The sequence below is a fragment of the Enterococcus diestrammenae genome, assembly GCF_049384045.1.
GTDB classification, from domain to species: Bacteria; Bacillota; Bacilli; order Lactobacillales; family Enterococcaceae; genus Enterococcus_C; species Enterococcus_C diestrammenae.
This window is the reverse complement of sequence record NZ_JBMRGR010000002.1, coordinates 115,344-173,014: the sequence shown is the minus strand read 5'-3', so window position 1 is coordinate 173,014 and position 57,671 is coordinate 115,344. Positions and strand designations below refer to the sequence as shown.

Annotated in this window: 50 protein-coding genes and 1 tRNA gene (2 of these 51 cut by a window edge); 12 read left to right on the top strand and 39 right to left on the bottom strand. The window is 42.6% G+C overall.

The window, feature by feature from the left end; genetic code table 11:
* The 4 genes from liaF to ACO03U_RS02315 all read right to left on the bottom strand — a co-directional run.
* Positions 1–692: the 5' portion of a cell wall-active antibiotics response protein LiaF gene (gene liaF / locus ACO03U_RS02330; protein WP_204685177.1), read on the bottom strand. It extends 34 nt beyond the left edge of the window; 692 of the gene's 726 nt are visible here — the first part of the coding sequence; its start codon is at positions 690–692; its stop codon lies beyond the left edge, outside the window.
* Between the two features lie 273 nt (positions 693–965).
* On the bottom strand, positions 966–1,445 hold the full coding sequence (gene greA, locus ACO03U_RS02325) for a transcription elongation factor GreA (protein ID WP_161868462.1): 480 nt from the start codon (positions 1,443–1,445) through the stop codon (positions 966–968).
* Positions 1,446–1,725: 280 nt separating this feature from the next.
* Complete coding sequence (gene mltG / locus ACO03U_RS02320; RefSeq protein ID WP_204685328.1) at positions 1,726–3,150, bottom strand: endolytic transglycosylase MltG; 1,425 nt, start codon at positions 3,148–3,150, stop codon at positions 1,726–1,728.
* A gap of 199 nt (positions 3,151–3,349) precedes the next feature.
* Positions 3,350–5,800: a GH25 family lysozyme gene (locus ACO03U_RS02315; protein WP_204685175.1), complete on the bottom strand. Its 2,451-nt coding sequence runs from the start codon at positions 5,798–5,800 to the stop codon at positions 3,350–3,352.
* A 288-nt stretch (positions 5,801–6,088) separates the two neighbouring features.
* Here ACO03U_RS02315 and ACO03U_RS02310 point away from each other — a divergent pair, with 288 nt between their 5' ends.
* Entirely contained in the window at positions 6,089–8,869 is a 2,781-nt protein-coding gene (locus ACO03U_RS02310) for a L,D-transpeptidase family protein (protein WP_204685174.1), read from the top strand.
* A gap of 61 nt (positions 8,870–8,930) precedes the next feature.
* Here ACO03U_RS02310 and ACO03U_RS02305 read toward each other — a convergent pair whose 3' ends face one another.
* From ACO03U_RS02305 to ACO03U_RS02220, 18 genes are all read right to left on the bottom strand, one after another.
* Complete coding sequence (locus tag ACO03U_RS02305; protein WP_204685168.1) at positions 8,931–10,199, bottom strand: glycosyltransferase family 4 protein; 1,269 nt, start codon at positions 10,197–10,199, stop codon at positions 8,931–8,933.
* The gene (locus tag ACO03U_RS02300; protein ID WP_204685167.1) at positions 10,199–13,189 is read right to left on the bottom strand and encodes a rhamnan synthesis F family protein; all 2,991 of its coding nucleotides are present in this window, start codon (positions 13,187–13,189) and stop codon (positions 10,199–10,201) included. Before ACO03U_RS02300 ends, ACO03U_RS02305 begins: the two co-directional genes overlap by 1 nt.
* Positions 13,190–13,256: 67 nt before the next feature.
* Positions 13,257–14,471: an ABC transporter ATP-binding protein gene (locus ACO03U_RS02295; RefSeq protein WP_423104387.1), complete on the bottom strand. Its 1,215-nt coding sequence runs from the start codon at positions 14,469–14,471 to the stop codon at positions 13,257–13,259.
* The gene (locus ACO03U_RS02290; protein ID WP_161868457.1) at positions 14,468–15,265 is read right to left on the bottom strand and encodes an ABC transporter permease; all 798 of its coding nucleotides are present in this window, start codon (positions 15,263–15,265) and stop codon (positions 14,468–14,470) included. The genes ACO03U_RS02295 and ACO03U_RS02290 overlap by 4 nt, the downstream gene beginning before the upstream one ends.
* Positions 15,266–15,394: 129 nt before the next feature.
* Entirely contained in the window at positions 15,395–16,246 is an 852-nt protein-coding gene (gene rfbD / locus ACO03U_RS02285) for a dTDP-4-dehydrorhamnose reductase (protein ID WP_161868456.1), read from the bottom strand.
* A gap of 89 nt (positions 16,247–16,335) precedes the next feature.
* Positions 16,336–17,364: a dTDP-glucose 4,6-dehydratase gene (gene rfbB, locus ACO03U_RS02280; protein WP_161868455.1), complete on the bottom strand. Its 1,029-nt coding sequence runs from the start codon at positions 17,362–17,364 to the stop codon at positions 16,336–16,338.
* A 48-nt stretch (positions 17,365–17,412) separates the two neighbouring features.
* Positions 17,413–17,994, bottom strand: coding sequence for a dTDP-4-dehydrorhamnose 3,5-epimerase (gene rfbC / locus ACO03U_RS02275; protein ID WP_161868454.1), 582 nt, complete (start codon positions 17,992–17,994; stop codon positions 17,413–17,415).
* A gap of 3 nt (positions 17,995–17,997) precedes the next feature.
* Positions 17,998–18,867: a glucose-1-phosphate thymidylyltransferase RfbA gene (gene rfbA / locus ACO03U_RS02270; RefSeq protein ID WP_204685165.1), complete on the bottom strand. Its 870-nt coding sequence runs from the start codon at positions 18,865–18,867 to the stop codon at positions 17,998–18,000.
* A 202-nt stretch (positions 18,868–19,069) separates the two neighbouring features.
* Positions 19,070–19,774 carry a glycosyltransferase family 2 protein gene (locus ACO03U_RS02265; protein WP_204685163.1) on the bottom strand — a complete coding sequence of 235 codons (705 nt, stop codon included), beginning with the start codon at positions 19,772–19,774 and terminating at the stop codon, positions 19,070–19,072.
* On the bottom strand, positions 19,771–20,601 hold the full coding sequence (locus tag ACO03U_RS02260; RefSeq protein ID WP_204685161.1) for a glycosyltransferase family 2 protein: 831 nt from the start codon (positions 20,599–20,601) through the stop codon (positions 19,771–19,773). Before ACO03U_RS02260 ends, ACO03U_RS02265 begins: the two co-directional genes overlap by 4 nt.
* Positions 20,601–21,374 (bottom strand): glycosyltransferase family 2 protein, encoded by a 774-nt coding sequence (locus tag ACO03U_RS02255; protein ID WP_204685160.1) that lies wholly within the window; start codon positions 21,372–21,374, stop codon positions 20,601–20,603. The genes ACO03U_RS02260 and ACO03U_RS02255 overlap by 1 nt, the downstream gene beginning before the upstream one ends.
* Before the next feature lie 42 nt (positions 21,375–21,416).
* Complete coding sequence (locus tag ACO03U_RS02250) at positions 21,417–22,571, bottom strand: EpaQ family protein (protein WP_204685159.1); 1,155 nt, start codon at positions 22,569–22,571, stop codon at positions 21,417–21,419.
* A gap of 356 nt (positions 22,572–22,927) precedes the next feature.
* Entirely contained in the window at positions 22,928–24,226 is a 1,299-nt protein-coding gene (gene asnS / locus ACO03U_RS02245) for an asparagine--tRNA ligase (RefSeq protein WP_204685156.1), read from the bottom strand.
* A gap of 261 nt (positions 24,227–24,487) precedes the next feature.
* Positions 24,488–25,678: a pyridoxal phosphate-dependent aminotransferase gene (locus ACO03U_RS02240; RefSeq protein WP_161868447.1), complete on the bottom strand. Its 1,191-nt coding sequence runs from the start codon at positions 25,676–25,678 to the stop codon at positions 24,488–24,490.
* Positions 25,679–25,833: 155 nt separating this feature from the next.
* The gene (locus ACO03U_RS02235) at positions 25,834–26,334 is read right to left on the bottom strand and encodes a cell wall elongation regulator TseB-like domain-containing protein (protein WP_204685153.1); all 501 of its coding nucleotides are present in this window, start codon (positions 26,332–26,334) and stop codon (positions 25,834–25,836) included.
* Between the two features lie 116 nt (positions 26,335–26,450).
* Positions 26,451–29,252, bottom strand: a complete 2,802-nt coding sequence (locus ACO03U_RS02230; RefSeq protein WP_204685151.1) for a helicase C-terminal domain-containing protein — start codon at positions 29,250–29,252, stop codon at positions 26,451–26,453.
* Between the two features lie 927 nt (positions 29,253–30,179).
* A complete protein-coding gene (locus ACO03U_RS02225) occupies positions 30,180–30,380 on the bottom strand; it encodes a cold-shock protein (protein WP_161868444.1) in 201 nt (66 codons plus the stop codon).
* A gap of 234 nt (positions 30,381–30,614) precedes the next feature.
* Positions 30,615–31,739, bottom strand: coding sequence for a baeRF6 domain-containing protein (locus tag ACO03U_RS02220; protein WP_204685149.1), 1,125 nt, complete (start codon positions 31,737–31,739; stop codon positions 30,615–30,617).
* A gap of 503 nt (positions 31,740–32,242) precedes the next feature.
* Between ACO03U_RS02220 and ACO03U_RS02215 the strand changes: the two genes are divergently transcribed.
* Positions 32,243–33,577: a Y-family DNA polymerase gene (locus ACO03U_RS02215; RefSeq protein WP_204685144.1), complete on the top strand. Its 1,335-nt coding sequence runs from the start codon at positions 32,243–32,245 to the stop codon at positions 33,575–33,577.
* Positions 33,574–33,936 carry a hypothetical protein gene (locus ACO03U_RS02210; protein WP_204685142.1) on the top strand — a complete coding sequence of 121 codons (363 nt, stop codon included), beginning with the start codon at positions 33,574–33,576 and terminating at the stop codon, positions 33,934–33,936. The genes ACO03U_RS02215 and ACO03U_RS02210 overlap by 4 nt, the downstream gene beginning before the upstream one ends.
* Positions 33,937–34,001: 65 nt before the next feature.
* On the opposite strand, the gene ACO03U_RS02205 is transcribed toward ACO03U_RS02210, so the two are convergent.
* On the bottom strand, positions 34,002–34,934 hold the full coding sequence (locus ACO03U_RS02205; RefSeq protein ID WP_204685140.1) for a DUF7916 family protein: 933 nt from the start codon (positions 34,932–34,934) through the stop codon (positions 34,002–34,004).
* A gap of 138 nt (positions 34,935–35,072) precedes the next feature.
* Here ACO03U_RS02205 and ACO03U_RS02200 point away from each other — a divergent pair.
* Positions 35,073–35,144: transfer RNA gene (locus tag ACO03U_RS02200), tRNA-Arg, on the top strand.
* 541 nt (positions 35,145–35,685) lie between these two features.
* A complete protein-coding gene (locus ACO03U_RS02195) occupies positions 35,686–35,865 on the top strand; it encodes a hypothetical protein (RefSeq protein WP_161868439.1) in 180 nt (59 codons plus the stop codon).
* A gap of 110 nt (positions 35,866–35,975) precedes the next feature.
* On the opposite strand, the gene ACO03U_RS02190 is transcribed toward ACO03U_RS02195, so the two are convergent.
* The 12 genes from ACO03U_RS02190 to sfsA all read right to left on the bottom strand — a co-directional run bounded on the left by ACO03U_RS02190 (position 35,976) and on the right by sfsA (position 48,375).
* Complete coding sequence (locus tag ACO03U_RS02190; RefSeq protein ID WP_423104385.1) at positions 35,976–37,166, bottom strand: GNAT family N-acetyltransferase; 1,191 nt, start codon at positions 37,164–37,166, stop codon at positions 35,976–35,978.
* A gap of 77 nt (positions 37,167–37,243) precedes the next feature.
* Positions 37,244–37,660: a DUF3284 domain-containing protein gene (locus ACO03U_RS02185; RefSeq protein WP_161868437.1), complete on the bottom strand. Its 417-nt coding sequence runs from the start codon at positions 37,658–37,660 to the stop codon at positions 37,244–37,246.
* Positions 37,638–37,844 (bottom strand): DUF3188 domain-containing protein, encoded by a 207-nt coding sequence (locus tag ACO03U_RS02180; protein WP_161868436.1) that lies wholly within the window; start codon positions 37,842–37,844, stop codon positions 37,638–37,640. The genes ACO03U_RS02185 and ACO03U_RS02180 overlap by 23 nt, the downstream gene beginning before the upstream one ends.
* Positions 37,845–37,889: 45 nt before the next feature.
* Positions 37,890–38,108 (bottom strand): hypothetical protein, encoded by a 219-nt coding sequence (locus ACO03U_RS02175; protein ID WP_161868435.1) that lies wholly within the window; start codon positions 38,106–38,108, stop codon positions 37,890–37,892.
* Positions 38,109–38,282: 174 nt separating this feature from the next.
* The gene (locus ACO03U_RS02170) at positions 38,283–39,773 is read right to left on the bottom strand and encodes a PTS sugar transporter subunit IIC (protein ID WP_204685136.1); all 1,491 of its coding nucleotides are present in this window, start codon (positions 39,771–39,773) and stop codon (positions 38,283–38,285) included.
* A 137-nt stretch (positions 39,774–39,910) separates the two neighbouring features.
* Positions 39,911–40,231, bottom strand: a complete 321-nt coding sequence (locus ACO03U_RS02165) for a PTS lactose/cellobiose transporter subunit IIA (protein ID WP_161868433.1) — start codon at positions 40,229–40,231, stop codon at positions 39,911–39,913.
* A 69-nt stretch (positions 40,232–40,300) separates the two neighbouring features.
* On the bottom strand, positions 40,301–40,621 hold the full coding sequence (locus ACO03U_RS02160) for a PTS sugar transporter subunit IIB (protein ID WP_161868432.1): 321 nt from the start codon (positions 40,619–40,621) through the stop codon (positions 40,301–40,303).
* A 145-nt stretch (positions 40,622–40,766) separates the two neighbouring features.
* Positions 40,767–43,484 carry a sigma-54-dependent transcriptional regulator gene (locus ACO03U_RS02155; protein WP_204685134.1) on the bottom strand — a complete coding sequence of 906 codons (2,718 nt, stop codon included), beginning with the start codon at positions 43,482–43,484 and terminating at the stop codon, positions 40,767–40,769.
* Between the two features lie 304 nt (positions 43,485–43,788).
* A complete protein-coding gene (locus ACO03U_RS02150; protein ID WP_161869260.1) occupies positions 43,789–45,126 on the bottom strand; it encodes an IS1182 family transposase in 1,338 nt (445 codons plus the stop codon).
* 104 nt (positions 45,127–45,230) lie between these two features.
* Positions 45,231–46,544 (bottom strand): DEAD/DEAH box helicase, encoded by a 1,314-nt coding sequence (locus ACO03U_RS02145; protein WP_204685132.1) that lies wholly within the window; start codon positions 46,542–46,544, stop codon positions 45,231–45,233.
* Positions 46,531–47,568, bottom strand: a complete 1,038-nt coding sequence (locus ACO03U_RS02140) for a Gfo/Idh/MocA family protein (RefSeq protein ID WP_204685130.1) — start codon at positions 47,566–47,568, stop codon at positions 46,531–46,533. Before ACO03U_RS02140 ends, ACO03U_RS02145 begins: the two co-directional genes overlap by 14 nt.
* Positions 47,569–47,628: 60 nt before the next feature.
* The gene (sfsA, locus tag ACO03U_RS02135) at positions 47,629–48,375 is read right to left on the bottom strand and encodes a DNA/RNA nuclease SfsA (RefSeq protein WP_204685128.1); all 747 of its coding nucleotides are present in this window, start codon (positions 48,373–48,375) and stop codon (positions 47,629–47,631) included.
* A gap of 119 nt (positions 48,376–48,494) precedes the next feature.
* Here sfsA and ACO03U_RS02130 point away from each other — a divergent pair, with 119 nt between their 5' ends.
* The 3 genes from ACO03U_RS02130 (at position 48,495) to ACO03U_RS02120 (ending at position 51,035) form a co-directional block, all read left to right on the top strand.
* Entirely contained in the window at positions 48,495–48,854 is a 360-nt protein-coding gene (locus tag ACO03U_RS02130) for a DUF4828 domain-containing protein (RefSeq protein ID WP_161868427.1), read from the top strand.
* 114 nt (positions 48,855–48,968) lie between these two features.
* On the top strand, positions 48,969–49,121 hold the full coding sequence (locus ACO03U_RS02125; RefSeq protein WP_204685126.1) for a hypothetical protein: 153 nt from the start codon (positions 48,969–48,971) through the stop codon (positions 49,119–49,121).
* A 609-nt stretch (positions 49,122–49,730) separates the two neighbouring features.
* Entirely contained in the window at positions 49,731–51,035 is a 1,305-nt protein-coding gene (locus tag ACO03U_RS02120) for a serine hydrolase (protein ID WP_161868426.1), read from the top strand.
* A 232-nt stretch (positions 51,036–51,267) separates the two neighbouring features.
* Here ACO03U_RS02120 and ACO03U_RS02115 read toward each other — a convergent pair whose 3' ends face one another.
* Complete coding sequence (locus tag ACO03U_RS02115; protein ID WP_204685124.1) at positions 51,268–51,768, bottom strand: GyrI-like domain-containing protein; 501 nt, start codon at positions 51,766–51,768, stop codon at positions 51,268–51,270.
* A gap of 262 nt (positions 51,769–52,030) precedes the next feature.
* Between ACO03U_RS02115 and ACO03U_RS02110 the strand changes: the two genes are divergently transcribed.
* The gene (locus tag ACO03U_RS02110; protein WP_204685122.1) at positions 52,031–53,236 is read left to right on the top strand and encodes a YdcF family protein; all 1,206 of its coding nucleotides are present in this window, start codon (positions 52,031–52,033) and stop codon (positions 53,234–53,236) included.
* Positions 53,237–53,294: 58 nt separating this feature from the next.
* Here the strand turns inward: ACO03U_RS02110 and ACO03U_RS02105 are convergent, their stop codons facing one another.
* On the bottom strand, positions 53,295–53,798 hold the full coding sequence (locus tag ACO03U_RS02105) for an HD domain-containing protein (protein WP_161868423.1): 504 nt from the start codon (positions 53,796–53,798) through the stop codon (positions 53,295–53,297).
* Between the two features lie 105 nt (positions 53,799–53,903).
* The gene (locus ACO03U_RS02100; RefSeq protein ID WP_204685114.1) at positions 53,904–54,674 is read right to left on the bottom strand and encodes a TrmH family RNA methyltransferase; all 771 of its coding nucleotides are present in this window, start codon (positions 54,672–54,674) and stop codon (positions 53,904–53,906) included.
* A 117-nt stretch (positions 54,675–54,791) separates the two neighbouring features.
* Here ACO03U_RS02100 and ACO03U_RS02095 point away from each other — a divergent pair, with 117 nt between their 5' ends.
* From ACO03U_RS02095 to ACO03U_RS02085, 3 genes are all read left to right on the top strand, one after another.
* Positions 54,792–55,076 carry an acylphosphatase gene (locus ACO03U_RS02095; protein ID WP_161868421.1) on the top strand — a complete coding sequence of 95 codons (285 nt, stop codon included), beginning with the start codon at positions 54,792–54,794 and terminating at the stop codon, positions 55,074–55,076.
* Positions 55,077–55,196: 120 nt separating this feature from the next.
* Entirely contained in the window at positions 55,197–56,165 is a 969-nt protein-coding gene (gene yidC / locus ACO03U_RS02090; protein ID WP_204685112.1) for a membrane protein insertase YidC, read from the top strand.
* Positions 56,166–56,249: 84 nt separating this feature from the next.
* A complete protein-coding gene (locus ACO03U_RS02085; RefSeq protein ID WP_204685111.1) occupies positions 56,250–57,191 on the top strand; it encodes an AEC family transporter in 942 nt (313 codons plus the stop codon).
* A 78-nt stretch (positions 57,192–57,269) separates the two neighbouring features.
* On the opposite strand, the gene glyS is transcribed toward ACO03U_RS02085, so the two are convergent.
* Positions 57,270–57,671, bottom strand: the end of a protein-coding gene (gene glyS / locus ACO03U_RS02080; RefSeq protein WP_204685110.1) for a glycine--tRNA ligase subunit beta. Its footprint extends 1,671 nt past the window's final position; only the last 402 of its 2,073 coding nucleotides appear in the window; the start codon falls outside the window, past its right edge; it ends in the stop codon at positions 57,270–57,272.

The following is a 57,671-nucleotide window of genomic DNA, read 5'->3' as shown; positions in this document are numbered from 1 at the left end:
GTATTCGTGATTAATTTGATTCGACGTTGATTCTCATCATAGTCTTCACTAAACATTTTGACAGATTCATTCCGCAATGTCGCCTGTTGGCCCTCGAAGACCAAATCACCGGCAAACGTGGCATGTTCAATCATAATACCGACACCGGAAGGCACCAATACCCGCGTACGCCCAAAGCCTTTTCGTAAAACCACGACATTATCCCGTTTGGGCAAAATAGTATTGCCCAAGTCGATGATGGTATCACCAGAAACCATATTAATATTGATATCATCCCATTCATACACCTGGTTGCCAATACGTTCATTCCCAAACAGGGGTTGTTTCACTTTGGTCCCACTATGGGCATCCGGTTCCTGGGCATCCACCATCACCATTTTTTTCTTGTTCCAAAAAGCATTTTTTGAAGGGTCAATCCCGGAGACTTCCACTCCCTTTAACCCAACAAAGATGATGCCAAAGACTAACATAATCCACAGCGCGGGACTGGAAACGAGACTTATGAAGATACATAAGCCTCCCACTACAAACCAAAAACTGCTTTTCCCCTTGTTTTTCTTTAAGCCTAAGTAAATACACAAAGCCCCAAACAGTAGCAAGATCAAAAGCTGAGGGCTCGTGATAATTTGCCAGACTGCATAGAGTAATAATAAAGCCTCCACGATGAAAAAGAAGCGCCAAGGACTTTTCATAAAGGCCACCTCCAAAACTTGATACGAAGCAGAAAGTCATCTCTTCGTTTGAATCTAAGACACAGATTTCTATTTCTATCATAACTGAAAAAAGCCAAATTACTATCAGACTTAAGAATGAAATTACCTAAAAAGTAAAGCATCAAGGCAACTTTTCTTTCATAAGTCCTGATTTGTTTGCTTTTAAAGCTTAAAAATAGGATTCACCCTATAAGTCCCTAAATAACCAAGGACTTATTAGTTTGAATCCTAAATAGCTAGCTCTAGAAATGACTAGTTTTGTTCAACTTTGACAATTTTCACTTGCATGTCGCCACCAGGAGTAGCAATCGTTACTTCATCTCCCACCCGTTTGCCAATTAAAGCTTGGGCGATTGGAGAATCATTGGAAATTTTTCCTGAAAAAGGATCTGATTCTGCACTACCAACGATGGTGTACTCTTCTTCTTCCTCATCAGGCAATTCTTTGAAAGTCACTGTTTTACCGATGGAAACTTCATCAGCATCGACCCCATCATTATCAATGATTTGAGCAAAACGAATCATATTTTCTAAAGTGGTGATCCGCCCTTCAACAAAGGCTTGTTCGTCTTTTGCTGATTCGTACTCGGAGTTTTCAGAAAGATCGCCGAAGCCACGAGCAATCTTAATCCGCTCGATGATTTCACCACGTTTGACAGTTTTTAATTCTTCTAGTTCCTGCTCCAGTTTTTCTTTTCCGGCTGCAGTCATTGGATATACTTTTTCTACCATTGTTCAAAATCTCCTTCAATATTGATCCGCTTCCTGCTATTTTCGGCACCCTTTCGAAAAAGGTTGTATCAAACAATTGATTTTGTCTAGGAAATAGCCAATAGCAAAGCGTACTTAATCATTGTTCATTGATTAGATGCGCAAAAGGTAATCTTTTGCGCTAGTTTCCGACACCACCAAGACATCTCTAACCGCTTCTTAGTGATTGCGTTCTCATGTCGGAAATAACACTCAAAAGATTACCATGCTTTATCATAAATGTAAATTACTTTTGGAACTTTTATTCTCCCTCAGACTCGCTGTTCTCGTCACCTGTACCATTAACATATTGATCCACCAATGCTTGGTGTTCTTCAAAGGTTTCCGCATAGTAGACCTGTCCTGTCTTCAGATCAGCAACAAAGTAATAGTAGTTGTTGGCTTGCGGGTTCAGTACGGCCTTGATAGCTTGTTCACTTGGGTTATCAAATGGTCCTGGCCCATAGCCTTGATTGACGTAAAGGTTATAAGGAGAATCCACTTGGGTATCTTCTAATGTAACCAGTTCTTTGTGGGTATCCAACGCGTAAAGAATCGAAATATCCGATTGCAATGGCATCGGGGCAGCCAAGCGATTAAAGAAGACTTGAGCAATCTTACGACGATCATTTTCGTTATTTCCTTCTTTTTCAACTAAGGAAGCCAATGTCAAGACTTCTTGGACACTTAAGGATTTGTCTTTAATTTCTTGGTAGTAGGGCGTCATCACAGCATCTGATTTTGCGACCATCTGAGTGACAAACGCTTTTAGATCCGTCCCTTTATAGAAATCATAAGTGGCTGGGAAGAGATACCCTTCCAAACGATAGCGAACCCCTTCTGCTTTTGAAGCAGACTCCAATAGATTCGGATATTCCTTCAGCAAATCGTTAAAGAAGTCCTCATCTTTCATCAAATCAAGGAACTCTTCTTTCTTGATTTTCAGATTTTTCTCGATGGCATCGCCAATCTGATCGATAGTGTAACCTTCAGGAATCGTCAACTTGACATCGGCTGTTCCTGTCCCAGTCCCTCCCTGTAGGACTTTACTGATTTCATCTAGCGTCATGCTTGGGGAGAAATTATAGTTTCCTGCTTGAAATCCTGTCAAATTGTTAAACTTCGTATAGTAGTTAAAAATCATGCCGCTTTTGATGATATTCTCTTTTTCTAGAATTTCCCCAATGGTTTTATTGGAGGAACCACTAGGAATTTCCACTGCTATTTTCGCGCTTTTTCCGGTATCCAAGGGTTTCAACCCTGAAGAAATATAGCGGTAAACTGAGAAGCCTAAAATCCCCCCGACAAACAATAGGGTGATCACCACAATCGTCACGATTTTATTGACTACCCGATTTTCTTTCTCACGAGATTTTTTTCTCATATATTCTTCCTGCTTTTTTTCATTTTTAGGCCCATTACTTGTTCGTTGCACCGGTGTTGTAGCCTTTGCCGTTTGTGCTTTTGCAGCACTTTTCGGCGAGCTTTTTGTTTTGGCTGCAGCCGTCTTTTTCTGTGGGCTTGTCGCTTGCGATTTTACTTGCTTCGCGGTACTCGATTGAGCTTGTCTGCGGGTCCCCACCGTGGTTTGGGATTGCTTAGAAGCTCCTTCACGCCTTGGGGTAGCTGTCGCAGGTTTGCTTTCCGAAGAGGTCGGTCTATTCTCAGGATTATTCAAAGATTTCATAATCTTCTCTTTGAAAGACTCCTCTTCTGGATGTTGTTTTGACAAAACAACTCCTCCTAACTTCTGTATACTGGCTTGTACCATTATACACGAAAGTCAGAAGGAGTAAAAGTCAGATTTCGATTTCGTAAGTTTTCTGAAAACCTAAGAAGGTGTTTTTTTGACACTTTCGCCGTTTATTGTTGTGGGACGTTAGCAATTACACAAGCTTTCCTGCTCGCGCATTGATATACCCCACCCATTTGCCATGGTTATCGTACAAGGAATAGTAGGTACTTCCATTGATATGTTTGTATTGGCCTTTAGCATAGTAAGTTTTCTTATAAAGCCCTCTCGAAGAATATCGCTTCACCCAGTTAAAACTACTCCATATATTGTAGTTTTTACTAGTAATTTTGAAGTTACGACCAAATTTGATATAGGCACCTTGATCTTTAGCTTTTTTAGTACCAGCTTTTTCAATATATCCGAGCCATTTATTAGTAATTGGATCATATAGAGAATAGTAAGTTTTGCCATTGTAATGCTGGTATTTACCTGTGACTTTCACAGTCTTGCCTTTATATTGGCTAGCTTTATGTTTAATGGTTTTAGTAAAATCCTTACCATAAATATTCTTGGTACCAGTTACTTTAATATTTTGCTTGAAGCTTGACCACTTCCCACCAGGACTAGTTGTCTGATACCCACCATTGGCATTTATATAGCCAATCCATGTACCATTGTGATCATATAGAGAATAATAGGTACTTCCATTCAGGTGTCTATACAAGCCTTTTGCCTTATACGTTTTACCTAAAACGCTAGAAGTAGCAATTTTTTTCTTCCAACTAAAACTTGACCAAATTGTGTTATTTTTGCCGGTAATGGTCACATAATGGCCGTACTTACGATACGGTCCTTGATCACCAACTAATTTCACGCCAACTTTTTCAATGTAGCCCAACCAAACTTTACCATCAATATCATACACCGAGTAGTATGTTTTACCATTAAAATGATGGTATTGTCCCGTTACTAATAATTTCTGATTTTTAAATTTACTTGCTTTATTTCGGATAGCATCAGTAAAACTAGTATTATATAAATCTTTGGTTCCAGTAAGTTTCACATATTTTTTATAACTACTCCATTTTCCTCCGGCACTGTCAGTTAACGTACCTGCCGAAGAAGGAATATAACCAACCCATTGATTTTTATTATCGTAAAGACTTAGGTAGGTTATTCCATTAATGTGTTTGTATTTGCCTTTAGCATAGTAAACTTTATTCAAGTGATCATTACTATTACTTTTAACTTTCCAATTAAAACTACTATATATTTTTTGGTTCTTCTTTGTAATGGTAAAGTACTTCTTCAGGCTGATGTACTTTCCTTGGGGGCCGTATGGTTGCGTTACTTTTTTGGCATAATCAGAGGACATATCAAAAGGAAAGCTGATACCTGGGAAATAAACTTGTGAGGTCCATTGCCAAGCACCGTAACTGGTATTGCGTTGTTCTTTGACAGTTGGTACGGGGTATTCGGCAATCCAACAATTTTGATAACCCAATTGTGAAGGGCTTAGTTTACCTGCGTTGACCCACCAACGACCGATATAATGTTGGCCATTTTTGTAACCGAGGCGTTTTAGCTCGTTGACAAAAGCCAAAGAGTTTGCGTTGTGGTTGGTATTGGTATCATATAAATATTGATCTTCAATGTCGTTGAACATGATTGCATCGGAACCTAGGTTTAACTCATCCGCATATTTCGCAAAGTATTGGGCTTCCGCTTTAGCTTTGGCAGTGGAAGTAAACCAACTATAGTGATAAGCATGTACCACTAAACCAGCCGCCTTGGCATTGTTGATTTGACTTTTTGCATAAGGGTTTCGATACGTCGTAAATTCTGTTAGTTTCACAACGACCGCTTTTACCCCATATTTTTTCAAGGTCTTATACTGAGCTACACTGATATTGCCATTGTGGGAAGAAATATCCACAAAGTCCATGGTCGGCGTATTACTATTAGAATCTGGATAAATATTGGTCATCCGGCTAGTCGCAGCTTGTGCTTGAATCGCTACAACATCATCGGCTTTTACTCCAGGTGCCGCGGCTCGAGCCTTTGTTTCGGTTGTTTTTCCAGTGATTGGATTACTTTCCAAGTCTGAACGCTGACGCAAGTAAGGAAAGACATCGCTGGCAGCCATGACTTCTTGAGTCAAACTTGCCGTCAAGGCAGCAACCTGGGATGCTGATGACTGAGTTTCAGCTTGCGGTTCACTGGTTGTAGTTGTTTCTGTAGCAGTAGATTCAGAGCTTACCGCCTCAGTACTTTCAGAGAAAATGGTACTTGACGTCTCCGTAGCGTTGGTTTCAATACTACTCGATGAAGCTATTGTATCAGTAGTACTCGTCTCACTACTTGCGATAGTTTCAGTCGTGCTAGCTACCGTTTTTTCCTGACTGCTACTGCTTTCTGATGTCTCAGATTGATTGACACTACTTTGAGTCACGGAGTTTTCTGTTGTCAAAGTCGATTGAATCAGGCTTGCCGATGCATCAGATGTCTCAGCAGTGTCTTCTTGTGCCAAGGCATTGACTGGCATAGCGCTCACCACCAGTGATGCGCACAGCAACAACCCCATTTTTTTCAGTTGTTTCATTCGTTAATCCCCACTTTTATTTTTTCTCATCTTATTATACATGATTTATTATCATATTCAAAATATTGATTCAAAAAACTTTTTTGCTTTTTTGAAGAAAAAGCCCCTTTTTTCGAAAAATACAATTGTCATCTCCTTCTAAAAAATCTACATTTGCTGGTTACATCAACTTTTTAGCCTCTTACTTCAGTGATAAAAATCCCTTGAATAAAAATTCCTTTTAATCGTCAAACGTCTAGAACTAATGTTATAATTCTAATTGAAAATACAGAAAAGAAGGAGAAGCCTATGAAAAAGTTGTCTTGGAAAAAGAATCTTAGCTTAATCGCCGCCGTCGTTGCTTTGGTTACCGCACCGATGGCACAAGCTGCTGAAACTGTGGGGAGTGTTTCAAAAGCGACTGATATGACTAGCACCACTCTTCTTGATACTGAGGAATCATCAGGAACTCAAACCGATTCCCAGCCTAGTTCTGACAAAACTAGCAGTGAAACGACTGAAGTCTCAGTAACCGAATCAGAGATAAGTAGCGCTTCGGAAACTTCCAGTGAAACCAGTAGCCCCCCGGAACAAACTTCCACGACTACTGAAGTCTCAGAAACAACCACTAGTGAAAGTTCCACTGATGAGACCAGTGAATCCGTCACTGAAAGTACTGAAGATACCACCTCTTCAAGTACGCCATCACTGTCCACGCACGCTCCTGCCCCACCAGCAAAAAAACAAGTGGCTCCTTTAGCTAATAGGATTACTGTTGACCATACCACAACCTTACAGCAGTACGGAAATCTTGACGGCCAACAAATATGCTATCAGTTGACAGATCAAACAACACTGACAACAACAGCTACGACCATCAGTGGCTTTGTAGAGGTAACACAAAAGCTTGAAACATCAGCGGGGCTCTTTTATCAAATAAAACAAGGCACCATCACGAGCTATGTAAAAAGTAGCGGACTAACGATTAGCGCCACTTTTACCAAAGCCAACAAAACATTATATTACACGATAACAAATAATAAAAGCACCTATTTTAAAAACGAAGCGCTAACAAACACCCTTTCAGCTAGCAAAATGCTTGGAAATACTTATAAAATTACTGGTGAACTTAAAACAACCGCTGGTAAAGTCTACTATCACTTAGTTGACAATAACAACCGACAATTGGGTTATGTCCTGAAAAATACTAGTAATACCTCGACAAAACCGATTGGCTTAAAGCAAGCTGCCAATGGCTACCTAGCCAACCTTAAAAAAGGACAAAATTTCTTTGCCACCACCGATTTGACCACCACCAAAGGCAAAAGTGATGCCTACGCTGGTGAAACTCTGAAAATCATTAGTAAATACAAACATCTCAATGGCAAAACCTATTATCAGTTACAAAACGCCGCTAAAAAAGACCTTGGCTTACTGGTGAGTACCGCTGGAACATTTACCAAAAACCCCCAAGGAATCAAACAAAACTATAAAAAATACGTTTCCATCACCAAAAATAACTACAGTATCTGGAAAGACTTTGCTTGGCGCAACAAAGTCCCAACAAAAAATTATTACCACCAAACGCTAGTCACTGATGGCAAATATGAACATTTTAATGGTGGGACTTACTATTCCCTTCGCACAAATTCTGGATCTTGGGTTGGCTACCTTAACGCAAGCGCAGTCACCGTTGCTAAGAATCAGGGAGGCATTTGGTACAAAGAAGCCCTCTATGCCAATAAAAAAGGCGGCAGCTACACCCTGTGGGGCAATCTCACCTTTACGAGTAAAAAAGGGACCAGCAACAGTTTCAAAACTAAAACGGTGCAAATCAAAGGTAAATACCGCCACTTTAATGGCTCGGTGTACTATTCCCTCTATTCCGGTGGCAAATGGCTTGGCTACATCAATGAAAAGGGTGTTGCCACCACAAAAAACCGCCAAGGAACTTACCAAAAATTCAATAAATATGTCACCATCAACAAGCAAAACTATCCAACTTGGACCAGCTTTACCTTCAATAAAAAGTCGACTAGCTCACCAAAAGCCCAGTACACGTATCTCGCCAAGGGCGCCTACTACCACATAAACGGAAGTACTTACTACAGTTTGTACAATTCCGCAGGCAAATGGTTGGGGTATATGAATGCACAGGGTGCGACGGTGGCAAAAAATGCTGGCGGGATTTGGCAAAAAGCCAACCTCACACGGAAGATTAGTAAGAAGAACTACAGCATTTGGCGTGATCTTTCTTTTAAACAAGTCAAAACCACTACAACAAAACTTTACCAAAAACAATATCGAGTAACCGGCCAGTACCGGCATTTCAACGGTAGGCTTTATTACTCCCTTTATTCTGGCAATACTTGGATCGGTTATGTGAATGCGACCGCTACTAGCTCGCCTTATACCATCTACTCCACCGTCAATACCAATCTTTACCAAATCGTCAACTCCAACAGTGGGTATTTCTACAGCAAGGCTGATCCCGGAAGCACTAAAAAAGGACCAAAGTCTTACATCTACAAAAAAATGGTGCGAGTAACGAAAATTGCTAAAACCTCAGATGGGACTTACTACTATGCTACTTTACCTGGATCTGGTACTGGATTAGGCTGGATTAAAGCTAATCAAACATACAGTGTTCAAGATAGCTATTACTTGTATGCCACCGGTGGGAACTTCCCTTCCCTAAATGTCAGCAATTTGAACATCAAAGTATCGATTAGCAAACAGCGGGTCTATATTCGCTCAGGTTCTAAAAATATTTATACAATGCTGTGTTCCACTGGCTTACCTGGATCCCCGACGCCAACTGGCAACTTCCGCATCCAAGCAGAAAAAGGGGCTTGGTTCTGGGGTCCTAGTGGTGGTGCAGCCTACTATCGCTCCTTCCATGGTCATGGTGTCTATCTCTTCCACACCGTTTGTACGACTGGACCAGGTCGGATTGGTTCTTACTACCATCCAGAAGCCATGAAACTTGGCTATCGGGCATCCCACGGCTGTATCCGTCTGGCAGTAGCCGATGCCATCTGGTTTTATAACAATATGCCGTACAACACACCGGTCAGCATTGTTAATTAACCCCTTCATCAATAAGAAAAAGCGAAGTAGCAAATGACACGCTACTTCGCCTTTTTTAAGTTTAAGAGTCGCTGTTGCCAAAACGGCGTTTTAACCACGCTTCGCCACGATTTGAAAATTGCCGCACCCGCTTTTCCGTACGGGTCAGGCGACTTTTTTCTTCATTTAGTGATAGTACCGTTGCCAAGTGACGCAACGGTTTTGGTTGATAAGGTAAGTCTGTTTGCAAAACCTCAAGAATTGCTCCATAGGCGATTGCCGGTTGATATTTTTCTCTGGCGCTTTTCGCTTGTTTTTTCGCTAACGTGACTGCTTGAGGAAAGTCTGCTAGCACCGCTGTTAACTGCTTCTGCAAAGCAGCAATATCACCACTAGGATAAAGATGGCCCCCACCAAAGTGATCATAGGCTGACAAATGTCCTGGGTTATCTGAGAAGATTACAGGAATGCCTTTTAGCAAGGCTTCAGCATACACCAAGCCAAATGTTTCCATAGCGGAAGGTAGTACACAAAGGTCTTGATCTTTGACTTCAACCCAGGGATCAGCCTTGCCTCCAGTAAACGAGACATCCTTTAAATGGTGACTGCGAATAAACGCATCCACCTTTTTTTTATACTCATCATCCCAAGCACCAATGAAAACTAGTGGTGGCCGGGGTTCAGACAACCGGTGATAAGCTTCTAAAAGTTCCAACTGATTTTTGCGGGGGGTTAACCGCCCGACTGAGACGATTCGACGTTGCTGACCTTTTTGCGGTGTCGTGGCACTAACTTCGGTATAAGGAATGAAAGAGCGAACCACTTTACTTGGCAGCTGTTGTTGTAAATCAGTCGTTAACTGTCCTTTCACAGCAAAGACAGCTTCACTATTTTCCGCGACAAAATCTAATTTGTCCAAATAATAAGCAAACTCATTTTCGGGAAACTCATGAATCAGCCAAAAATGGGGCAAGCCTTCGCAAGCTGCCGCCACCGCTCCTTGAAACATATTGACGGTATTGGTGATAAGTAAATCAACTTTTTCGGATACCAACAACTGCCTGATCTGAGCGATGTTGTCGCGATAGCTAGCAGCTCGTTCCCCTGCTGTGCCATAAGTCAAACCCGGCGCTTCTTCCCACCACCACTTGTTTCGCGGCAGAAAAAAGACGGGCACATCAATTGTCGCAAATTGTTCCCGATAGCTCTTTTCCAGATGAGGAAACGAAGCAGGTGCGACATTGATCACTTGATAGCCTTCTGCCTTAAGGACTTTCATCAAGTAAAAAATAGAAATTTCCGCTCCGTTGTCAAAGGTCCCTGTTGGAGAAAGAAAAGCAATTTTTTTCACTATTTTTCCTCCCTTTCTGTGGCAAAGGCCGCTTTGACAAAAGCTGTCAACTCATCGGTATGACCAGTTGTCACACAGTCTGCCGTGACCTTTTTATAAGCCGCTTCAGCAATTTGTTGCCGCTTTTCTGGATTAGTGATAAGCTCTCGCAAGCTGGCTTCCCACTGATCGTCACTGACTAAAATCCCCGTTACCCCATCAAAAACCATTTCCTCAAAAGCTCCTAAGCGACTAGCACAGGTAGGCACCTTAACCAAGGCCGCTTCTAACCACTTAATTTCCGATTTGGCTTGATTAAAGACCGTGTTGGTTAAAGGTGCCAAGTTAATATCCACTTGGCTAATCAAGGCGGGCAACTGCTCCCACTGAACATAATCGTGGGTCACAATCCGGTCATGGAAAGGTTGCAATTCTGGTGGCAATTCTAGATAACCAACAATATGAAGTTCGACTGTTGGAATTTCCCCCATCAATTTCACCAAGGCTGGTTTCACCAATTCAAAGTTTTCATTGTGGGTGATGGAGCCAGAAAAATAACCAATCCGTACTTTTTCATCCTGAGCAGGATACTGATGTTGCACGCCTTCACTGAGGGTCACCAACTCAGCTGAGGCCAAGTTGCGATTCATCAAGACTGGGGTGCGGTAATGGCTCAACTCTGTCTGCAAACGCGCTGTCGTGGTGATAGCCCCGTCACATAGAGCAAGCATCTCACCGTAACTTCTAACATTTTCATCATAATCCGCCTTCGCGCTTGGAGACAGCCCTTTCGTATAGGCCAATTGGTCAGTGTATTTTGGATCGATCACCAAATCATCAATATCATACAAGACCCTGCGACCAAAGTGATGGGCCACTGAAACCAATTCTGTTAACAGCGGAGTGATGCTACAGCGATAGATAATAATCACCTGAGCCTGCTGGGCATCTGACAAACGAAATTGGGACTGATCCACAACTTTCACCGGATAGCCCAAGGAACGCAGCTGTTGGGCTTTATTTAACACCCGATAGCGCGTGCACTGAGGAATCCGGTTTTCGACTCCATCGATGATCAGCACTTCCCGTCGTTGGTCCTTCTTTTTGATAACTGCTTGCACTTCTTCAATTACTGTCATCGGAAATGTTGTTTCTTCTTTGATATAACGTAGCAATGCTGGAATTTCTGATTTGCGTTTAAGACCTTGCCACAAAAACTTATCATCAGAATCATTAGTAAAGGCACTGAATTTCACCAAAGGAATGCCTTTTTTCACCATGGTCAAAGGATGAATATACATGGCACTATCCCTATTGTGATCTAACAAAGCAGCTGATTTAAATCCTAAATCGGTAAAATGGCGGGTGAAGACCGTCTCATGATAACCAATCGCTTTTTCTCGTGAATCAGTGTCGGTCAATTGTTGCCAATACTGCCAAAAGCTATCACTTTGGAGCAAGCTTTTTTCGATCACCAAAAAGTAGGACTGTAAATGTAAGGGAATGTAGCCATAAGGATTGACCCCAGTAATATCAGGTTGCTCTTCACCATAGGAGATCCCCCAGAAATCCAACCGTTTTGCTGCCATTTTTTTTAAAGTCTTTTCAAAGTCTGCAAAAGGACCGATATTGGTATCATTCACCAAGAGCAATTGGTCCCAAGCTTCCAAGCGCTCCCGTCCCAGTTTCAAAAGACCCGCTCGAAATGCTGCTGTGTCGTAGCCGCTATTTTCCCGACAAAAAACTTCACCATAGTTTTCAAGTTCCTGAATATCAGCCGAATCCAACCGACCGTTGACGACGATTAAAACTTCCTGGCACAAAGGAGCCAAGCTAGCGAGAAAAAGCTTTTTATAAGTTTGTAAGGCAGGTTGGTCCTCGTAAATCACATAGATCAATTGCCGTTTCGGATTGAGATAGTTATTTTCTTTTCGTTGGAGCCAGCGATACGGACGGTAGAGATAACGCGTCGGTGCTGGCAGTTTTTTAAGCGTCCGTTTTCCTTTAGCCAGAATCCGTTTCACCAACGGCTTAGCTAACCGGGGATTGCGTACTAACCTGACCCCACCTTTAAGCGGTCGGATTAGGCCGTTACCCAATCGATAGGAACGGGAATGAAGCAATTCTTCTTTTTCTCGTTGTAAAATTGCCACTTCACTAGTCAGACGACGCATTCGCGCTTGGTAGTCTTCCGGACCATTTTCTAACACTTGAATATAATTCGTTAGTTTGGCCAAATGGTCAGTCAAATCCCCTAAGCGATCTTCCAAAATCATCGTGTTGGTTGCTATCGCCTGAAATACTTCGTCTGAATAACGAGATACATGTTTTGCTAAAATATAGAAGTAAACGTCATAAAAAGCCGCCCGCTGGGTATGATTATCCCGCCGCGAGGTCGAATCCGCCAAGATGCGATAATTTAACCGGACGTCTTCTGCATAACTGGCTACCATCTGCTGGTTTAAGATCAGATTTAACAAGAAATCCCAATCCTCTAAAAACTTACGATTTAAGGCCAAATCATACCGGGCCTCACCAATTTTGCTTCGCCGTAACAACGAGCAATTGTCGATATAATTATTTTCCAACAAAGCGGTCAATTGAAAGGGACGACTCTTGACATAAGGTTGATTTTCAGTAAAATCCCAAAGATCCCCATAGACGATGTCGGCTTGGTGCTCTTGGGCATGGTTGACCATTTTTTCGATATAATCAGTTGGTAGATAGTTGTCACTATCGACAAATAACACAAAATCTCCGCTAGCTGCCTCCAACCCACGATTACGTGTGACGCAGACACCAGCATTTTCTTGACGCAAAAACGCTGTATCAGAAAAAGGCGATCCGCCAAGAACTTCTTGGATGATCGCCGCAGAGGTATCCTGTGAGCCATCGTCAATTACCGTCAAGGCAATGTTCGAGTAGCTTTGTTGAAAGATGCTCAGCAAGCATTGTTTGATATAACGCTCATGATTGTAACAAGTCACAATGACAGAAACAGTTGGTTCCATAGACTCCCTCTTTAGCTGTTAATAATTTTTTGGGACACTCCTGGTTAAGCGTCAAAAAGACCGATTGCTATTGTTGTACTTTCCAGGTACCATTGGCAGTCAAGACGCCGGTTGCGGCATCCCGTCGACTCTCATTTAAGTCTTCCTCCGGTGATAAGATGATCACCGGTGAATTGTCCGGACGATTGAAGGCTAACGGCCGATGCTCCAAGTCTCGCACCGAGACGATCAAGGCCAATTTACACTGGTTGATATGATCCAGACGGCACCGATACCGCATGACCTTATGACCCACTCCTTTTGTAGCTTGATCAAGGGAGTTGTCGTTATACATCCACATGTTACGATCAATATCAGTCAGGGAAAAGGCAATATAAGTACCTAGATCTTCATTTACATCATAACTGATTTCAAATTCGACAGTCCGATCAGTTGCCCCTAAGATTTCCGGGGTACCCATCGTGATTTGGACATTTTCAATGGCTTGGGTTTTCCGGTCGGTTTCTTTTTCAGTCTCCGCTAATACCTGAGCACCGGAGTTCATGACATTGTCCAAGGAATACTGGTTAGCCACTTCATCAGGTGTGCCCAAGACTTTCACGAGGCCGTTATCAATCATCACGGCACGATTGCAGTATTTCCGGACAGCATCCATGGAATGGGTTACCAAAATAATCGTTTTATTGTCTGCCCGCGCCTGCATAAAATAATCATTACACTTGCGCTGGAAGGCTTCATCCCCCACCGCCAACACTTCATCTAAAACCAAAATATCACTCTTGGCTTGGATAGCGACAGAAAAGGCTAAACGCACTTGCATCCCACTAGAATAGTTCTTCAGTTTTTGATTCATAAACGCCGAAAGTTCGGCAAATTCCACGATATCATCGTACATCACGTCGATTTCTTTTTCCGAGAAACCCAACATGGCACCGTTTAAATAAACATTTTCCCGACCGGTTAACTCAGGATTGAAGCCGACACCGAGTTCGATAAACGAGACCAGGCGGCCATCGATGGTCACCGTTCCCGCTTCCGGCCAATAAATTTGGCTAATAATCTTGAGCAACGTGGATTTACCACTACCATTACGGCCGACAATGCCAAAGAAATCCCCTTTATAAACATCAAAGGATATCCCTCGTAGCACTTCTTGTTCCCGATAGCCTTTGATTCCTTTGAAAAAATTGATGATCAAACGCTTCAAGCTGTTGGTGTTCTCAGTGGGAAGTTTAAATGATTTAGTTATATTTTTGATACTGACTGCTGTTTCTTTCATCAGATAATCTCCGCAAATTTTTTGGCATGTTTTTTAAAGTAACGATAGCCCACCACTAAAAAGAGCCATGGCAACAAGTAAGGAATAACTACTAGCCATTTTTGGTCCACTAATTGCCAGATAGTCAAATTGGCAGGGCTGGTTAAGAGGTAACGTAAATCTTGAATGATTTGCGCCATCGGATTGAACAATAACAACTTAGCAATTACTTCGCTTTGGGCTAAGACCATGCTAACCGGATAAATCAATGGTGTGCCGTACATGCCCACTTGGATGATAACTTCCCAAATCGGCCCCAAATCACGGAAACGCACATAAATTGTTGCTAAGATAAAGGCGACTCCGAGAGAAAAAGCATACAACTCAAGCAATAACAATGGAGATAAAATAGCCCATCCAGAGATTTCTACTCCGTTAATCAAGCCAAAGAATAAGACAATCACGAGACTGATTAAAAGATTAATCAAAGCGTTCAAAGAGATTGACACGACGATGATTTCAGTCGGAAAACTCAGCTTGCGAATCAAGTCTCCCCGACTAACAATGGACATCATCCCCAGATTGGTGGTTTCCACAAAAAAATTCCATAAAACCATCCCCAACAACAAGGCGATTGCAAAATGAGGCACATCTGCACCAAAACGCAAGAACTTAATAAAGACGACATACATGACAGCAAATAACATTAACGGCTTTAGGACCGACCAGATATAGCCAATCACGCTTCCTTGGTAGCGAAGTTTAAAATCGGTTCGAACCAATTCTCTTAATAAGATTAGATTTTTTCTTTCAAACATGCTGTTCTCCTGCTCATAATTGAAAAATACACCCTCGCCTAACAACAGTAGTCAGCTGCAAGACGTATTTTTACAATTGTTATAGAAACGATTATACCGGACAAAAGCGTCAGACTCAACTGCTCTTGATTAATCCTTAAGCTGTTGACCTTGGGCTAACATCTGAGCTAGCGCTTCTTGCCAAGTGGGAATCGTAAAACCTAACCCATGGGCTTTTGATAAATCAAGCACCGAATACTGTGGACGTTGGGCTTTTTGGGGGTATTCAGCAGAAGTCACTGGTGCAATCTCCACCGAGCGCCCTTTCAAAATCTCTTTGGCAAACTGATACCAACTACATTGTCCTTCATTGGCCAAATGATAGATGCCATAAGGCGCTTTTTCGCGGATGACAAAAGTCATAAACTCCGCCAACGTTCTCGTCCAAGTTGGTCGGCCGATTTGGTCATCAACAACCGTCAATCGAGGATGACTCTCGGCTAATTTTTGCATCGTAAAGACAAAATTGTGTCCGTAATTACCGAAAACCCAAGAAGTCCGGATAATATAATACTTAGTTAGCGTTTTTGCCACGATTTCCTCGCCTAATAGTTTTGTACGCCCATATTCATTTAGCGGATTGGGTTTCGCATCTTCAGGGTAGGCGCCTTCTTTTAGACGGCCATCAAAGACATAGTCAGTACTAATATAGACCAATGTCGCCCCCACCGCTTGACAAGCATTCGCTACATTTTGCGTTCCAGTCCCATTGATTTCTTCATCTAAATCTTTTGCTTCATCCTCTGCCTTATCCACCGCAGTATACGCCGCACAGTGGTAAATTACTGAAGGCTTCACTTTGGTAATATAAGCCATCGTTTGTTCCCCATCGGTAATATCCAATTCCTTGGCATCCGTGGAAAGATAGTCCACTCCTTGTTCATCCAAGAGTTTTCGCAATTCAGTGCCTAGTTGGCCATTGCCACCAGTAATTAAGATCATCGTTATTTCCCTCCAGCATTAGTATGTAGCCTTTTCCCTGAAACTTTCACCCTCAGAAAAAGGCAGGAAGCTCCTGCCTTTTCCAAGAATCATTGGCCATTTTCTGCGTATTTCGCTTCAACAGCTGCTTTTTCTGCTTGCCACCAGGCTTGATTGTCTGTGTACCATTGAATCGTGTGGGCCAAGCCTTCTTCAAAATTAGTAAACTGTGGCCGCCAACCCAACTCGGTTTCCAATTTCGTCGCATCGATGGCATAGCGTAAATCATGCCCTGGTCGATCCTTCACATGATCATAATCATGAGGGTCTTGTCCCATCAAGGTCAAAATATCTTCCAAGACTTCTTTATTATTTTTCTCACCATTTGCACCAATCAAGTAAGTTTCCCCAATGTGGCCTTTTGTCAAAATCAGCCAAACTGCGGCTGAATGGTCCTCGGTATGAATCCAGTCACGGACATTTTTACCATCACCATACAATTTTGGACGATTCCCACTTAGAATATTAGTAATTTGCCGTGGAATAAATTTTTCAATGTGTTGGTAAGGGCCGTAGTTATTGGAGCAGTTTGAAATCGTCGCCTGCAAGCCAAAAGAACGTACCCATGCTCGAACCAGTAAGTCTGAACCAGCTTTAGAAGCGGAATAAGGACTTGAAGGGTTATAAGGGCTTTGGTCTGTGAATTTTTCCCCCACGCCTTCTCCATGACCAGGCAAATCTTCTCGCAACGGTAAGTCACCATAAACTTCATCTGTTGATACATGATGGAACCGTACCCCATGTAAACGACAAGCTTCCAGTAGTGTATAAGTCCCTACCAAATTTGTTTGGATAAACGGTGAGGGATCTTTCAGGGAATTATCGTTATGGGATTCAGCCGCATAGTGGACGACAGCATCTGCTTTGGCTACTAATTGATTGACCAATTGGCTGTCAGCAATATCCCCCACGACCAATTCTACCCGATCTTCTGGCAGCCCAGCTAAATTGGCGCGATTGCCGGCATAGGTTAGTTTATCCAAGACCGTCACGTGAACCTCGGGCTGATGTTTCACCACATAATGAACAAAGTTGGAACCAATAAAACCGGCACCACCTGTTACGATAATGTTTTTCATGTTAAAACTCCTTCAAAGCATTTTCTATTTTTTCAAAGTTCGGCATCCTTAGATTTCGCCATAGACAAATGGATTATGACTTTCAAATTCTTTAAAGCTTGGGTGGTGGCGATCTTTTTCCGAAAGAATGGCTTTCGTTCCATTCAGTTGCCAGTTCACCGCCAAAGTCGGATCATCAAAAGCAATTCCGCCGTCCGCGTCAGCATCGTAATAGTTATCACATTTATACAAAAAATGCACGTCTGGGGTCAAAGTCAGAAAGCCATGGGCAAAACCTTTGGGTACCAATAATTGCCGCTGGTTGCTAGCGGATAGGATAAAGCTTTCCCATTGGCCATAGGTGGGGCTACCTTTGCGCAAATCTACAATCACATCTAATAAGGCTCCCGTTACTGCTCGAACTAGCTTGGTTTGAGCGGCTTGTCCCCGTTGAAAATGCAATCCCCGTAGCACGCCCGGTTGCGTCGAAAGGGAATGATTGTCTTGTACAAAATGATAATCCAAACCAGCTTTTTGAAAATCAGCTTCGGAATAACTTTCCATAAAGAAGCCTCGGTGGTCGCCATAGACAGCCGGTTCCACGATATACGCATCCGTTAAGGTCGTAGCAATTTTTGTAATTTGTCCCATGATTTATAACTCTCCTACTAAACGAAGCAAATACTGCCCGTATTGATTTTTTTTCAAAGGTTGCGCCAAAGCAATCAGCTTCTCTCGATCGATGTAACCCATCCGGTAGGCGATTTCTTCCAAACAAGCAACTTTCAAATTTTGGCGTCCTTCGATGGTAGCGATAAAACTAGACGCTTCCAGTAATGATTCATGGGTACCCGTATCTAACCAGGCAAACCCCCGGCCCATCACCTCTACCGCTAATTCTCCGCGCTCCAAATAGGCTTGGTTGACATCGGTAATCTCCAACTCACCCCGTGATGAAGGTTGGATTTGTTTGGCAATCTCCACTACTTGATTGTCATAAAAATACAAACCAGTCACAGCATAATTGGATTTTGGAATCGTTGGTTTTTCTTCAATGGAAACGGCATGCATCTCATCATCAAACTCCACCACGCCAAAGCGTTCTGGATCATTGACATGGTAGCCAAAAATCGTCGCCCCATGCTCTTTGGCCGCTGCTCGTTGCAACATTTTCGATAAGCCACCACCATAATAGACATTGTCTCCTAGAATAAGGCAGACACTATCCTCACCGATAAAGTCTTCACCAATCAAAAAAGCCTGGGCTAAGCCGTCGGGACTCGGCTGGACCGCATACTGAATAGTCAAGCCTAAGTCACTTCCATCGCCGAATAGCTCTTCAAAACGCGGCGTATCCTGTGGAGTTGAGATGATCAAGATTTCCCGAATCCCCGCCAACATCAGCACGGACAACGGGTAATAGATCATTGGCTTGTCATAAATCGGCATCAACTGCTTTGATGTTGCTTTGGTCAATGGATACAGGCGCGTCCCTGAGCCGCCTGCTAAAATAATGCCTTTCATAAAAAAACTCCTTATTGGGTTATTTACAAAGACCGTCTTTCAATAGTGAAGTGACATACACTACTCGTCACTGTTATCACCTGATTTTTGCCTTCACACATCCAACATTATCTCATAAAAATAGCTATTAAGAAAGATGAAACCCGTGGCTTCCCTTTTCTCGGTAGCCAATCTTTTTGCAATCTCAAAATTAGTTTGCCTGCTACCAGCGCTTTTTCCGTCTAGCTAAAGCCAGAATCAAATGAAACCGCCAAGAGATTTTTTGTCGCAAACTGGTAGTGGTTTGTAACTCACTGGCATTGTCACCATGTCGCCGGTATAAGGTTAACGGTCGCCGAAGTAAGACAATGTCCGGCTCAGCCAGCAAGCCAATCCACATATCATGCATTGGCAGCTTTTCAGGAAACGGTAGAATCGTTTCTTTCAGCTGACTTCGAAAGGCCATACCGGCACCAATATAGCCATTTTTCCAGATATTGCGCCAAAAACCCGTTTTAACTTGCTTCATCTGAAAAAAAGAAGGCTCAAGGGGATGCAACTCAACATCCGTTACCGTCAAATCACCAATCACTACTTGAACTTGCGGCTGCTCCCTAAACACCGCCACCATCGCAGCGACTTTCTCAGGCAACCAAACATCATCTTGGTCTGCTAAAAAAATAATTTCTCCTCGCGCCTGCTTAATGGCATTTTCAAAGTTGCGAATTAAGCCTTTTTTCGGTCCTGCCACCAGCCGAACGCGCAAATCAGCTGCTTGATAGTTTTGTAAAAGCTGCAAGGTGGTATCAGTTGAGCCGTCATCTGATACGATGAGTTCATCGGTGGGTTGCAATTGCTTCAGGATGGAATCAATCTGAGCCTCTAGATATTTCTCGCCATTAAACGTCGCCATGCACACGGAAATCACGGCTGTTCCTCCTTTAACTGTCGATACGCTTGCCAGGTAAGGCGCCAAATTTGACGATTTTTCACCGTCAAAAACTGCTTCATCCAACGACGTAAGAGTTGCTGACGGTGTCGTGGCAGTAGCTCCCGATCATATTGTTGATAAAATAAAGTTTCTCCTGCTAGGATTGATTGGTACCGGGAAGTGCTAACTTGTTGATAATACAACACGGAAAGGTCATGAGTCATTTTTTCCTGAGACACGGCCACAGCCTTGCCAGCTTGAAACAACCGCCAGAAAAACCAATGATCAAGAAAATCCAGCGGGAAAGCTTCATTGAAACCGCCAATTTCCTCCAAATAGGCCAAGGCGATTCCACAACCAGAGTTTACAGCCATCACACGCTGATACTGGACCCCAGAGCCAATCGGTTTTGAATACCGATCGATATATTCTCCAGCGGCCAGAGGTGATAACTGCCGCTGACCACTAAACAAACGTGGCACTACTACCGGAATCTCATCGGTGAAGGAAAATGTCGCTACTTCCTCCATATAGCTTTTCGTCAACTGGGTATCTTGATCTAGTAACAGCAGACGATCGCAACCTGTTTTACGCATTTGCGCAAATGCAAAATTGTAGGCTGAAGCCAAGCCCGGATTGGTAGCATCATGGTGATACAATACATGCGGCAAATCAAAAAACGGATGCTGTTGTGGCTGAGGACTATTGTCATAGAGTAGCACCCTGGCCTCCTGAGTCGCTAAAAAGTCCTCTAAAATAGGTAAAAGTGGTGACTCCTGCCACCGTTGCCGGTACAAGACCACCACTATCATAAGACGAGCCATTAGAAAAACCTCCATCCCCATTTGCTGAAAAACTTGCCCATGGATTGAATGAAAATCCGAAACAACCGGAAACTTTTATGGGCCCCTTTCCCATACAAATGAGTCACTTGAGCTTCTGGCGTATATAAAATCTGCTCACCGGCTTTACCAAAGCGCAAGCACAAATCATTGTCCTCAAAATACATAAAGAAGCGCTCATCAAAACCATCGATGGCTTTAAACTTCGCCACATCTACCAACATAAAGCAACCAGAGCCCATCTTAATAAAGCTGTCCCGGTCTGTAGGTAAATCACGGCACTCAAAATCCGCCAACCGTTTATCAAACAAACGGTTTAGAAAACGAATGGAAACAAAGCGTAAAAAGTAGTCAAAGACCGCTAACCGATGGCGTACTAAATGTTGGGTGCTCCCATCCAAGTTCAAAACTTTGGGACAAACCGCCGCCGCTTCTTGTTGCTTCATCTTTGCAATCATCACATCCACATCGGCTTTTGTCACCAAAATGTCGGGATTGCAGATGATAGCATAGCGATTTTTCGCAGGTAATAATACTTGATTGTGCCCATAGCCAAAGCCCTGATTTTGCTCAGCAGCTAGCAAGGTCACAAAGGGATAGGATGCGATTTTTTGACGATACTCCGCCTCGGAACCATTGTCATAAACCACCACTTGAAAGTCACCACTAGGGATTACTTCGGCAGCCAGACGGTCTAAGGTTTGGAAGATATCTTTGCTATTATAAGTCACAATACTAATAAGAATTTTATCCATCTTAACAGTCCTAAACATCTGATTTAGCGCTACTCTTCACCATCACTGCACTTTTTTTGTAGCTGGAGCAACCGCCAAGCCCAAAAAGCAAAACATGATTGGCACCCATTGAATCACCATCAAACTATCTTCCATAAAGCCATATGCTAAAGCTAGGAAAAAGGCAATTAGACAGCTGATCTGTTCATGAGAAAGAGTCGCCATTTTGTTTCTTAATTTTAAAATAGTATAACTCAAACCGGAACTCAAGAAAACATAGCCAATAACTCCGAAGTTACACAATAAGTACAAATAACTATTATGAGTACTAAACAGGTGCGGTCCGTAAAGAAATGGCTTCTGTCCAGTAAAAATTGCTCGTTTACTTGGTAACCATTGTTGGAAAAAAGCATGCCAAATATTTTCACGATCAGTAAAAAGGTTCATGGAAGGTGATTCGGCAATAAACCAGGTTACAAAAGGTGCTAGCAAAAACAATAATGGAAAGCCCCACAACCAAAAGCGGTGTTTTTCTAAAAATTGTTTTGGCAAGACCAAATCTAAGAAGATAAACGCCGCTAAGACTAAAAAGGAAGTCCGCGATTGACAGCCCCAGGTTCCAATCAATCCTAGCAAATACAACAAGCTTTGCCAAATTTTACCGCCTTTTAATTCCAAAGAGCGAATCATCAGCACCGAGAGAATACTTGAAAACATGATTACTGCACCAATGACATTGACATTGATCCAAATCTGAATCAAGGAATTGTCTAATGTAAAGAAGTTACCAATCAAGCCGGCATTAATCAAGTGTTTAAATAGGCGGAAAAGCATCAACAGTAAGATAATAACATTTATTGCTAGCATTAAGCTTTTATCCACTTTGTCAAAAGGGACTAAGCGACAAGCCAACACAAACAGAAAAATCACTGCCGGAATAATGGACATATCAAGGGTTGCCGCATTGCGATAGTCAGCGGTGAAAATATTCATGATGGAATCAGCAAGGGCTAACCCTAAGAACACCCAGTCACCACGAGTCAGCTTTTTGATATTTAGCAAGATAACCACTATCATCAGGCCACCTAACCAATAAGCAAAATCACTAAAAAACGGATCAATCAACGGATGACTGATGCCCAATAACCAAATACTATTGGAAACTCCAATCGTAAACAAAATCAATAACGTACTTACTCGGTGGATCACTTTTTCCATAACCCTGCTTCACTCCTGCTACTCTCAACTTTTCAATACAACCTAGTATACAATAAAAGTCGCTATCTGTCCGTCTTCTTTACGAAATCCTTGCTTTTTCTCTGGTGCTTTGCCGCATTAATGGCAACAACAAGTAAGAAACTAGGTTTGGTACTCTTTAAAAGAATGACTACTCTTTAAAATTTCATAAACAATTTACTGAAAATCTCAGAGAGTCGGTTGGTCTTACTCCGGAGAATCTCTCGGGCTGTAGTGGGACTGACAACTCAGTTTCCAGGTCGCTAAATTTCACCTTTTTCGTCAAAAAAACAGTGGGCGCCCTCTTAAAGAGGAAACCCACTGTCAAAGCGTTTTGTTTATGGATAAATCCGGTTTAGCAAACGTGGAAACGGAATTGCTTCTCTAACGTGTTCAATTCCCGCTAACCAAGTGACTGTTCGTTCTAAGCCTAAACCAAAACCAGCGTGAGGCACAGAACCATATTTTCGCAAGTCAAGGTACCAAGAATATTCATTTTCATCCAAACCATGGTTACGAATTTCTTCCAATAAGTATTCGTAATCCGTCGCCCGTTCGCTGCCCCCGATGATTTCACCATAGCCTTCTGGTGCAATCATATCGGCGCAGATGACAACATCATCCCGAGTTGGGTGAGGTTTCATGTAAAATGGTTTGATCGCTTTTGGATAGTTCAAAATGAAGACGGGTTGGTCAAAGGAATTGGCGATAAACGTTTCATGAGGTGAGCCAAAGTCATCCCCCCATTGAATATCATCAAACCCATTTTTTTGTAACAAGGCCACCGCATCATCATAAGAAATTCGTGGATAAGGCAATTTGGTATATTTTTCCAAGACTTCCCGGTCTCGACCTAAGACATGCAAGGCGTAATCACAATTGTCTAAGACGCTTTGCACCAAAAAGGCAACGTATTGTTCTTGGACTTCCAAGCTTTCTTCTTGATGCGTAAAGGCCATTTCCGGTTCAATCATCCAAAATTCGATCAAGTGACGGCGGGTTTTGGATTTTTCTGCTCGGAAAGTAGGCCCAAAGGAGAAGACTTTTCCAAAGGCCATCGCAGCGGCTTCCATGTACAATTGGCCGGATTGAGACAAATAGGCTTTTTGATCAAAGTAGTTGGTCTCGAACAAATCCGTCGTCCCCTCTGGCGCAGAACCAGTTAGAATTGGTGGATCAATCTTCACAAAGCCATTATTGTTGAAAAATTCGTAAGTCGCCCGAATCAACTCGTTGCGGATTTGCATGATTGCGTGTTGTTTGGAAGAACGCAGCCACAAATGACGGTGATCCATCAAAAAGTCTGTGCCGTGTTCTTTTGGTGTGATGGGATAATCATGACTTTCTCCTACCACTTCGATACCAGAAATGCCGATTTCATAGCCAAATTTTGAGCGACTATCTTCGCGAATCTCACCGGTAATCATAACGGCGGTTTCTTGGTTAAGGTTTTTCGCCAATTGGAAGACCTCTTCTGGTACTTCGCTTTTAACGACGACCCCTTGAAAATAAGCGGTTCCGTCTCGTAGCTGTAAAAATGCGATTTTACCACTGGAGCGTTTGTTAGCCACCCAAGCACCAATTTGAACTGTTTGGCCCACGTGGTTTTTCGCATCAATAATTTGAATTTGTTCCACAGTTGTCTCTCCCGTCTTTTTGTTATCAAAACTGATTTTAATCGTTTACCGCTGAATTTTCAACAACCAACCGTTTTATTTAGTGACTTCTGAAAAAAATCTCACCAAATTTGGCGCTTTTCCCTACTCCGTGAAAAAAAACAGCGACCCTTTTCACGCCAAAAGACTCGTAAAAGCAGAAGTTCCTGACAAGTTTGCTGCAACTTGCAAGATCACCCAACTTTTCGAGTCTTTTAACAGGAAGGCTAACGCCACTTTCGCTTATTTGATGCGTTTTTTCTCAACGAAGGCCGTGATGCGCTTCACAGCTTCTTCTAACGTATCCCAATCAGCGGCATAGCTGATGCGCAAGTTTTCTGGTGATCCAAAACCAGCCCCGGTTACCGTAGCAACGTGGGCTTCTTCCAGTAAATCATTGACAAAAGTCGTCACATTATCATACCCACACAAGGCCATCGTCCCTGCGACATTTGGGAAAAGATAAAATGCGCCTTGTGGTTTGGTCAACTTGACTCCAGGAATCGCTGCTACAAGTGGATATAATTTATTTAAGCGGTCTTCAAAGGCCAAGCGCATTTCTTCAACGGAATCTTGTTCTCCTGTCAAGGCCTCTAAAGCAGCGTATTGACTGGCAGCAGTCGGATTGCTGGTGGACTGTGAAGTGATTTTGGCCATCGCAGCAATGATTTCCTTGTTACCAATCGCAAAACCGATCCGCCAGCCAGTCATTGAATACGTTTTTGATACGCCATTGATGACTAACGTATTTTTACGAATGGCTTTACTGATGGAAGCCATTGGTGTGAAATGATTGCCGTTATAAACCAAACGACCGTAAATATCATCGGCAACAATCAAAATACCGTGTTCTACCGCCCATTCACCAATGGCTCGGAGTTCTTCTTTAGTGTAAATCATCCCTGTTGGATTTGAAGGTGAATTTAACAAAATCGCAACAGTTTTCTCACTACGAGCTGCTTCCAACTGCTCTGGAGTGACTTTGAAGTCATTGGCCATTTGCCCTTCGACAAAAACCGGTACTCCTTCAGCTAGTTTGATTTGTTCCGCATAGCTTACCCAATAAGGAACAGGAATGATGACTTCATCACCGGCATCCAAAATTGCTTGAAACAACGCATAAAGTGCAAATTTAGCCCCATCGGTAACGATGGTTTCTTCCACTTGATAATCCACACCATAGTACTTTTTCATATAATCCACGACTGCCCGGCGCAGTTCAGGAATCCCGGCTGCTTGGGTATAAAAACTAGCTTCCCCGCTATGGATGGAAGTAACCGCCGCTTCCTGAATATTCACTGGTGTCGGAAAATCAGGCTCTCCCACTGTCAAACTCAGTACGTCATAGCCTTCAGACTTTAGTTGTTTGGCTTTGGCAGCTGCCGCCAAAGTTACGGATGGTTCAAGCTTTTGTGCCCGTTGTGATAATTTCATAAAAACATCCCCGCTTCCCTTTTATTTATCCAAACCCCAAACTTGTAACCAATCAGCAACCATTGAAAATCTTGAATCTCCCACTTACCGTTGAAACTCTCAGCGGTCTTAGCTTGGATTCTTTTCAATAAAGTAAACTAGCTTTACAAGTTTCGTTAAATCCCATGAATTCTTTTAATTTCTTTGCCATCAGCAAAGGATAACAATACATAACCAACTTCATCATTTTCAGTGGTGGTCGCCACTTCCCACACCGGTTTTTCTTGGAACATTCCTAAGCGGGCATTGGTAACATAGTCATCTGGATAGGCTTCGGCAGTTTTACGCAAAGCTTGCGTTTCAGTGATGCCATCTGCTTGCTTCAAAACTTTAATCTTGTTGCCTTCTTTAGGGAGAATCACCGCGATCTCATCGCCTTTTTTATCCTTCCCAGTCAGACTGAAATAAGTTTCTTCTCTTGTAAACCAGTAAAAATTATCAACGGTAGCTAAGTCGGTATATTTTTTGGCTAATTCCGTTGCTTCTTCTTGGGCTTGTGCCATCGGTCGCTGGCTGCGGTACATCAAGACTGAAAAACCAATCAAGACCGCGATCAAAAAAACAGCAACTCCCATCAAAATCCACTCTAGGCGATGGCTTTGTTTTGTCTCCTCCATAATACTTGCACTCCTGACTACCTACAAGCAGGGAAATCCGAACATTTAGTTAGAATAATTCAGCTTCAACCGTTTTCTCGTAAGTTTTTTTCATTATAGCAGATTTTTTTGAATAATTAATCATCTTTTTCATAATTTGTAGGATTTCTTAAAAAGCGGGTCATTTCCGCTTTTAATGCAACGGGGGAAAGTTGCATTAGCGGTACCTTTCTCGGGAAGGCCTGAGCTAATTTGCGACCATACTTCGTCGTCACTAGCCGACGATCCAAGACGATCATCAGCCCCCGATCCTCCGTACTTCGGACCAAACGTCCATAAGCCTGACGCAGACGTAAAGCTGCTTGAGGGATTGCTTCTTCGCTAAAAGGATCCAAACCTTGCTCTTTCAAATATTGGTTACGGGCGGCCACCAATGGACGTTTGGGATTGGTAAAAGGCAAGCGTGTAACAATCAAAACCTCTAATCGTTCTCCAGGCAAGTCGACGCCTTCCCAAAAACTATCCGCTCCAAATAAGATACTGTCTTTTGAAAGACTAAACCGGCGCAGCAATTTTTCGCGACTGCCCCCAACACCTTGCGCTAAAATCTCCCTTCCGGCAGCCAAGAACTTCATATGCAGCCGTTCATAGACTCTTTGCAACGTATCGTGGGAAGTAAACAACACAAGAATCGGTTTAGCCACCGGGGTGACAATTTCCTCAATGTACTGAGCCAGTTGATCAGCATATTCTTGAGGAGGCAATTCATGAATGGCAATCCCTTTATCTGGTAAAATCACCCGGGTCTGTTTCGGGTAATCAAAAGGTGCCTGGATAATTTTTACCGGTGCTTCAGGAATTCCCAAGCGATTCGGGAAATAATGGCGATTTCCACCGATTTTCAAGGTACCACCAAGGTAGAGAATCTTATCATAACGAGAATACCACTTCGTTTTTGGCAATAACGGTGCTGCGAAATCCGTCAATTGGAAAACCGCAGTTATTTGATTGCTATGGGGAACTAACCAGTGCACCAATTCTTTTTGCCACTGGGTAAACCATCGAGTCAAAATTTCTCCTTCTGCCGAAACTTCCGCTAATAAATCCAACAGGCTTTCCAAAAGCACTGTTTCAGACGGCAGCCAACGATTAATCCAGGACTGGACTTGTTGCCGCAAAGATTGCGCAATTTGTTCTGCTTCTTCGTAATACAAGAGCAACTTGGCTTGTGCTTTCCGAGGGGCTAAATCAAAGCTGTCCAGCTCTTCTTTAGTCACGATTTGTTCTTGTGGGCAGTCCGTCCCTTCTGTCTTCAACAAATGGGTCACTAAGATTTCTTGCATCTCCACCAAAGCTGTCAGTTCTTGCAAATACAATTCTAGCTGACTTATAAATTGAGGTTCTCCTTGAAAAAGCTGCATTAGCTGGGTAAATAACCCCGTCTCTGAGGTCAACCCCCCGACTTGTTTACGAAAACGAAACGTGGAAACTTGCTGTCGACCAGCCTGTTCACAAATATCAGGCAAATGATGGGCTTCATCAATCAATAAAAAGCGACTTTTAGGCAGCTGCGGGCGTTCTCGCAAAGATTCCCGCGCCAAAAAAGCATGGTTGACAATCAATAGGTTGCTTTGACTCATGCGTTTATGCAAAAAGCGCAGAAAATCATGAGGATAGAAAGGATTTTCTGAATCTAATAAAACCGTCCCTCGGTGCCCACAATCTTGGAAAAAAGGATGGTCCAACCGAAGCAAATTTAACTCGTCAAAGTCACCGGTGACCGTCTTTGTTAGCCAAACCAGCGTCGCCATTTGATACAAGCGGTATTGTTTTTGCTGTGGCGGCATTTGCAAGGAAATAGCAAAACGTGCCAAATCCAAATAATGCCGTTGCCCTTTGATCACGGTGGCCACTAACGGTTGCGGTAGCACTCGATTGATAAGTGGCAAATCTTTTTGGACCAACTGATCTTGCAATAATAAAGAGGCAGTACTGACAATCAGCGGTTCCTCCGGTGTGGCTAGATAAGCCGCCGGCAATAAGTAGCCGATGGTTTTTCCCATCCCTGTCGCTGCTTCAATAAACAAATCTTTCGTAGTCGGCAACCCCTCCGATTGACTGTCAGAAAAATGACGATAAACCAAATTCATCAGCCGCGCCTGTTCTTTATAAAAGTGTAATTGTCCGTTAAAAAGCTGTTCCTTTGCCTTCTTTTTCAAAGGATAGATACTCTCATAAAGATTTTTTTCAAACAAGGGCAAGGGCTTTTTTCGTAGTGCAATCCCGTCAACTATCAGCAAATTGTCTGCCAAGGGAGGATTTTTCCGGCGCATCTCCATGAGGTTTTTGCGGATAAACATCCCCGTCTGCATCCCCATCATATCAGCAAGACTAGCGATTCTTTCCATCGTCACTAAAGGCAACTCCCGCATAATTTGCTGAATATACAGCAATAGCGCGGCAGTCACTTCCGCATCACTATCTGCTTGATGTGGATTGTCGTGGTGTAAACCGAGGTTTTCAGCCAAATCACCCAAACGAAAACTCGTGGCGGTGGGCAGAAAGACTTGTGCCAGTTCCACCGTGTCAATCCCCGGAATCGTCATCTCCGGTACCTGACACCGCCGAAATTCGTGATTTAAAAATTGATAGTCAAAATAAATATTATGGGCAACAAAAATCGTATCCGCCAACAAATTGGCAATAGTTGGCGCAATATCTTCAAAATAGGGAGCCTTTTGTACTTGACTATTGCTAATTTTGGTCAAATTTTGGATTTGTTTTGAAATTCGTTTTCCCGGATTGACATCAGTGGCAAAACGATTGATCACTTGGCCATTTTGAATCAAGACACAGCCAATCTGGATAATTCGATCAGTTTTCGGATCGGTACCGGTAGTTTCAATATCCACCACCGCGTAAATTGCCTCATGAGCCATCTTTGTCATCCTCTCTATTGCATCGAGAAAAATTATACTACAACGGCAACACTTGGGGCAACCAAACGTCCAGTGCCTCCCTGCTGAGATCAAAGTCATTTTGATGTTTAACTTTTATACGCTCTTTATTGGTTAGAGTGTCAAAAGTACTTTTCTAAATATAAGCACCCTTAAGTAAACTATAGGAGAAAAGCAGCCTTCCTATCGTTTTAGGTCTGGTCTCCTCCTTGATTGAGCTTTTTTAGATAAGATATGGGATTTAGTTTTTCAATCATTTTGTCTTGTACTTTTGACACCCTACCTTTAGCTATGAGAAAGTCATCCGGTCTTGCTTCTGGAGAATCCCTCAAGTTGTAGTGGGACCAATAAATGCCAACAAAAAACAGTTGTCATGTTACTAGCTCACCTTAGCGATTTCTGCTTAGGTGAACTGTATGCGATATGCTCCTTTAGCCTTCGGACATCCTTAACACTACTACCCGAAGCATTCTCCTCCAGCAAGTCCGCCCTGTTTTATCGATAATCAATTTATTCCTTTTGCTTCATAAATCCAGCAAATTGTTTTCTTGTAAGGTAGCAGATGTACCATGAAAAAGGTGAGATTTAGCAGAGTAGAATTGGATTGACAGTAGCTCTAAAGATGCGTAATGAATTACTTAGAGTTGTGGTGCTTGCACCACTTACTCTAAGTTTGAATGCGCAAGGCAAAAGACAAACAGATTTTTCGTTTGGCTTTTGCCGGTCTAGCTACCGTCAACCCAATTCCTACGGAGCTAAATTTCACCTTTTTCAGACATCAAAATGACGGTATACTACACCACTTAGTTCCTGATACATCAAGCTTTTTGGAGTTTAATTTTTATAAGTTCTTTAGCTATTAAAAAAAGCCTGACGGGATTTCCGTCAGACTCGTTGGTTTAAAATGGATTAGCCTTTAACAACGTTTGTTGCTTGAGGGCCACGTTGGCCGTCTTCAACGTCGAAAGTCACTGTTTGACCTTCTTCTAATGTTTTGAAGCCGTCACCTTGGATTGCAGAGAAGTGAACGAATACGTCGTTGCCGTCTTCTGCAGTGATGAAACCGAAACCTTTGTCAGCGTTGAACCATTTTACAGTACCTGTTTGCATATTAAATATCCTCCTGTGTGGGGTTTGCCCACAATTTGTTTTGCGCAATTTCATGTATCGGGTGTCAATGGGGATGTTTAACTATGGAAACAAACCATAAAAGCCCTTCACTAAAACTACAATTTGTATTGTAACATAGTTTGCAATCATTACCTAATCTTTTTAACAAAAGTGAAGAAAAATCCCCCCTCATCAGAAAAAAGACTGATGGGAAGGGATTTCAAATCTTAAGTTTTAATAACGCAAGATGGCTACGAGACTCTTTTCATCTGGCGCATCAGCTTGGTCAAGAATAAAGACTTCACCGCCGTTTTTCACCACATAGTCTGCCATCGTATTCAATACTTGGCGTCGATCATACTCAGTATCAGGGTCTTCCCCAAAGCCGTCCACCAAATTACTGGTAGCGATAAAGAGATGGGAAATCCGTCCCTCTTTGGCAGCAGGTACGATATCCACCAATTGGTCCATAAATTTCTTATCCATCAGCTTTTGATAGGCTGTGATTTCTTTTTCTGCCCGTTGCTTAGCTACTTCACCAATTTGAGCTGCGATGTCTTGAGTACTCAAAGAGGCCGGAGAAGCACTGATGGCAACCTCACTACTGAAGAATGGTACTTTGGCATATTTTTTGAACATTGTCTGATTTTCTGGTAAAGCAAACAAGTACAAGGGGTAGTTTTCTGGATTGTCAAAGTCCTCACGTAAGAAGATATCCACTGCTTGATAATAGTTTTTCCAGTCGATTGCCACTTCTTCATCTTTGGCACTCACCCCATGATAGGCAACCCCTTCTTTATTAGAACCAGATAGACTCCCTAGGGTACGATAATTCAAACTACCACCAGTCAGCTCTTCTCCTAAAGCTGTCGGCACATCCACTGGCGCCCCTTCCGGAAGCTCGACTGGCGTTACTTGTTGATTGTCGACAAAATAAAGTTTCAAGGAATCACGGTTCAAAGCCAAAAGATAGTAAGTATAGTTAAACTGTCCATTTTTGATAACACCTAACAAATAAGGCATATCCCCGACATAGTATTGGTCATCGATGGGAATATTCATACGATGCACCACTGTTTGTTCTTCAGATAAAAAGATCGCTACGCTAGTTTGACCACTACGCCAAAAGGACTGATCTGCCAAAATAGCATCAATTTTTTCCTGGTAGGTATTCCAATTCTTGTCGGGATATTTCTTTTCAAAACGTTTTTTGGCTTCTTTGGCAAAATTCTTGAACTTGATTTGGTCCTTCTCCACATCCTGGTGGGCCACATGGGTGTTGAGCATCACAGAAACAAAAGGTCCTACAGCATTTGCTCCAGTCAACTCTGCCAATACTTTCTTGCCTGCTTTTGTCATAAACGATTCCCTCCTATTGTTGATGCTTTGTCCTAGCTAAATAACTAGACAAAGCTCCTTGCCAGTTTAAATACGATAAGTTATACCGTATTTAAAGTTTAACACGCTTACATTTATCGATAAAGTAAAACGATTGCTTAAAAATTGACCGATTTAGCAAAACTGCCTGACTAAAAAACAGATAAACCTTCTGGAGCAGCCCTCAGGTGGCGGGAGAAGTGCCACTCCCTAAAGAACCCTTGACGGTTGGCTAATAGGTCTAGATAGTGACCGTTAAAATAATGCAGTAATGACAAATTCTTTTTCAGTTAGTCGTCTACTTTAGCTAGCACCTTACCGATTTTTAGGGTGTCATAAATTAACTTTACAATTTTTAGCTACTGTTCGCTTTACAAACGCAAACATATGTTCTTATAATAAAAGAAAGGCGTTACTCACGAAGTCACCATCAACTAGTGAGTTGCTCCTGAGGCTATTTTAGATCGAAAGGAGGTGTCTGATTGATGCAGCGAGGATTTGATTATGCTACCGAACCTGTCCGCGATATTTTATTTATCGATGTTAAATCCTTTTATGCTACCGTGGAGTGTGCCCTGCGAGGATTGGATCCCCTGACGACTCTCCTTGTCGTCATGAGTACGGCCGACAACACCGGAAACGGTCTCATTCTAGCCTCTTCCCCCATGGCAAAAAAAACACTCGGCATCACAAATGTCACGCGAGCCGATAATCTACCCGCCCACCCTGACTTAATCAAAGTCTCTCCACGCATGAACCTATACATCCAGGAAAATGTCAAATTCAACGCTATTTTTCGTAACTATGTTGCTGACGAAGATTTGCTGATTTATTCCATCGATGAATCCATTCTAGACGTGACTGCCTCATTGAATCTCTTTTTCCCTGATCCCACCTTGAGTCGTAGTCAAAAACGTCACCTCTTGGCCCGGCGGATTCAAGAAGAAGTCTTGGAAAAACTAGGGTTAGTCTTGACAGTCGGGATTGGCGATAATCCTCTTCTGGCCAAACTCGCCTTGGACAATGCCGCCAAACACAATGACAACTATCAAGCCCAGTGGACCTATCAAACCATTCCTGAAACCATCTGGAAAATCCCTAACATGCAGGACTTTTGGGGCATCGGCCGGCGCATGACCCAAAATTTTTATCAGATGGGCATCGATAGTATCTACCAGCTGGCCCATACTGATCCTGAACTCCTACGCCAGCGTTTTGGCGTCATGGGTCAACAATACTATTACCATGCCAATGGAATCGATCGAACGATTTTGTCAGAAAAAAGTCCCGTGGTGCAGGAAAAATCTTACGGCAATAGCCAAGTTCTCCCCAAAAATTACGTCAAACAACAAGAAATCGAAATTGTCGTCAAAGAAATGGCTGAACAAGTTGCCACTCGCATTCGTCGCCATGGCTGCCTCACCCAGTGTATCAGCTTGTTCATCGGTGTCGCCCAAGGAGAGACCAGAGGTGGGTTTTCTCATCAGATGAAGATCCCTGCTACGGATAGCACCAAAAAACTAACCGCCTACTGTCTTCAACTTTTTCGCAAGTATTATCGCGGACAAGTCGTGCGCCATGTGGGCATCAGTTATTCGCAACTACTTTTCACTAATAGTCGCCAACTGAGTCTGTTTGAAACTCCCGAAAAAGCAGCAGCCGATCAGCGCTTGGATCAAATCATCGACAAAATCCGTAGTAAATATGGCTTTACCGCAATCGTCCACGCAACAAGTAAATTAGATGGCGCTCGTAGCATTGCCCGCTCCCATTTAGTCGGCGGACATGCTGGTGGTGCAGGAGGATTAGATGGCTTATGACAAACGAATTACACCCTTACCAAGATCGCAAAAAACTCAAATGGAACGGTTTCTACCTTTCCGAGCACACCAGTCAGTTGGCCCTTGAAAAAAAAGAACGCGCCCTGACTTGGCCGGCCAAACCAATGATGACTACCGAAGAAATCGGCGCACTTTTGAGAGAAGCCCAGATTAAAGATCGGGTCATTGCCCTTCAAAAAGAAGAAGTCGATCCAGAAGGTGGCTATTCACCAGATATTATCGGCAAAATCCGTGGCTATGACGAACTAGGCATCTATATCGCCGAAGAAAAAATTCATTACGACGAAATCCGCCACGTCGCCTTCCATGCCTTACACAAATGGAGCGATTTGGATTGAAAAAAGGCTGTTTAGAGATAGCACCATCTCTAAACAGCCTTTTACTAATATCCTCAATCCGCAAATTAACGATTGATTGATTGTCCACAACGATACAAGGTATGACGCATCCCTCGAATTGCAATCGAGGTTTCAAAAATATTTTCCACCGGTGCTAATCCACCATAGCCGGCATCGCCAATGTGTTGGATATCGACACCACAAGTTTTTCCAGTCAAAGCGATTTGACGCAAGGTTTCTGGACGAGCACTTTCCTGGCTCGTGCCAATGGCTGTCATGGTAAGCAAATCCCGCGCTTTAGCAAATTTGACAGCTTCGATTAAATCTTGTTCCAAAAAGCCTTGAATTGTTCCCACTGCTGGCATCAACAAAATATCTACCCCAGCCTCTGCATAAGCAGCAATCGCTTCTTTAGTAACCACTGGTTCGTCGGAGCCTGCACTGTGCATCTTACCAGCGATAATTAAGCCGGAAAAATGTTCTTTTGCAATCTTCACAGCGTCAGCAATCGCTGCATTGGTCACGCCCGTCCCTGGGTTGCCAGTAAAACAGATGAAATCGACTCCCATTGCTTCTGCCTGCTTGATGGTTTCCACCGAACTCGTCCGCCCTTTGGAGATGACCACTTGTTCACTCATCAAATCTAAGTCGTCTGGAATTGGTTCCAAATTAATCCCAATTGGTCGACCGGTAAGTTTTTTCAATATTGGAATTGGGTTTTCAATTTTAGCGGATTCGTCCATTACCCGCTCAAAAGATACTCCAGGCACTCCCATAACCACTGGATGGAAACAATCAAACCCATTCAATAAGATTAGATCCGCGCCAAAAGCTTTTGCCACTTCCGCATTGGTCAAATCACCGACTTGTGGCATCGTTCCTACCACATTTTCAACACAAATCGTCCGGCCTTCACTGGCTTTGATGGACTGTTTCAGTTCGGCCCCAGTCATCTGTGCGACTTCACTAGGGGTTGCACTAATCAATCGTTTTACCATTTTCTTTCCTCCTACACTCTCTAAAAGTAGTTCCCACCCAGCATTAGTCTAGCTTTTTGCCTAGCAAAACTAGGAAAACCACGGCTACTACTTGAAACTCCCCATTAACAAGGTTAAAATAAACCATACCTTATCCTTGTTCCCTTAGTTAAATGGATATAACAAATCCCTCCTAAGGATTAGTTGCTGGTTCGATTCCGGCAGGGAACGTTTTCTTTCTTGATTATACAGCCTGGATAAAATTGTTGCAATCACGCGGTCTATCGCTATTTTAGCTAGACCACTTGGTTGCAATTTTTAGTTTACCGACAGTAATTTATACAATGACAACTAGACCTTTACCAAGTAGTAAACATCTGTTTTTAATGCGATTTCAGAATCAAGCCCGGCAACCCGACAAGATGATTAGCTTGTTAGTCTTTATAAAACCCCCTGATCCTCTTTTGCTTAAAATCATCCCACGAAGTTACCACGAACCAATCTGGTCACAACCAAGCTGACGGCTGTAAATAACGGTCTATTCCATTATCTTATACTTTTTTTAAATGAAAAAAATTTTCTTTTGATCGCTTGTGAAAAAAAACACGCCACAGCCTCTCGCTACAAAGACGTAAGGCTCGTTTTTTTGAATTTTCCAGTAACAAAACAGCTATTTATCGTTAGAAAATACACAATCTAGGCACTAGACCCACCATTGAATAGGTGCTAGAATACCAGTATAGAAATAACAAACAATTTAGGAGGGATCGCTATGAAGCAGCGTAAAGAAGAAATTCTTGCTCGACGCATGAATCAATACAAACAATCACGGGAAGCAGTTGTTAAATCTGCCTTAAAAGAACGAGAAGTCAACTGTGATGAAACAAAAACACCTGCTACAAAATCAATCCGCTTTAAATTTGTTCGAACAACTATCAATACTCCTCAGTAACCTGTTAATTTTAAAACTTCCCACTTCCACCTTGCTTTTTGCAGGTGGAAGTTTTTTGATTTGTTGAAAAAACCGCTAATCAGGATTTTCTGACTAGCGGTTTTTCATTTTTAAAAATAATCTTCCAAAATTGGTTTTTGGTCTGGCAGAATGGCCTTCAAACTTTTTAAAGTTTTTTTATCTACCTCGATTAAATCGTGAAAAGCCAGCGTTTCTGGGGTTAAGTATCCCATAAATAATTGGCTGAAGCGTTGGATAGTCAAACTCACTTTAGGAAGCTGAGTCGTAGCAACTTTAGCAATTGTTACGCCCTGCTCGCCCTTTTGAAGTTCAAAAAGACCGTTATTCCATGGAGCATAGCGATCTTCAACGATTTCCAGTGCCAAACTTTCTGGTAAGTTAGCCACTTTTTTCGTATCTTTTAGAAAACTTGCTACGTCCACTACTCGGGCCATCATTTCTGGAACCACCCGAAAATCCTGTAAGGGAACCTGGGTCAAAAATTGGAGATTTTCCCCATCATATCCCATCTCATAAAAAATTCGGGCGACAGAGCCACTATGGGAGGCTACAAATCGATTTAATCCCCGAAAGGCCTCACCACTTAACCAAGTCCATTCAGCAATGGTCATCAAGCCTGGTTGTAAAAGATAGACCAAATAACCTTGAGGATTTCCATTTGCATCGTAATAGATTGCATACTGATAATCCTTACGCAGTGGAAACTTAAAGTCTAGCCACCAGCTGTCCCGTTGCACCCCACCTTGATGATGGCGTTGAGCTTTTGGAAATAGTTCTGAGATGATGGGTTTGGCCTCTTGCCAATCAAGGCGCCGCAACGTCCCTGGTACTTTTGCCGAATCTGGCCACTGGTTTGCTGGTACATCATAGACCGCCCGTTCAAAAATCAACTCATAACCATAGCGGCGATAAAAAGGATAAGAAAAAGGGGCTAAATAGGATAAATTAGCTCCCCGCTCGCGAGCTGTCGCCAAAAGTTGTGTCATAATTTGGTCAATTCGTCCCTGACTGCGGTATTCCGGATAGCTGGCTACAAAACCAACGCCTACCATCAGATGGGTATCTCCGAACAAATCCACAGAAAAAGGGGTGGCCATCACTTGACTAGCCAGTTGGCCTTTGTCATCAAAGGAACCAAAATTCCAGGAGTTTTCCGCTAACATCTGAAAACGTTGGCGATTCTTTTCGGACAACTCCCATTGAAAAGCGTAGTGCACCAGTGCCATCATCTGATCCACATCAGCTAAAGTCATTTCTTTTACATCAGACAAGTCTGTCACCTCATTTAAGTTTGTTCAAAACAAGAGCCGGCATGGCTTTGGACCATCAAGGATGAGTCAAAAGCTACCGGCTACTCTTATGAATAGGATTTTTCGATCATAGTCATCATTTTTTTAAAGTTTCGCTTCTTAAAGAAACCGATGACGATCCCCATTACCATATCGTTCATCTGTTGCATAAACCCAAAGGATTTCATCGTTTCTTCGTAATGGACTTTGCAGCGGTCGCCACCTAGGTCCTCAATTTCATAACGTACGACAAAATCATTTTTGGTCGTCGAGGTTTTAAATTGGTAAATCTTATTTTCCTCGACTTCCTGAATCAAAATTTTCGCCCGGTTAAGTTTAGAAAACTGTTTGACGTATTCGTAGTTTTTTAGGCGGCTACGTTTGATGTCTTCACCGGTAACGGTCCGAATATCAAAAATAACTGAGTCGATAATCTTATCGTAAAACGCCTTAGCGGGCATCTTAAGTTCTTTCTCGATGATCATCTTTGTCGTTGCCTCCTTTTAACTTGTTGTTTTTAATTCCTTTGCGAAAGAGTACCCCACCAACGATGAACAATGTGATTGCCACCGAGATCCAATTCCAATTCCAATTGGCATTGTTGGGATTCATACTGGAGACCATCACCAGTAAACCAATCGCGATGAAAGCCAATCCATATTTATCCATAGTGATTTTTCCTCATTTCTATTTGGTACGCTATCAAAAAACAAATTAGATAGCAGCTGCTTGGAAGTACAACACAGAGCCCCAAGGTTGTGCTTTGATCAATTTTTTAGCCGCTGCTGCAGCTTCTGTCGGATCACCGGTCACTTCAAAAATCATCTTGATGCCTTGTTTTTCTTTAAACGTGTAAGTGAAGTCGCCACCATTATACTCATTTAATAAGTTTTGAATTTCTGTTTGTTGCATAGCACTTGCGATTGAAATCATAATCTGTTCCTCCTAAAGTTGAAAATCATAGTTTGGCGACGACCATTACAATCATCGACCCTATGTACAATTATACACCATTGACTCTATGAAACGAACTTTTGCACTTAAAAGAAAAAGAAACCACCGCCACCTCTTTAGAAGCGGTGGTAGTTTCTTTAGTTTGTCATCCTCTTAGTTTTCTTCACCTAATGAAGGATCCATTTTGTTTGCTGCCAAGACGAATGGCAACCAGATGAAGAAGGCAACAACCATACAGATTAAGGTTACGATTGGTGCTTTCCAGTCCATAGTTGCAAGGAAGGACATCAAGATTGGTGGCACTACCCATACAACTTGTTGTGATACTGGAGCGACAAAACCAGAGACAGTTGCTACATAACCGATCAATGTTGTAACGATTGGTGCCACGATGAATGGGATGAAGAAGATCGCATTCAATACAATAGGCATACCAAACATTACTGGTTCATTGATATTGAAGATACCAGGTCCTACTGATAGTTTTGCAACAGTCAAGTAGTCGGCACGTTTTGAGAACAAGAAGATGGCAATCAACAAGACGATCGTACCACCGGAACCGCCAAACATGGTATATACGTCAAAGGAACCACGTACCCAGTTGTAAGCTTCGCCGTCTTTTACTGCATCCAAGACTGCATCGACACCAGTTTTACCGTTGTAACCTTTTTGGAAGATGTTGACGTTTTTAAGTTGGGCAACACCCCAAACACTTTCCAATACTGGAGACATTACGTTGGTACCATGGATACCGAAGAACCACAATACTTGAATCATCAACTGAACGATAACCAAGATACCGAAACCTTGGGAAACACCCAAGAATGGTTTAGCAATATATTCTTGGATCAAGTCAATTAACAATTGACCATTTGTTACTTTACCAACGACAAAGTTGATAATCGCAACTACATACAACCCAATCGCTGCTGGCAAGATTGCCGCGAAGGCGTTGGATACTGCTGGAGGAACTGAATCTGGCAATTTGATGGTGATGTTCTTTTGCATCAATTTTGCATAGATAATAACTGCAATCGCACCCATGATCATGATGGTGAAGTAACCATTGGCATTCAAGTGATCCAGTTTCAACCAACCCCAAGCATTGTTGGTGATGGTGTCAAATTCAGAAACTTTACCAGTTACTGCATCAGTCACAGTCGATGAACCGATGACAGAACCAACATCATTGCTACCAGTTGCTAAAGCATCTAAAGCATCTTGTGTCAAAGTCCCTTTAGGAACATTCACAGTTGCGCCAACAGAGAATTGTACGCCTTGTAAGAAAGCGGCAATCGCTACGATACCACCGGCCAAGTCATTGACCTTGTAGGCACGAGCCAAGTTGAAGCCCCAAGAAAAGGCGAAGATGATACCAGCAACGGCTAAAGTACCGTTCCATACATAGCCATTGACCCCAATGATTTCACGAATGACAGGAATTGTATTTCCGTCATACCCATCGATAAACTGAGTTGGCAAATCTCGAATAATAGCGTTGATCATTACGGCGACCGCACCGGCCATTGTTGCTGGCATTGTTCCGATAAATGCGTCACGCAGTGCAACTAAGTGTTTTTGTGCACCGATTTTCGCAGCTACCGGGAGGATGTGTTTCTCCATCCAGGCTGTTAATCCGTTCATTTTTTTCCCTCCTAATTATGAAAAACCATTTTATATGAAAGAATTCCTTCATATCAATTTTTAGGAACACACGCGAACCAACAAGCGTGTCCTCCGGTAAAGCGCACACATTTTTGCTATGGCACCAAAGCTGAGGTTTACTCAGCGTCGATGCGACGGTACAAGGCGATGATTTCTTTTGCCAAATCAGTAAAGGCAATAGCCGTCATCAAATGGTCTTGACTATGAACAGTCAATAAGGTCACTTGGACATGGTCCCCTTGTGCTTCTTGCGTCAACATCCCTGTTTGGGCATGGTGCGCTTCGGTCAAAGATTTTTCAGCATCGGCAATTTTTTGATCGGCCAACTCGAAATCTCCTTGTTTAGCTGCTTGGATAGCCTCCATAGCATCACTTTTTGCGTTACCCCCATACATGATGAGACCCATGATGGCTTCCAAATTTGGTTGATCTTCCACGTGACTTCCTCCTTAAATAATTCTCGCTGACGGTTTTTAGCTAGCCAACGATTTGTGCTGATGAGTTGGTTATTCCCCCATCAATTTTTCAGCTTGTTCCAAAACTTTTTCGCCGTTCATCATGCCATAATCAGCCATGTTGATGACATCCAATGGAATTCCTTTAGGCGCCAGCTTTTGCTCAAACTGAGCTTTCATAAAGCGGACTTGTGGGCCTAAAAGCAATACATTGACATCTTTTTCTTCCAAGCTGTTATCCGCATCAGATGCTGATACTGCAAAAATATCCGCTTCCATTCCTTTTGCTTCAGCAGCTTTTTGCATCTTTGTTACCAACAAACTGGTACTCATCCCGGCAGAACAAACCAACATAATTGTTTTCTTTGCCATTCGCCTCACCTCTTTCTCATTTATTTTACACTTAACTATAATGCAAGAAGCATGCCAACTTTACTTTTTCTTAAAAAAAGAGCAAAACCTTGTAAAATCAAGGTTTTGCTCTAGATCGTTCGAACACACACTACTGCTTTTTCACTTACACACTAATGTTCTGTGTAAATTTAAAAGGTGATTGCAATTTATTTTCCAAAAGCATCTGCGTCAAAAAGGCAATTTCATCTTCTGGTAACTGCATTTGATAATCTTTTTCCAAAGGCATCAAATTCGTGGTGACTAAATCATTTTCAAGACGATATTTTTTGACAAAAGCTGGTAGCTCTTGGAACGTCCGGGTGGCTTCCCCTTTCAGGATACCATCTACCAAAAAGGCGATATGGACCAAAATGCCGGCTTCCACACTAGGTTCCACCACTGCGTGCATTTGCTCCTGAATCGTGCGCAATGCTCGTTGTAATTTGATCAATAATCCCGAAACGTCCGGAACTTCCGTTAAGGTGTTTTCTAATGAGGCGATAATTTTTTTCATCGGTACTTCATCTGAAATCACCCGTTGCAAGACTTTTAATCGTTCATTGTCAAAGACTTCGTAGGCGGAAAAGAAGGGAATGTTCTGATACTCAATTTCCACGGTCCCGCAGATGGCTTTGATTTCGTATTCTTCCATCAATGAATCAATATGCTGGATAAAAACCTGCCGCTCAATAAATTGCATCTGGATAATTTCAACAGCTTGTTGATCGACAATGGGTTCAATTCGCTGATAAAGCTTATTTGCAACCCCTTCACCTGTGAAACAAGTCACCACAACCGCTTTTTTCAGCTTATTCTCAGAAACCGGTACATGGCTATTGTCTCGAATGATGGAACGGAAGGATTGCATAATATTTTGGTAAATATCTTCCAAGCTGCGACCGATATCCGCCATGCGCAAGGCTTCAACAACAATCATCGTGCTAGTCATGGAAATGGCCTTTGTCCGAATACCGGTTTCTTTAAAAATCAGATCCGCAAACGAATTTAAAGAACCCATATCCGTCAATAATAAGAGGCCATTTTTCAGTTTGTCTTTATTGGCTAAGACGTGCTCTAATAGCTGGCGGTACATCTCTTGGACTTCCATATCTAAGCGCATATTCATCCCATGCCCACTTTTAGTACCTAACAGTTCCTGGGCTGCCTCCAACATGCTAGTGGCAGTGGCCTTGCCATGCATCAATACCACTACCGAAACGCCTTCTGTCATGGGCTTGCCAGTATCACAAACTTGAATCGAAAGAAACATACTGATAAAGCCAATTTCATCAAAGGGAATTTCGACTTGGCATTCTTCTTCTATAATAGAAGAAAGATCTAGTGCCACTTGAAATTCTTTTTTCAAATGCTTACGGACGTTGTTGAGATCTGGATGAACGATAGGATGCCCTTCGTGGAGACGCTCAATAGTGCTTTGTAAGTGCAAGGCAAACGCAAAACGCGCTTTTTCATTGAATTTCCGATCCAAGCGTTTTTCCGCTGTATCATAGAGTTTGTTGGTAAGACGCCATAAATCTGGTGGTAGTAAATCTTTGTGAATCGAATGTTCGGCTAATTGTTCCACATACGTTTCAAAATAAGCGTCCACGTCTTTCATGATCAACTTTTCCAAGTCGATGGTGGTCACTCCTGTTTCGGCTAAATCAGAAACTTTGGCTTCAATGGCATTGTAGACTTGCATATTGCGCTCTGGATCATGGGACCAAACGACTTCGGCCTCCCCTGGTTCAAAGCTTAAATATTCACCTTTACCTTCTAAAAACTGATCCAGTCGATCGGAGACTTCTTTGACTTTTAAAAGACCTTTTTGGACTTGTAAAGAGCAGTCTTCTTTTCTGATTAGCAAACTCTGCTGTTTGTGAGTTCGATAATGAAGAAAGGCTTTTGCACACACCAATTTCAAATCCCGCTTAACCTGTCCAATATTTCCTTCCGCATCATAGAGCATAAAAGACAAAATCGCGGCTTTTTCCACTTCAATCCGTTGAATCAAGCGGTTGGCTTCTTGCTTGATAAATAAAGTGATAATTTCATAGCGCTCATCTAACGAACGTTCTGACAAGCTAGGCATGGTGATGGACACGGGAATCCGGCGATTAAAGGTGGTCAAAAAATTATCTGAAGATTCCGTGGTGGCTCCAATGATTTGTACGGAAGCTTCATATGTCTCGACACTTTCACCTAAAGGTCGGTAAACGCCTTTATCAATGAAGGTAAAGAGCATCTCTTGCCCTTCTGGTGGCAGGCGGTGGATTTCATCAAGAAACAAAATCCCGCCATCGGCCTTGGCAATCAATCCCGGATTGTCAGCTTCGGCCCCCGTATAAGCACCTTTTTTAATCCCAAAGATATGACCGAATAACAATTGCGGATTTTGGGCATAATCCGCACAGTTAAAGGAAACGAAGGGGGCATCTGGCGCGATCATATGGGAGTCTAAAGCAAACTGATACATACATTCCGCAAACAGGGATTTCCCTGTCCCCGTTTCCCCAAAAACGATGGTATGTAGGCCTCGTGGTGGATATAAAATGGCAGCTTTCGCCTGTTGGACGGCAACTTTGAGAGAACCTTCCACTCCCACTAAGGAATCAAAAGAGACAGCAGAAGAGGTATCTACGTGAACTTCTTCTTCCGTCAGAGGTTCATAGATCACCGGCCGGCCGTTAATTTTACGCACGCGCTTTTCTTTGGCGAGCTCATTGAGATAACGGCTAACATTGCTACGGTCAATCGTCAACAATTCCGCTAATTGCACCGCCGTCATTCCTTGTTTACGCATCTCCAATGTATGGAGAATTTCTTCTTTCCTTGAATTCATGCTGGTCTCCTTCATGGAAATTTCATTATTACACAGTAATTTTATCATACCTTGTCTGCCATAGAAAGACAACTACCATTTTTTTACACAGTAGCGCTATTTTAAGTTTTGATAACGTTTACACAAATGAGTATTTCCTGATAATCGTAAAAAAAAGACGCTTATTTGCGTCTTTTCAGACCGTAGACAAATACCGTTTCTAGTAGCCATTATCACTACTAGAAACGGTATTTTTTAATGAAACTATGTATTTACTATTTTAAACAGATTAATGGATATGTCCGTCTATGTCATTTCTCCCTACCTACCATATCCAGGTGGCTATCTTTTTCAAATTCATCATCGCAAAAACAAGCATCACGTAATGTTGATTTTTTATCAACCCGCGAAGCTTTGTCCAACGTAATCCATGCTTTTCTTTCCCATCTGCGAAGATTCGTTCTACTGTCTCTTTTCGTTTGGAATACTGCATTTTGTTGTATTTTGTATAACGGAGTTCTTCTGCTTTATCAAGGTACGGTTGCCATAAGTGCCTTTGGATAATTTTTTGATGTCCTTGACTTTCGGTACATTTTTCTAGCATGGGACAATTCGCACATTTTTTCTTATCTGATAGATAGTTCCTGTAGCCTTCTCTGTTTAGCGTTCCCGCTCGCAAAGTCTCACCTGCGGGGCACAGGTATTGATCGTAGTACTCATCATAAACAAAGTCTGGTTTTCGAAATGATCCTTTTTTTCCTCTCGGTCGCGTATAAGGAAGAATGGGGCGTAGCCCTTCCTCATCTAAATACTTCGCAATAGCCGGTGTCTTATACCCGGCATCTGCGGCTATTCCATAAGGATGATAAAATGGAAGACTTTTTAACCCGTCAACTAGCGATGGAAGAATTTGGCTATCATGTATATTCCCTGGAGTAACTTGCATTCCCAAAATAAACCCATTTTTATCGCATGCTGTATGTGCAGAATAAGCAAACTGACGCTCTTTTTCTCCTTTAACAAAATAGCCACTTTCAGAATCTGTCGTACTAATATTTTTCAAAGAAGGTTCCCGCTCTTCGGAGAAGTCAAAAGGCTTTTTTCCGGCTGCCACACGTACCTCGTTGATTTCTTCCTCTAGTTTTGTCTGATAAAACTTTACTTCCTGTTCAACTAGTACTCGTTCGCCGCTGTGTTTATTTGCGTTTGCTTTGATGTGTGTGGAGTCAATAAAAATAACTTCATCATCGATGAAACCCTTATCGTGTGCTTCATTGAGAATATGGAAAAAGATTTGATAGAACACATCTGTATCTTTAAAACGTCGAATATAATTTTTTCCGAAAGTGGAAAAATGTGGCACTTTTTCGGAAATCTCTAGCCCAAGAAACCAGCGATAGGCCATGTTAGCTTCGATTTCTTTGATTGTTTGGCGCATCGAGCGGATACCGAATAGATATTGAATAAAGACCATCTTGAAAAGAATGACAGGATCAATGCTCGGCCTACCTTGGCTAGAGTACATTGATTCGACAAGAGGATAGATAAAGTCAAAGTTAAGTGCCTTGTCTACCTTTCTTACAAGATGATCTTTAGGAACCAAATCTTCAATTGAAACAATTTCGAAGCAATTTCTAGAGTCTATGGTACGTCTTGTCATCATAGCCAACACCCCTTGATATCACTAGATTTGTTAGTTTCATTATATCAAAAAAAGACTGTAGACTTAAGCCAGATACCGACTTTGTCTACAGTCTGAAAAGACGCTTATTTGCGTCTTTTTCCTTTATCTTTTTGTTTTTTGATACGATTTTTCGATCGTCGAGGCTTAGTCGTTGGCCCTTCAGTGTGTAAAGCTTTCTCTTTCAGTTCAGGCGTAGTTTGTCTTTTGGTAATACCGGCTTGTTTAGGTTGCGAAGGTTTCGCTTCATGGTGAGTTTCAGTAGGTGTGGCTTTTTCTTTGACCGGTGCCTCTATTTGAAAGCGACCTTCGTACAAATAAATTTCTTGCAACTGGATACCCGTATGTTTTACCAGTTTTTGTAATGCCTTTTGTTGATGCTCGGCAATCACGGTGACCACCAAGCCCTTGCGACCCATCCGTCCCACGCGACCCGAACGGTGGAGATAACTAGCGGCATCTACAGGGATACTTTCGTTCACCACCAAATCTAATCCTTCAATATCCAACCCACGAGCGGCGACATCTGTAGTCAAAAGACCGCTAACTTTTCCTTCCCGAAAAGCCGTCAAGGAATGTTTTCGCAAAAGCTTGCCTTGATCGGATGCCAAGGAGGCTACTGGTAAGCCATGAAACAATAATTTTTCTTCTGCTGCACCTAAATCCGCTAGTTCATTGAAGAAGATCAAACAGCGTTGATTTTTTTGATTTAAGACACGACGGAGGGCATCGATTTTCTTACGCTGTGGCCAAACTAGGTAACAATGTTTGACCTCCCCCTTGCTAGTATCAGTCGCTGTCACATCCACCACTTCTAATTGATGCTCTGTCAATGTTTCAATCTCTGCCAATGCAGCGTCAGCGGTAGCCGAGAAAAAGCTTAATTGACCAGTACGGGGCAGATGTTTGACTAAGCGCAACAACAAAGGTTTAGCAGCCAATCCTAATAATTGATCGGCTTCATCTAGTACTGTAAAACGAATTTGATGAGCTTTCAACTTGCGATTATCCATTAATTCCACCAGGCGTCCAGGGGTGCCAACGATAATTTCTGGATGGGTTTTCAGCTTTTCCTGCTGCCGTTTTTGATTGGCACCACCGATAACCGTGGCTGTCTGAAGGCCTAAATCCCCTCCCCAAGTACGCGCCACCGCGGCTACTTGCATAGCCAATTCTTGCGATGAAGTTACGATTAATAGCTGTGACCCTGCTCCTTTAGCCACTTTTTGCAGCAATGGCAACAAGTAAGCGATGGTTTTACCGCTTCCTGTTGGAGAAATTCCCACGACATTTTTGCCTTCTTGTAAAGGAAGATAGACGGCTTCTTGAATCTCGGTAGCTGTCGTAAAGGTTTCGCGCCAGCGTTTTTGCCAACTTTCAGGCAGGTTAGTTTGAATCATGGTCGACCTCATTTTCTGATGTTTTTAAATCGGCGTCAAACACCACACCGGCTTGTTGACGTAATTTATAGATGACTTGATTGATATTGCGGGAAAGCTCCACCCATTCCTCGTATTGCAGGCCCAACTGAGGATTGGTAGGATTTTTCATGATGTTGGCAAAGGCGCTCGCTTCTTCAATCATCGGATTTGACAAGGCTGTCACGGGGATGACTTGCTTTTCGCCGGTTTTTCGTTGATAAAACACGACTGAATCGAAAGCGTTGATACCACTTAATAGCAAAGTGCCATCTGTTAAGTAAATTTCTGATGGTAAAAAAGAATCAGCAATTTTTCCTTGTTGGATGGTAACGTCGAAAGAATCATAGCGTAAAATAATCGTCCCCATCCCATCGACGCCTGTTGCAATTTTACGAGCAAAGTAATGGACGGATTGTGGCATTCCAAACCATCCCAGCGCCGCGTAAAGTGGATAAACCCCTAAGTCTTGCACCGAGCCCCCTGAAAAATGTGGTGAGAAAATATTCGGTTCCCCCCCGGCTAAAACAGCGTCATAACGAGAGGAATACTTCATGTACGTAAAGTTCGCCCCTAAAATCTGATCGGGTAACGGTAAAAAGTCGGCAATTTTTTGAAAAGCCTTTTCGTGAAGATTCCGTGCCGCTTCAAAATAAAAGACCCCTTTTTGATTGGCACATTCGATAATATCTGCCATTTCAGTCGGCGTCGAAAAAGCTGGTTTTTCTACGATGACGTGTTTGCCAGCCAAAATCGCGGCTTTTGCTTGTGCATAGTGCAAACTATTGGGGGAGGCAATATACAATACCTGAATCGCGGGATCCGCTAAAAACTGTGTCATATCCGTATAATAGCAAATGTCTCCTTCATACTTTTCCCCAAATTTTTGAGCAGTGGCCTCTTTGCGGGAATACACTCCCGTCAAACGATACTCTTTGCTGGCAATCGCAGCTGCAACAAACTGATGGCTGATCCAATTGGTCCCAATTACACCTAAATTTAACATGTTCCTTTCCCTCCTCGTACATACTCTTCTCTTTTAACTAATTAGCAAGCGGATGTCCTTTTAGCGGGTACTAGCTGGGGGTTCATTAGGGTCAACAAAGGGGTAATCCAGCTCAAAAGGAATTTTTTGATCAATAATCACTTCCTCTGGGCTGACTTGACAGTTGTAAGCCAGCACTTCTACCCCATTAGCTTGAGCCCTGGCTACCGCTTCTCGTAGGGCTGGCTGCATTGCTGTGTGAATCGTTGCCAGTTGTACCTGTTGAAACTGGATGACAAATAAGACATAGCTAAGGTAGCCGGCTTGACGACTATCCGTCAACTCCCGCACATGTTTTTGCCCCCGAAGCGTCGGTGCATCCGGAAAAGCGCCAATTTCTTGATTCTCTAGGGTCATCCCCTTGACTTCGATAAAGCCTCGTTGATTGCTTGCTGTTTCAAAATACAGATCGAACTTAGAGTGTTCAAAGGTGACTTCCGGCTTAATTAAAGTCAAGTCACCGCTTACTCCCGGTAAGTCAATTCGCTGATTGAGTAAACCTTCCAAAGCTAATTTATTCGGCAGCTGACTATCAATATTGATCCACTGCTGGCCTTTTTGCACAGCTAATAAATCGTAGCTCGTCTTGCGTGTTGGACTGGGGCAGTATTGCAATACTACCAAGGCTTCTGGTAATAATAGTTCCTTGCCTCGTCCGGTATTTTTCACATGCACCACGACTTCTTTGCCGTCAGCTAGACGACAGCGGGCGATAAAGCGATTTTCTCTTATAATAAAGCGGGCTGTCAACGTATTTTCGTATTTCATTTTATTCACCTGTCAAAATACTACCATAAAAAGCTAAAGACTTGTTAAAATCCACCCTAAGACCGAGGGCTTTGAATTTTTGTTATGTTATACTTTCAAAAAAGAACTGAGGTGGTTAGTTGAAAAAACGATTTCCAATCCTGTTGGGCATTTCGGTAATTACTGGTGTGGTGAGTTCGCTAGTGGTCAGACACAAAAAACAACCTATTACCAATTATTATCATGACTATGTCGGTACCTGGCGCTATCAAAAAAATAATCGCCAACCAGAAGTCGTCGTCTCCGTCACTCCGGAATACCAATTACTTTTTCAAGATCGACCGGAACCTGTCGCCATCGTGGAATTGTCCCCCCACCGACTGGTTTTTTTGGACAAAATGGGCTACCACATTATTTTTGAGAAAAAAGGTGACAAGCTGACCTTTTATGATGAAACAGATGGTACCAGCTATCCTCTCACACCAGTCACTGCAGAATGAAGGCATATTGTTTTTGCCAAAGTGAAATAACTGTTATAATTAAATTGTAATCAAATTCGTCATCTACTATTGTTTAAAGTATGCATATACAAACCGAAAAAGGAGGTTTTTGCTATGTTTATGACTTTAATTACCTTGTTTTCTTTGCTGTCGTTGTTAGTCATTTTAGGAGTTTCGGCTTTTGCAGTCGTTCAATATATTTCCGCCGAAAACCAGATGGAAAAAGTACCCGTTCGTATCAAGGACGACTATGAGCGACGTCACTAACTAACCTTCCAGAACAATACTAATACTCAGTCAAAACTGCCCTATTTGATAGGGCAGTTTTTTGTAGAGAAAGAACTTATAAAAAATTAGGCTCCAAAAAGCTGTTGTATCAGGAATTAAGTAGAGTATCATACCGTCATTTTGATATCACGAAAAAGGTGAAATTTAGCGCCCGAGAAATTGAGTTGTCAGTCCCACTACTACCTGAAGGATTCCCCGGAAGTAAGATTCACCGGTTTTTATAAACTAAGATGAGCTTAAACCTACCTATCCCTCTACTCCTTAAAAGTCTGCAACTAGCTGCGTTATGATTGATTTGGACAGCCCAGAAATTAACTGACTTGTATGATTAAAGCTTTTGTCAAAGCTTTCTCACAAGTTCCTCAGAACAATGCCCTAATCAACGATCCTATCATGTTTGATCAGTTTTTTGATTGCTAATACGCAGCTTTTTGCTGGCATCGATTTGTTTTAGCTGTCCCTGTTAGTTTAATCCTCCTGTGAGAATTTATTAAACTCACCTTTCAACGATTGAAACTGACTAAAATCTTTGTTAAACTTTGGTTTTGAATATGACAAAAACCTTTTTACAAAGATAGGAGCTTCAATATGACAAATCGTGTTCGTCGTTTTTTAATGCCAATCATGGCCTTACTTTTGGCTGTTTCTGGTCTAAGTTTTTCATCTGCTGCTCAAGCGGCGGAAAGTAATTTTTCAGTGGCGGCCAAAGCAGCTATCGCTATTGATGCGGAAACTGGTAAAATCTTTTACAATCAAGATGCGGATACCCCGATGGGAATTGCTTCCATCACCAAAACAATCGGTCTTTACCTAGTTGAGGAACAAATCAAGGATGGCAAACTGAATTGGGATGATCCCGTAACGATTTCCGAAGATGTCGCTGCCTTGAGTGTCGCCCCTGACCTTTCCAATGTGGCGTTAAATGCCGGCGAAGATTATACGGTTAAGGAGCTTTTTGAAGCCAGTATCATCGCCTCTGGGAATGCCGCCATCGTGGCGCTGGCCGAAAAAATTGCTGGTAGTGAGCCTGAGTTTGTTGATCTGATGCGGGCGAAAGTCGAATCTTGGGGAATCACCGATGCGACTTTAGTCAATGCTTCTGGGCTTAACAATAGCTACTTAGGTGACAATATTTATCCAGGCACCTCTAGCAAAGATGAAAACCTCATGTCGGCCAAAGATGTCGCCATCGTGGCTCGTCATCTAATTACCGATTTTCCTGAAATCCTAGAAACTTCCAAAACACCAACAAAAGTCTTTGGTGAAGGGACCACTTCCCAAGTAGAAATGGTGAACTGGAACTGGATGTTACCTGGCTTTTTGAACTACAAAGAAGGCGTCGATGGCTTGAAGACTGGGACCACCGATTTAGCCGGTGCCTGTTTTGTAGGAACGATGGTGAAAGACGGTCAACGGATTATCACCGTCGTCCTCAATGCTACCAACCATGAATCTGATCCTAGCGCTCGCTTTGTGGAAACCAGCAAATTAATGGATTATACTTATGCCAATTGGAAACAAGAAGAAGTCTTACCTGCTGATAGCCAATTGCCAGATATGAGGACCATTGCAGTCAAAGATGGGGAAGAGTTAACTACCAAAGTCGTCTTAAAAGATGCGGTAACTTTGTGGGTTCGCAAAGATATGGATAAGACCAAATTAACCCTCACCCCCCAATTGAATAAAGAAGCCAAAGACAAAGAACTAGAAGCACCAGTCAACAAAGGAACCAAATTAGGAACTGCCACTGTGGCCTTAGCCGAAGATACGTTGGGTTATGTCGATGATACCAGCCATAGCTCAGAAATCATCGTAGCTAAAAGTGTGGCAAAAGCCAATTTCTTTGTGATTTTAGGGCGAAATATCAAAAACTTCTTTACTAACTTATTCTAAAAGTCAGATGCAAAAAACCGGGTGGCCTTGCTACCCGTTTTTTTGCAATCTGCGCTGATATCACCTTTATCTTAAGTCTAGTAATCTTTTTAGCGTTATCACCCCCACCGCCTCAGTGATAACGGTGCGATTTAGCGGAGACAGATTGGTCTGAGGCTAAATTACATCTTTTACTAGCTTACATTTATCAGACCCGAATCTCTAAAAAAGAAGACTGAAACTTTAAAGCGTCTCAGTCTTCTTTGGCTGTAATTATTTTTGTTGGAAAATACAAGACGACTTCCCCGGCTTCAAAATCCGGTTCGTAATATTCTTGAATCGCTGCGACCAGTTCCTCACCTTGTTGAGGAAGAATCTCTGTTAGCATTTTTTCTGTCATGGTGTTTAGCTCTTGACTGTTGGTCTTGACGATTAAATACTCCATCGCTGGCATATCCCAACGGTACCAGTCCACCGGTGTTGGAGTATCACTAGGTACGGCCAAGCCTGCCAAATAATAGCCAACTTCTTGCCAAGGTCGTAACCAAGCGGTGGTATCACTCATTAGTCCCCATAGCTGGAGATCTGTCAACATATCCGGCTCCAGTACCTCTCCCAGCTCATCAAAACGAGCATTGGCAGCTTCCCACAAAGGCGGTACCCAAGAGGATCCCTCCGTTGCCAAGCCTTCTCCTAATTTTCCGATTACTGTAAAGGCCGGTAAACGAACCTTTTGAACTTCACCAAACTTCATCTTAGCTCCTCCTAACAACTTTGCTCATCCCATCCTGTTTTGCTGCTAGCCACTCATCTTCAGGCCCCTAGCTAGCTTTTCCGGTATGAGCTTCGTCAAAGCGTTTCATGCTTTCTTCCATTGTACCTTAATCCCACAACTTTTCGTAGTCTGACTCATTTTTCAGGAAAAACTGCTAAAATTTGCTATACTAGGGAGGAAATAATAACGAAACGAAATTCTTTAGTACTACTTTTTTTGAATTTGTTAGGGGGGCACTGGTATGTCAAACTTTATTCCGGAAATTATCTATGCCATTGTTTTTATTGTGGGAAATCTGACCGTCTATTTTTGGCGGCGAAAAACAGATGATCCGGATATTTTCTTTTTCTGTTGTATCTGGTCTTTAGCTAGCCTATTTGTCTATTTGGCAGCGATTGAAATTCCTAAAGGCTCTTTTTTTGTTGTGATTCCACTACTTTTTTTAGGGCTCTTTTTGCAATCTTATTTTCGTACCAAAGCACGTTTGCTCAATGGCTTCTTATTCAATCTCTTCATCATCGTGTTCGGTGTGTATCTACTCTACAATATCTTTACCACCACCAGTATCATCGTCGGGGGCTTATTGGCAGTCGTCTTAGTCGCTTTTTTACTCATTGTGGTTTTTGGAATTGCTGCCTTGTTGATTTTTCTCTATTGGAACGCCATCGTAGTGATGAAAAAAGAATCCCATTCCCTGGCAAACTTGTTAACCTTGTTGTTAGCTATTTTTTTGACGGTCTATCTGGTCTATGATCATTTTATCGCTCAACAGCTTCCCCTGTGGCTTAGTGGCTTCTTGAGTTGCTTGCCTTTAATTATGGGTTATTTCTTTCTGGTTTTCTTTAACTTCTTGACCATTTCGCTGCTGTACCAGTTCAACCATCCTCGATATGATCAAGATTACGTGATGGTATTAGGCGCTGGCTTACTGAATGGTGAAAAAGTCACACCATTACTGGCACGAAGAATTGACACGGGCATACATTTTTATCAGGCACAGCAAAAGGCGAAAGGCAAACGGGCCAAGCTGTTGATGTCTGGTGGGCAAGGTCCTGATGAAAAAATTTCCGAAGCTCAAGCAATGAAGAACTATGCGCTAAGTCAAGGAATTCCAGAAAGTGATATTTTATTGGAAGGCCAATCCACCACGACGCTAGAAAATATGCGCTTTTCCAAAAGAATCATGGAAGAACATTCTCCTAACGGCTACAAAGCGATTTTTAGTTCCAATAACTATCATATTTTCCGCGCCGGTATCTTCGCTAACCAAGCCGGTCTTGCGGCTGATGGCATCGGAGCGAAAACCGCCTTTTATTATCTGCCAAATGCTTTTTTACGCGAATTTGTGGCCATTGTCATGATGAACAAACGCCGCCACTTGTTGGTGGTGGGAGGAATTGTCGGTTTGACAACGGCGGTCACTTTGATTCGCCTTTTGGTAAATTGAGTTCTTAGATTAGCGAAAAAACCCTGCTCAGCTGATGTGAGCAGGGTTTTTGAAATTACTAGATGGATTGTTTTTTAGGAAACCACTGATGCCATTTGTTTTGGAAGCTGGCTAACATTGGTTCGGAAGCTTCTTTGATGGCACAGTATTTGTCCACCAATGTGACAATGTAACTTTCCTTGTATTTCGGTGGCGCAATAGTTGCTCCCCACATATGTTTTAAGATGATGTCTCGTTCCAAATCTGATAGCTCGGTAATCTTCTCCGCGTTTTTTACAGCAATCCGTGGATGCATATACGCGTGGCTTCCTTCATCAAATTTCGTCGTACGCCAGTCATAATAAAACAAATCATGAAGTAAACCAGCTCGTGCGGTGGCTTTCGCATCGCCACCCCATTTTTTAGCTAATTTATAACTATTGTATGAAACGCTTAAAGAATGCTCCAAACGAGTGGAGTTCACATGTTGGGTGTAGTTTGCTAATTTTTGAACCGCTTCAGTCGCTAATAAGTCTTGAATGTAGCTCATATATTCTGGATCATTTTGCCATTTTTCGGTCATCAAGTCGCCGTCCCCTTTAGGTTAAATGTACTCTTATGAAACTGGATTCATTATAGCACCCTTCAGCTTACAGGAGTGTAAGACAGCGTTAAGCTTAAGACATCTTTAAAGACTACCTGCAAAATGATACATCAAAATCCCTGCGGCAACGCCAACATTTAAGGATTCTGCTTTTCCATAAATAGGAATATAAAGATTAAAATCCGTTATATTTAACAAATCTTTCGCAACGCCTTGTCCTTCATTTCCCATCAAAAGCGCTACGTCCGCCGTTACCTCCACCTCTTGAAAAGGTTTGGCATCCACATTCAACTCGGTACCATAGACGGGGATACTCAGTTGTTGTAGCTGGGGAATCAGCTGTTCCAACTGGACATTCACAAGGGGTAAATGAAAATTACTCCCCTGCATACTCCGCAAGACTTTGGTACTGTAGGGATCCGCACAACCGGTTCCCAAAGCCACACCGGCAAACCCGGCAGCATCTGCAGTCCGCACCATCGTCCCTACATTACCGGGATCTTGGACCCGATCCAGTAGCAACCACCGGCCACTGAAATCTGTGATTATCTGCGTTTTTTTGCTGACCACCGCCATTATTCCTTGAGGCGTAGGCAAATCAGACAGACTCCTCATGACTTCATCGGATACTTGATACAAGGATTCTTCCCCTTGACGAACCAACCAGCTCCCCCATTCCCGCAGACCCCGCTGAGTAACTAGAATCAGCTCTAAGGTTTCTCCCCAACGTGCTGCTTCTTCTACCAGATGAAACCCTTCCAGTAAATAGCGTCCCTGTTCCTCCCGATGTTTTTTTTGATGGAGTTTTCGTAACTCTTTAATCAGCGGATTTTTGCTTGCCTGAATCTCTTTCATAGGTATCCTCCATTTCTTTGCCTGCATTATAGCACAATTTCCGGAGGCTTCACTTGTTTGCTACAGAAAAAAACGCTATCATAAAGTTAGCTAAAGGAAAAAGCGAGGTGTCTAATCATGAGAAAAGTCCATATGAACGTCTCAGGGCGCGTCCAAGGTGTTGGCTTTCGCTACACCACCAAGATGGTAGCTGACCAACTAGGCGTCACTGGGGCCGTCTGGAACGAAGCGGACGGCTCAGTGGGTATTGAAGCCGTTGCTGAAGATAAGGTGTTGGAGGATTTCATCACTGCTGTCCGCAACTCCCCTTCTCCCGCTGGCAAGGTAGCTCGCCTGACAATCCATGATGATCCCCGGATTAAAGAACGAAAAAGTTTTGACGTCAGTTACCCTCCCCAGTAGCCCAGATGAACCCTGGACCACCTCTGGAACAGATGAGACTTTTTCGTGAAGCCGTTGAAATCAACGGCTTTTTTTAGTATGATTATTCTTGTGCAAATTCACTCGTAAAGGAAGAAATCCATGAAAAAAATGAAAAATTGGTTATTAGGATCCGGCCTGACGCTGATGCTCCTCTTTTTGTCTGGCTGTGTCAAAATGACCCAAGATGCTAGCGGGAAAGCCATTCCTGATACTGGCAGCTTTACTTATAAGGTTTTAGTTGCGCCATTAGATTCCTTGCTAAAAATGATTGCGAACCTAGTGGGTGGCGACAATCGCTGGGGCTGGGCCATCATTTTGGTAACCTTGATCGTGCGCTTTATCATCTTGCCCCTGGGGATTCACCAATCTCGTCAAACTATGATTCAATCGGAAAAAATGCAGTACATCAAACCACAGTTGGACGCTGTACAAGCCAAACTTAAAGCTGCTACTACTCAACAAGAGCAACTGGCTGCTCAACAAGAAATGAGTGCGGTCTACAAAGAAAATGGCGTCAGCATGTTAGGCGGCATGGGCTGTTTACCACTATTGATTCAAATGCCGGTCTTCTCAGCATTATATACCACAGCTCGCTACTCTGAAAACTTGCAAAATGCTAGTTTCTACGGGATTGACCTAACAAAACCTGCGATTATCTTTGTCGTCTTAGCAGGTGTCTTCTACGCCTTGCAAAGTGTTGTCAGCATGGTGGGAATTCCTGAAGAACAGAAGAAGCAAATGCGGATGATGTCCATCGTCTCGCCATTGATGATTATCATGTTCTCGATTGGGGCTCCGGCGGGGGTAACATTGTACTGGGTAGTCGGTGGTTTTATCGCTTGTCTACAAACCTACATCACCAACGTCATCATGAAACCTCGGATCAAAGCGCAAATTCAAGCAGAAATGAAAAAGAACCCACCAAAAGTTGTCGTTACGCCTCCTAAAAAAGAAGTGGAAGCAAAATCGACGACTCAGGCCAACCAGCCTCAAGCAAAAAAACTAAATCAAGGCAACAACCAAAATAAAGGCCGGAACGCCGGAAAACAACAACGTAACCACAAATAACTAGTCTATACGCGTGACGGAATGCTTTCGTCACGCGTTTTTCTTAGAGCCAACTGCGATTTATCAAAAGGTCAGGTGAATGCCATGCTACAAGCTTACGTTAAAATTTTTGCGATTTTTGCTCTAATGTTTTTAGGCTACTTTCTTTCTTACAAACAATGGTTTTCCAATCGAACGGCAGACGTCTTCTCTAAACTAGTCTTAAATATTGCCTTACCCTTCAATATGTTTTTAAATATGACAGCCAATTTTTCTCGAGATGAGTTTTTAACCTTATTTTCTGGGATGATTATTCCAGTGATCTCCATGACTGCCACTTTTATCATCAGCTTGCTCTACCGCAAACTAGCCAAAGTTACCCCCAGTCGCCAAGGAACGTTTACTGCGATGTTTACCTACTCCAACACCATTTTTATCGGCCTGCCGATTAACTTGGCGATTTTCGGGGAAAAGGCGATTCCCTATGCCTTGTTGTACTACATCGTCAATACCACCTTTTTTTGGACGTTGGGGATTTATGAAATTGCGCAAGACAATCCGGATATTGAGAAAGCTCGCATCACTTTACATCCCTTAGTCTTACTAAAGAAGATTTTTACACCCGCCCTACTTGGCTTTATCATTGGGTTGCTTTGGGTGCTGACAACGTTTGATGTGCCGCAATTTATCGCAAGTTTCGGTGGGTATCTTGCCGACTTAACCACGCCTTTATCGATGTTTGTCATCGGAATCATCATCTATTTCAGCGGCTTGAAAAACTTGAAGATGAACAAGGATATTTTCGGTGTCTTGTTAGGTCGTTTCATCTTCTCACCTGTGATCGTCTGGCTTTTAGGCTTTGTTTTCCCCGTACCGCCATTGATGCTGGCTGTTTTTATGATCCAATCCTCCATGCCAGTACAAAACTCCATCGCTATCTTAGCGCGTAATTACAATGCGGATGAAGAGTTCGGAGCCTCTAGTCTAGGTTATTCCGTATTGGTTTACCTAGTCTATATTCCAATTTTACTGAAGATTATTCTATAAGAAGCCGTCAATAAAAAACGCCTTAGCTGATAACAAACTTACCAGCTAAGGCGTTTTTGTATTGATTTGAATCCCAGTTTATTTCGTAATTAAAGCATCCAAACGAGCAACGGCTAAAGCCATTTTAGAAATGATTTTTAACTGTGCCAAACGATTGTGGCGAATTTTTTCATCATCCGCCATCACCATATTTTCAGCGAAGTATTTCTCAATCACCGGACGTAAGCCCACCAAACCATGGTAATTCTCTTCCATCGTTTGCCGTGGGAATTTTTGTTCCAAATCAGCGGCTGCTTCAAAGAGGGCTTTTTCCGCATCATTTTCAAACAAGTTAGGATCTACGTGGTCGGTGCCTTGCTCCGCCTTTTGCGCTAAGTTAATCGCCCGCGTCAAAGCCTCTACGGATGGTTTAAAGTCAGCATCTGCCACATGTTTCCGCAAAATTGCAGCGGCTGCAAACATCTGAGTCAGGTCTTCTTG

Bases quoted from the DNA above. Each gene is read 5' to 3' on its own strand.
- greA (WP_161868462.1), bottom strand. From the start codon at position 1,445: ATGGTAGAAAAAGTATATCCAATGACTGCAGCCGGAAAAGAAAAACTG.
- mltG (WP_204685328.1), bottom strand. From the start codon at position 3,150: ATGAAATCTTTGAATAATCCTGAGAATAGACCGACCTCTTCGGAAAGC.
- ACO03U_RS02315 (WP_204685175.1), bottom strand. From the start codon at position 5,800: ATGAAACAACTGAAAAAAATGGGGTTGTTGCTGTGCGCATCACTGGTG.
- ACO03U_RS02310 (WP_204685174.1), top strand. From the start codon at position 6,089: ATGAAAAAGTTGTCTTGGAAAAAGAATCTTAGCTTAATCGCCGCCGTC.
- ACO03U_RS02300 (WP_204685167.1), bottom strand. From the start codon at position 13,189: ATGGAACCAACTGTTTCTGTCATTGTGACTTGTTACAATCATGAGCGT.
- ACO03U_RS02290 (WP_161868457.1), bottom strand. From the start codon at position 15,265: ATGTTTGAAAGAAAAAATCTAATCTTATTAAGAGAATTGGTTCGAACC.
- rfbD (WP_161868456.1), bottom strand. From the start codon at position 16,246: ATGATCTTAATTACTGGTGGCAATGGCCAACTAGGCACTGAATTGCGA.
- rfbB (WP_161868455.1), bottom strand. From the start codon at position 17,364: ATGAAAAACATTATCGTAACAGGTGGTGCCGGTTTTATTGGTTCCAAC.
- rfbC (WP_161868454.1), bottom strand. From the start codon at position 17,994: ATGGGACAAATTACAAAAATTGCTACGACCTTAACGGATGCGTATATC.
- rfbA (WP_204685165.1), bottom strand. From the start codon at position 18,867: ATGAAAGGCATTATTTTAGCAGGCGGCTCAGGGACGCGCCTGTATCCA.
- ACO03U_RS02260 (WP_204685161.1), bottom strand. From the start codon at position 20,601: ATGGCTCGTCTTATGATAGTGGTGGTCTTGTACCGGCAACGGTGGCAG.
- ACO03U_RS02255 (WP_204685160.1), bottom strand. From the start codon at position 21,374: ATGGATAAAATTCTTATTAGTATTGTGACTTATAATAGCAAAGATATC.
- ACO03U_RS02250 (WP_204685159.1), bottom strand. From the start codon at position 22,571: ATGGAAAAAGTGATCCACCGAGTAAGTACGTTATTGATTTTGTTTACG.
- ACO03U_RS02240 (WP_161868447.1), bottom strand. From the start codon at position 25,678: ATGAAATTATCACAACGGGCACAAAAGCTTGAACCATCCGTAACTTTG.
- ACO03U_RS02235 (WP_204685153.1), bottom strand. From the start codon at position 26,334: ATGGAGGAGACAAAACAAAGCCATCGCCTAGAGTGGATTTTGATGGGA.
- ACO03U_RS02230 (WP_204685151.1), bottom strand. From the start codon at position 29,252: ATGGCTCATGAGGCAATTTACGCGGTGGTGGATATTGAAACTACCGGT.
- ACO03U_RS02225 (WP_161868444.1), bottom strand. From the start codon at position 30,380: ATGCAAACAGGTACTGTAAAATGGTTCAACGCTGACAAAGGTTTCGGT.
- ACO03U_RS02220 (WP_204685149.1), bottom strand. From the start codon at position 31,739: ATGACAAAAGCAGGCAAGAAAGTATTGGCAGAGTTGACTGGAGCAAAT.
- ACO03U_RS02215 (WP_204685144.1), top strand. From the start codon at position 32,243: ATGCAGCGAGGATTTGATTATGCTACCGAACCTGTCCGCGATATTTTA.
- ACO03U_RS02210 (WP_204685142.1), top strand. From the start codon at position 33,574: ATGACAAACGAATTACACCCTTACCAAGATCGCAAAAAACTCAAATGG.
- ACO03U_RS02205 (WP_204685140.1), bottom strand. From the start codon at position 34,934: ATGGTAAAACGATTGATTAGTGCAACCCCTAGTGAAGTCGCACAGATG.
- ACO03U_RS02195 (WP_161868439.1), top strand. From the start codon at position 35,686: ATGAAGCAGCGTAAAGAAGAAATTCTTGCTCGACGCATGAATCAATAC.
- ACO03U_RS02185 (WP_161868437.1), bottom strand. From the start codon at position 37,660: ATGATCATCGAGAAAGAACTTAAGATGCCCGCTAAGGCGTTTTACGAT.
- ACO03U_RS02180 (WP_161868436.1), bottom strand. From the start codon at position 37,844: ATGGATAAATATGGATTGGCTTTCATCGCGATTGGTTTACTGGTGATG.
- ACO03U_RS02175 (WP_161868435.1), bottom strand. From the start codon at position 38,108: ATGATTTCAATCGCAAGTGCTATGCAACAAACAGAAATTCAAAACTTA.
- ACO03U_RS02170 (WP_204685136.1), bottom strand. From the start codon at position 39,773: ATGAACGGATTAACAGCCTGGATGGAGAAACACATCCTCCCGGTAGCT.
- ACO03U_RS02160 (WP_161868432.1), bottom strand. From the start codon at position 40,621: ATGGCAAAGAAAACAATTATGTTGGTTTGTTCTGCCGGGATGAGTACC.
- ACO03U_RS02155 (WP_204685134.1), bottom strand. From the start codon at position 43,484: ATGAATTCAAGGAAAGAAGAAATTCTCCATACATTGGAGATGCGTAAA.
- ACO03U_RS02150 (WP_161869260.1), bottom strand. From the start codon at position 45,126: ATGATGACAAGACGTACCATAGACTCTAGAAATTGCTTCGAAATTGTT.
- ACO03U_RS02145 (WP_204685132.1), bottom strand. From the start codon at position 46,544: ATGATTCAAACTAACCTGCCTGAAAGTTGGCAAAAACGCTGGCGCGAA.
- ACO03U_RS02140 (WP_204685130.1), bottom strand. From the start codon at position 47,568: ATGTTAAATTTAGGTGTAATTGGGACCAATTGGATCAGCCATCAGTTT.
- sfsA (WP_204685128.1), bottom strand. From the start codon at position 48,375: ATGAAATACGAAAATACGTTGACAGCCCGCTTTATTATAAGAGAAAAT.
- ACO03U_RS02125 (WP_204685126.1), top strand. From the start codon at position 48,969: ATGTTTATGACTTTAATTACCTTGTTTTCTTTGCTGTCGTTGTTAGTC.
- ACO03U_RS02120 (WP_161868426.1), top strand. From the start codon at position 49,731: ATGACAAATCGTGTTCGTCGTTTTTTAATGCCAATCATGGCCTTACTT.
- ACO03U_RS02115 (WP_204685124.1), bottom strand. From the start codon at position 51,768: ATGAAGTTTGGTGAAGTTCAAAAGGTTCGTTTACCGGCCTTTACAGTA.
- ACO03U_RS02110 (WP_204685122.1), top strand. From the start codon at position 52,031: ATGTCAAACTTTATTCCGGAAATTATCTATGCCATTGTTTTTATTGTG.
- ACO03U_RS02105 (WP_161868423.1), bottom strand. From the start codon at position 53,798: ATGACCGAAAAATGGCAAAATGATCCAGAATATATGAGCTACATTCAA.
- ACO03U_RS02100 (WP_204685114.1), bottom strand. From the start codon at position 54,674: ATGAAAGAGATTCAGGCAAGCAAAAATCCGCTGATTAAAGAGTTACGA.
- ACO03U_RS02095 (WP_161868421.1), top strand. From the start codon at position 54,792: ATGAGAAAAGTCCATATGAACGTCTCAGGGCGCGTCCAAGGTGTTGGC.
- yidC (WP_204685112.1), top strand. From the start codon at position 55,197: ATGAAAAAAATGAAAAATTGGTTATTAGGATCCGGCCTGACGCTGATG.
- ACO03U_RS02085 (WP_204685111.1), top strand. From the start codon at position 56,250: ATGCTACAAGCTTACGTTAAAATTTTTGCGATTTTTGCTCTAATGTTT.